The organism is Arthrobacter liuii (assembly GCF_014639275.1).
GTDB lineage: Bacteria > Actinomycetota > Actinomycetes > Actinomycetales > Micrococcaceae > Arthrobacter > Arthrobacter liuii.
On the sequence record NZ_BMFW01000004.1, the window covers coordinates 226,227 to 283,289 of the forward strand.

A 57,063-nucleotide genomic window follows, 5' to 3' on the forward strand; every position below is an offset into this window, starting at 1 on the left:
TGGTCCTGCCATGGCGACTAATGCCAGCGCCGCAGATACACCAGTTGTGCCTCCTCCTGCCGCGGAAAAGGCAGCAACAGCCCCGCAGCTGCCTACCGATCAGTTCATCGTGAAGTTCAAGCCGTCCGCAGCTGGCAGTCCAGCGGAGCGGGACAAGACTTACAGGAAGGCTGCCGGCACTGCCTCCGTTGGCGTCAAGGAAATAAAAAACACCGCCAGTGACGCCAAGGTAGTTAAAGCAAGCCACCGGCTCAGTGCCGAGGAGTCCACGCGCGTGCTGGAGAGCATCGCTGCGGACAACAATGTGGCCTCGGTGGAGCCGGACATCCTCATGCATCCGACATCCACCCCCAACGACACCTACTACTCCAAGCAGTGGGCACTGTCCGATCCGACTGCCGGCATCCGGGTCCCGTCCGTCTGGGACAAGACGACGGGCACAGGGCAGATCGTCGCGGTGATCGACACCGGCATCACGGCACACAGCGATCTCAACGCGAACGTCATCGCTGGCTATGACATGATCGCTGATCCGACGGCTTCGGGTGATGGCGACGGGAGGGACCCAGACCCCTCTGACCCGGGCGACTACCGGACCTCAGGAGCCTGCGGGTCCACCTCAGCCGCCAACTCGTCCTGGCACGGCACCCATGTTGCCGGGATCATCGCCGCCGTGGCCAACAACGGGGAGGGCGTCACCGGAGGGGCTCCGGGCGTGAAGATTGAGCCGGTCCGCGCACTCGGTGACTGCGGCGGCTACCTCTCCGACGTGTCCGACAGCATCACCTGGGCCTCAGGAGGAGCCGTCACTGGGGTACCCGCCAATGCCAATCCGGCGGAAACGATTAACCTCAGCGTCGGTGGAACTGCCGCCTGCTCGTCAACCCTGCAGGCTGCCATTGATGGGGCCGTCAGCCGCGGCTCCACCGTCTTTGTGGCCGCAGGCAACGAGAGCCAACCCGCGGCAAATAATGCACCGGCAAACTGCAACAACGTTGTCACCGTCGCAGCCTCCAACCAGTCCGGGTCCAAGGCGTCGTACTCGAACTACGGTGCCGCCGTCGACGTCGTGGCACCGGGAGGCGACACGGGAGCCGGGATCCTCTCCACGTATAACGCCGGAACAACAACCCCAGGGGCGGAGACCTATGGCTACATGATGGGAACGTCAATGGCCACCCCGATGGCCGCCTCGGTGGGCGCCCTGATGAAGGCCGCTGATCCGTCTCTGACGCCAGCCCAGATCAAAGCGAAACTCAAGGCAACGGCCAGGGCCCTTCCTGGGACCTGTTCAGGAGGCTGCGGTGCCGGCCTGATCGACGCCTCGGCCGCGGTGGTTTTCCCCGGCGCGCCGGCTGCACCCCCGACACCCATCGCCGCGAAGGCAGCTTCGCTGAACGGTGCCCTGGGAGCAGCCACCACCGGTGAGATCTATGGGCTCAAGGACAGCGGGGGATACCAATGCTTCGAGTACGGATGCATCCTCTATTCGCCGGCATCGGGAGCGCATGTCTCAAAGGGTGCGATACGGGACCTCTGGGCGCAGACAGGCTATGAGAACGGTAGTCTGGGCTATCCGGTCACGGATGAGGTGGCAGGCATCCGTGACGGTGGTGTCTACCAGAACTACCAGGGCGGGGCCATCATCTGGTCACCGGCCACCGGGGCGCATATCTCCGTCGGGGCCATCCGCGGCCTCTGGGCGCAGACCGGATTCGAGAACGGCGCCCTGGGCTACCCCGTGACCAATGAGGTCTCTGGCCTCCGTGACGGTGGTGTCTACCAGAACTACCAGGGCGGTGCCATCATCTGGTCACCGGCGACCGGAGCCCACATCTCGGTCGGGGCCATCCGCGGTGAATGGGCAGCCACCGGGTTTGAGGGTGGCCGTTTGGGCTACCCGGTCACCGACGAAGTGGCAGGACTCCGCGACGGCGGCGTCTACCAGAACTACCAAGGCGGCGCGATCATCTGGTCACCGGCAACCGGGGCGCACCTCTCGGTCGGGGCCATTCGCTCCTTCTGGGCCTCGACAGGGTTCGAATCCGGACGCCTTGGCTACCCGACGAGCGACGAGTACCCGACCGGCAACGACGGAAGCGTGGCCCAGAACTACCAGGGCGGTGTCATCCACTTCACCCCGGGCGGTGTCTACATCTCCTGACCACAGTGGGGCACCTTGCCTGATCCGGGTCCCTCTCCTCGGGCTGATCGCGCTTCTTGAGGGTCTCGATCAACGGATTGAACCCGTCGTCGCCGGTAGCCTCTGCGATGCCGCGCAGCTGCTCGGCCACCTCTCGCCAGATGCCCGCGCCAAGTCTTCGAGGGCGTAGACAACTGCGCCGTCCTCCTGGTGGTAGTAGACGCGCCCCTTCCGCTGAGTCGCCCAATTGGCCAGCGTGCCCGTGGACCGTCGCAGGTATCGAGCAGCTTCGCGGCGTGTCAGGAGCCTCGTTGGGATCCTCGGGTCGTTGAGACCGATCCATCGTATGTGTTCACGGTGTTCTCTATGCGTCCCGTGTCCCGACGGCCGACACTTTCTGCATGACCGTCGGAATAACACTTTGCCCGTGAACTCACGTAAATCCTGCATGAGCCAGCGTGACCTGGCGTGAAACCCGAACTGGGAGTTCCGGCGGCTGACGGCCGTATCGTGACTGGGGATGACCTCGAGTTATCCAGAGTTCGCAGCGAAGAGGTCAGGAGTTCGAATCTCCTTAGCTCCGCAATTCAGGCCCCGCTCAATGTAGGTCCCGTTGCTGACCGCGTAATGGTGTCTTCGGGGCCGGACTCCGAATGAAAACGGGCTGGCGGGCCGTTCTCCAAAAAACGGGTCAGATTGGGTGGACGGTAGTTGGGATCGTCCTCATGGCGCTTCAGTGCTGACTCCGACACCCGTTCATGCGCCGGATCGGTCGTGCCCATCGGCCGGACATAGGCAGGAAGCAACCTCCAGAAACCCGTACGGGATTCCTGAATCGGCGCCCAATCGCCGGCCTGTTCCAAGGCAATGTCCGTGAAAGCGTCAGGGCGGAATACCAGACCGCAGCTACGGGCGCGGTCAACGATCCATTCCAGGGCAATGTCGGACAGGCTGGTGCTGCGGTTGCCCCCGCCCACATCGCCGTGGGTGCCGGTGAACCAGACCTGTTCCAGCCTTTGGCTGCCGGCCCCATCCTGTTGATGCCAGAGTGCCGGCGCAAACGGCTTGCGTTTCTCGTCAATGGCCAGGGCCTGGAAGGCGTTGTCAACACTGGTCGACAAGTCCGCATCGTGGAATGCCCATCTGTTGTTGAACCGGTCGATAATCGGGACCCCGGTGAGCGGGATGCCGAGGGCTCCCACCGTGTCCCAGACCGCGATGCAGTGGATCCGGGTCTCATGTGAGAAGGACCGGCGAAACAGCGTCGCTTCGACCGAGCGCGGGTTGGTGGTGGGAGTCCTGTCCCTGTACAGGGCGTACGCCTCGGTAAGTCTGCTCCGGAAACGTCGTCGCAGGATGCCGGCGTTCCTGATCAGCCCTGCTGTACTTCTGGCTGTGTATGCGCCCCGGCTGAAGCCTAAAAGAAACAGTTCGTCCCCGGGCTGGAAGTTTCCCATAATGTAGCGGTAGGCGGCCAAGACGTCATGGGAGAGCCCGGCGCCGAAGGCCCCGCCGCCGATCCGGTCCTGGCGGCCCGTGCCGACGCCGCGATGGTAAAAGACCCTTTGTTCCACCGCCCTGCCGTTGTCGTTCCTGCCCACTGCATCAATTCCGAGCGCCAGCTTGGTGACGTTGGTGGGGCAGGGTTGCCCGTCTGCAGTTTGGTCAGGCGTCGCCCACGTTCCGTCGCAGCACACGATGATGCGTTTGGTCATGTCGTCTTCCTGGAAATCCGGTCTTCGATTCGGGCATTGCCACGTCTATGTGGGTTGCAATCGGTATACACCCGGACAGGATTCCCGTCCATCGCAGGCTTCGTGGTGAACGGCCTTCCCTGGCTTGCGCTCATCGGCCTGGTCCTGTTCGTGGCCACCGGCGTCTGGGGCGGCTGAAGCGTAAGGCCAACGCCTGACCTTTGACCGCCGAAGGACCCTGGCTGTTCTCCAGTAACGGCGGCACTCTTGGTCCATGAGCGTCACAGAGAAGGCGGACCGCCTCACACCGTTAGTCCCTCCGGTCCGGCGCAACCTTGCTGCCAACTACGCGCTGCACCCTGATCGTCCCTGGATCCGCGCCGTCCGGATCCTGGTGGGGCTCTTCGTGGTCGTCGCACTCGTCCAAAAGACCTTTGATGCCGCCCTGCCCGGCAATGACGTGGACATCCCCCAGCTGTACTCGGAGTTCACAGTGCAGGGAAACCTTGTCCTGGGGCTTGTCCTGATCATGTCAGGGGCACGGCGGCGGAACCGGTTGCCGGGGTGGTGGGACCATCTGTTCGGTGCTCTGGTCCTGTACCTGGTGATGACGGGGGTCATCTATGTGGGGCTGGTGGCACCGCCGGGAGAGCCGTGGTGGAGCTGGGACTTGTACTGGCCGCAGATGGCCCACCACCGCCTGGCCCCCCTGGTAACTGCCCTGGACTGGCTGCTGGTAATCCGGACGATCCGCGGTCCCTGGTGGCGGCCGCTTGCCTGGCTGGGCTATCCGGTGGTGTTCCTTGCGTTCTCCTGGATCCGCGGCGGCATTGACGGGTGGTACGTCTACGACTTTCTTGACCCCACCCTCGACGGCGGCTGGGCGAGGGTGCTGGGCGCCACCGCCCAGGTTCTCATCGCGTTCCTGGTCGCTTCCTTGCTGGTCCACGCCGCAGGCAATGCGCGGGTGGCCCTCGCCACCGGACGGCAATCCCGGCAGAAGGGGCCTAGATCCAGCCCTTCTTCTTGAAGATTCCGTACATGAGGGCGCCGGCCGCAACCATGAGGATCAAGGCGTAGGGATAGCCCGCGGCCCAGTGGAGTTCGGGCATGTTGTCGAAGTTCATGCCGTAGATCCCGGCAACGAATGACGGCGCGAACAGGATTGCCGCCCAGGACGAGATTTTCTTGACCTGTTCGTTCTGCTCGGTGCTGACGTCATTTTGCCGGTTCGCGGTCAGGGTTCCATCCAGCGTCAGCGCGTTCTGCGGCAAGTCCCGTAAGGAGCCTACCCGGGAGATTGGCCGCTCAACATGATCTTCCATGTCGCGCAGGCTGTGCCGCAGGTCAGTTTCCACCTGGTACTTCTCGAAGCCCCGCTTCAGCTGGTCCAGCATATCCGGCAGGGGGTGGATGGCGCGCTGGAACTGGATGACCTCGCGTGCCAGCTCATAGATCCGGCGTGATACCGAGGAATCCCCGCTGAACAGCTGGTCCTCGATTTCGTCAATGTCGTTCTCCAGCCCCGCCACCACCGGCGCGTAGTCATCCACCACGCGGTCCAGCAGGGCAGACAACACGGCTTCGGGCCCATGCTGCAGGAGGGCCGGCCGCAGGACGGTGAACAGGTTGTCGTCGTAACGCTCAAGCTTGGGCCGCTGGTGGGCTGAGACGGCATCCTCCACTGCCAGGGCGTGGAGCCCGAACTCGTTGGCGACGGCGGTCATTTCCTCCGCCGGGGCCGGTAGGGCCCCATCCACGCCATGCCGCCGTGGCGGGCCAGCGTCTCGAAGGTCTGGTCGAGGCTTTGGGGCTCAGCATGGCGGACGCCGTTGACGCAGACGGCGTTATCGATGATGGTCATTCAGGAAATCCTAGCCGCCGGAGCTGCCGCACTGCTGAGGCCGCCGATGAGCGGTTCGGTCCGGTAGGGGATATGGGTATGCAGGGCCAGCACAGTCTCCGTGCGGATGACACCCTTGATCCTCAGGACCTGCCGCAGGGACGACTGCAGGTTGTGGGTGTCTGTGGCCACCACCCGGCACCAGACGTCACCGCGGCCGGAAATCTCGTGGACTTCCAGGACCTGCGGGATAAGCCGCAGCGCCGCTACAACACCGTCGAGCTCGCGGTGGGAGACTTCGATGGTCACGAAGGCCACGACGTCATAGCCCACCGCCTCAAGGTCCACTTCGCGGCCGCCCGGGCGCAGCACCCCGGCACGGAACAGGCGGCGCATGCGTGACTGGGCCGTATTGCGGGCGATGCCCAGGGACTCGCTGAGCTCACCGATCTGGATCCGGGGATCCCTGATGAGGGCCAGGAGGATCTTCAGGTCCGTGGGGTCCAGATTGTTCAAAACCGTCACTCTCCATCATGTTGGAATCCACAAGTTGATGATTCTGCTCAATTATCTCCACAATTTCGGATGGATAGGGCAGAGGTGCCGCACCCTTGACTCATCACAGTTGTATCCGCGCCGGGTTCCCACAAGGACAAACCCGCCGCGGCGACCCCTAAGGCGGCACATTGACGGTCTTCAGCGAACTTCGCATGCGCCCCGCAGCGGCCACGGCCAGCGGGTGGAATGCCTCCACCACAGCGCGCCTGGTGATTTCGGGGGCCGCCATCTTCATGCTCCTGGTGGGCGCCAACCTCGCAACGCCGCTTTACCCGCTCCTGCAGGCCAACCTGGGACTGTCAAGCCTGGACGTGACCGCAGCTTTCGCCAGCTACGTCCTGGCGTTGGTTGGAACGCTGCTCCTGGCCGGGCACTGGTCGGACCATATCGGCCGCCGGGCTGCCCTGCTGCTCGCTGTGCTGACAGGGCTCGCAGGCAACTGGATCTTTGCGGAAGCTCAAACTTTGGCTGCCCTGTGCGCCGGCCGGGCCTTTCAGGGCATGGCTGTTGCCCTTGCCACGGGGGCCAGTGCGGCTGCCCTGCGTGAGCTGCTCCCGTCCCGCCCTGAGTGGGCCTCGCGCTTCACCCTGCTGGCGTCTTCCGGCGGAGTGGCGGCGGGCCCTGTGATCGGCGGCCTGCTGTCGCTGCTTCCCGGTGCCACCACCGCTCCCTATGCAGTGCACTCGTTGCTGCTGGCCGGGTTCCTGGTGCCGCTGTACCTGATCCGCGCACGCCCCGCCATCATGGTGCCGGCAGCATCCCGGCCGCTGCACGCCCTGGCGCCGCGCCGCCCTTCCGTTTCCCGCCAGGCGAGGGGCGCTTTCTGGCTGGCGTCCGGCGTCGGCTTCCTGAGCTTTGCCGTGTTCGGCTTCTCCCTGTCACTGGCTCCCGGCTACTTCGCGCAGGTTCTCGGGACTGACTCCCGGCCGCTGATCGGCGTGCTGGCGGGCCTGCCGCTCGGGGCGTCAGCCCTGAGCCAGCTGGTGACCGTGCGCGGCCGGCAGATAGTGCCCGCTGGCCTGGCCGTCCTGGGGGTCTCGGTCATGCTGCTGGGAACTGCCGGCGCTTGGCACAGTCCGCTGCTGCTGGTGGGGGCCGCCATTACCGCCGGGTTGGGGCAGGGGCTGGCGTTCCGGACCGTCTTCAACGAGGTGGCAGCCAGGGTGGAACCGGCGCGCCACGCCCAAATCATCAGCACCGTCTACGTCATCACGTACCTGGGGAGTGCGGTGCCGGTCCTGGGACTGGGCTGGGCCAGCGCCGTACTCGGGATGGCAGCAGCCGTGCAGGGCTTCGTCCTGCTGTGCGGCACGGCGGCACTGGGGCTGGCTGTTGCGACAGTGGTCCACTCGGCAAGGCAGCAAGCCGCGGCCTGAGGCACGCGGTCCTGGCCGCGCTGGCCGCCTAGTCTGGCAGCGGGCCGTGGTTGCCCTGGATGTGTTCGAAAACCAGGGTGGTTTCGGTGTGGCCCACCACGGGGTCGGTGGCCAGGTTGTCCAGCACCCAGTCCCGCAGGTCTTCGGTGCTTCCGACGGCGATGTGCAGCAGGTAGTCCACGGAACCTGACGTGTGGAACGTGGACAGCACGGCGGGCAGGTGCGGCACGCGTGCGGTGAAACGGTCGATCTGGTCCCGGTCGTGGGCGCGGAGCCGCACGGCCACCAGCGCCTGCACGGACCTGCCGATGGCTGACAGGCTAAGCTTTGCCTCGTAGCCCTGCACGATGCCCCGTTCCGAGAGCGCGCGGGTGCGCATCAGGGCCGTGGACGGCGCAATCCCCACCATTTCGGCGAGCTGCTTGTTGGATATCCTGGCATCTGCCACCAGGGCGGCCAGGAGGCGTTCGTCAATGGCATCCAACGGCTCCAGGTGCGCCCCGGGCCTGGTGTTCCTGGGATTCGTACTCACTGCGGTTCCTTCCAAGCGGTCCTGGGTTTCATCCTAGACCGCAGATTCGCCGCCTTCCGCGCAGCAGGCGCACGTCCTGCCGAATATCCAAACCCCGTTGCTGCCCCTGGAAGCCGGTTAATTCGCCGCTGGGCGTCGGCTTGTCAGTGAGTGCGTTCGGTCCGTGGATGGACGACGGCGACAGTTGCGGCAGTCAGGCATGCAAGGCCTATGACGCCTCCCGCCAGTGCGTCCCAGCCCCAGGCCTGGAAGGCCAGGCCGCCCGCCCAGCCCAACAGGCTGGAGCCCAGGTAGTACGCCAGGTTGTACAGCGACGCTGCCTGGGCGCGGCCAGTGCTGGCGATGGCGCCGGTCCAGCCGGAGCCGATGCTGTGGGCGGCGAAGAATCCGCCGGTGAACACCACCAGCCCGGTAAGGATCAACACCAGGGACGGGGTGAGGGTGAGGGCCAGTCCGCCCATGGCCAGCGCGAGTCCTGCCAGCAGGACGTTCCGGCGCCCGTACCTGCTGGTCATGCCTGCGGCCCAGCGGGAGGAGAACGTGCCGGACAGGTAGGCCAGGAAGATGAGGCTGATCACGGTGGCCGGCAGCCCGAACGGCGCCCCGGACAACCGGAAGCCCAGGTAGTTGTACACGGCCACGAATCCGCCCATCATCAGGAACGCCTGGGCATACAGGGCCAGCAGCCGGATATTGCGCAGGTGGCCACCGAGCATCCGGATGGCACTGCGGAGGCCAGCGGCCTGGGCGGGGACAAATCCCTTGGCCCGAGGCACGAGGACAAGGAACGCGACGGCGGCAACTGTCGCGAGCAGGGAAACGGCCAGGGCTGCCGACCGCCAGCCCCAGAGTTCGCCGACAGGGCCCGCCACGAGCCGACCGGACAGTCCGCCCAGGGTGGTGCCGGCGACATAGCTTCCCGCCGCAAGCGCGGCGTGGGCCTTGCTGACCTCCTCGTTGAGGTAGGCGATGGCGACGGCGGGAATGCCCCCCAGCGCCATTCCTTCAAGGAGCCGCAGGACCAGCAGCATGGGGAAGTTGGCGGACAACGGCACCAGCAGTCCCAGGATTGTCGCCGCGGTGATGCCCCACATCATTGCCTTCACCCGGCCAACCCGGTCCGCCAGGAAGGACCAGGGGATGACGGTGGCAGCAAGGCCTACGGTGGCCAGGGAGATGGTGAGCGCTGCCTCGGCGGCAGTGATTCGCAGGTCGGCTGCCAGCAGGGGCAGCACCGCCTGGGTGGAGTAGAGCTGGGCGAAGGTTGCCACGCCCGCGCAGGACAGGCCGGCCAGGATCCGCCCGTAGGCCCTGGACCCCTTGGCATGACCGTTCCAGAGGATGGAAGCGTCAGTGCCCGCGGTTGCATTCTGTGGCATCCAGCCAGCGTAGTCCTCCCGCAATGGATGCCTCCAATGCATACTTGATGCCAAACTGATAGCAGAAATGGATTGCTCCTGCTCGGGGAAGAAAAGGGGAAGGCGGCAATGGAAGCGGACCGGAAACAACTGGCCCAGCTGCTGCCGCTCCTGCCTGTCCTCGCCGAACTGGGCCGCACCGAGCACGTGACGGAGACGGCGGAACTCCTGGGAGTACTCCAGTCGACGGTGAGCAGGGCACTGGCCCGTGCCAGCGCCGCCGTCGGCACCGAACTCCTGGTACGGGACGGCCGCGGGGTCCGCCTGACGCCTGCCGCACGCACGCTGCTTCCCTACATCGAACAGGCGCTCGCCGAGGTCCAGGCAGGTCTGGACCTGGTTCGGAATGAGTCCCAGGTGGTCAGGGGTACCGTGGCCGTGTCCTTCCAGCACACCTTCGGCGAGGCCACCCTTCCCCTGCTGATCAGTGCCTTCCGTGCCCGGCATCCCGGCACCGGCTTCCGGCTCAGCCAGGGTGGCCGGGACGCCTGCCTTGAGGAGCTGTCTGCGGGCGAAGCCGACCTGGCACTCACCGCTCCCGTGGCCCCATCCGGCAAGAACCTCGATTCGGCGCCGCTGTACCGGGAACCGCTCCGCCTGGTGGTGCATCACGCCCATCCGCTCGCGCGGCTGCGGATGGTCCGGCTTGCCGACATCCGGACGGAGCCTTTCGTTGTGCTGGGGCCCGGTTACGGTCTGCGTTCCCTGACTGACGCGATCTTCCGGGAGGCCGGGTACCGCCCGAGGATCGCCTTCGAAAGCCAGGATTCCCATACCGTCAGGGGGCTGGTCTCCGCGGGACTCGGGGTCAGTATCCTGCCGCCGGGCGGCGACGCCCCCGGCCGGAACCCGCGTCCTGAAACGGGAGACCTGGGGTGGGTGGAAGTTCCTCTTGACTCACCGCTCGCCTTCCGGGAAGTCGGCGTGAGCTGGCGCCGCCGGAAACCGGGGAGCGAACCGGTCCCCGCCCGGCTTTTCCGGGAGCTGGTGGTGGCGCAGGGGCCCGGGTTGCTGTCCGGACTGGTCACCAGGGCAGCGGGCTAAGCCTGGAAGGCCAGCCGACGGAGCGTGGTTGTGGTGGGTGCGTCCGCGGCTGGCCATCGGACATCACCTACCCTTGTGACGTGACAAACACACAGAATTCCGCGGCTGGCCCAGTTGACCACCCGGCAGGTGCCCCGGGCAGTCCGTCGCGTGGCATCACGATCGGGCTGGACATCGGTGGCACCAAGACCCGCGGCGTCCGGTTCGAGGACGGCCTGCCGGTGGCCGACGAATCGGCCGGCAGCGCCAACGTGCAGAACGTGAGCCGTGAACAGGCTGCCCGCAACCTGGCGGAGCTTTTCGCCAAAATCGGGGCCGCCCCGGTGGACAGGGTTTATGCGGGGTCGGGCGGCATCGATACCGAGGAGGACGCCGCCGCCCTCGCTGCGCTGATCCAGCCGCTTGCTCCCGCAGCCCGGGTCACCGTGGTCCACGACTCCCGCCTGCTGCTGGCCGCAGGCCGTGCCAGCACGGGGGTGGCGGTCATCGCGGGGACAGGATCGGCCGCCTGGGGCCGCAATGCCGACGGCGGCGAGGCCAGGGCCGGCGGCTGGGGCTACCTGCTGGGGGACGAAGGCAGCGGTTACTGGCTGGGCAGGGAAGCAGTCCGGCACAGCCTCCGCAGGATGAACCAGGGCCTGCCCGTCGACCCGCTCACCGCAGCCCTCCTGGCGTCCTGCGGCGTAGACCACCCCAACAAACTGATCGCCTTGTTCCACTCCCCGGACACGGGCCGGCGCTTCTGGGCCCAGCAGGCCCGGCTTGTTGTCGAAGCGGCGGCAGCAGGGCATGCCGCAAGCCAGGAACTGCTCAAGCAAGCTGGCAAGGACCTCGCAGCCCTGGCGGTGCAGGTGCTGCAGCAGTTGGGCATCCAGGGCCCGGCGATCCTGGGCAGCGGGCTGGGCATGAACGTTGTTCCCATCCAGGAGGCCTTCCGTCGGTCCCTCTCGGAGGCCGGTGTAACCGATGTCAGGATCCTGGACCAGGACCCCGTCTTCGGCATTCCGCAACTGGTGGCAGAACCGGCCTGAGGACCCTCGTCCCGCGCGGACCAAGGCGGCGCCGGAGCGGCGTGCCCCTATCCCACCGAACGTTTGCGGGGCGTGAGCCGGACGCCGGGAAGCGGGGGAGCCGGAATGCGGCCGGCCTCCGCACCGTCGTCCGGACCGTGCCCGGGCACCAGGCCGTAGCGGGCAGCAGCCGATTCGGCATCCGGCAACCCGGCCTGCGCTTCCCAGTCGTCCCTGGCCTGCTCCACTTCGTCATGGGTGCGGCCCACAAAGTTCCACCACATCAGCAGTTCCTCACCGAACGGCTCGCCGCCAATCAGCAGGAACCGGGTGCCGGGGAGCGCCTCCATCCGGAGTTCGCTGCGGCCGGTGCCCAGGTAGCCCAGCGGCCCTGCCGGCAGGCCCTGCCCGTCCACCGCCAGGCCGCCGTCGAGCACCAAGATGCCGTGCTCAAAGCCGGGGTCCAAAGGCAGGACCGCGTCTCCTTCGCAGGAAACGTCCGCACCGACGATCGGGGTAAACATGGTTGCGGGGGACGCCACCCCTGCAAGCTCTCCCACCATGACGGTGGCGGTGAAGCCCGGGCCGCTGGCGCGGGGAAGCTCCCGGTGCTGTTCAAATGCCGGGATCCGGTGCCGTTCCCCGTCAGGAAGGGCCACCCAGAGCTGCAGGCCCCGCTGCAGCGGCAGCTCCCCGCCGTCGGCAGGAAGCACTGCGAACTCTGAATGCGAAACCCCGTGACCCGCTGTCATGATGTTCAGTTCTCCCGGACGCACCACCACATCGCTGCCCACGCTGTCCCGGTGGCGGATGTGCCCCGCCAGCGGCCAGGTTACGGTCTGCAACCCGATGTGTGGATGGGGAAGGACGGACATCGCCGTCCGGTCCGGGCCAAAGCTGTCCAGGAAGCACCAGGCCCCGATCGTGGGGAGACCGCGCTGGGGCAAGGTGCGCTTGACGTTCATGGCGCGGACCCCGCCCAGCGGCACCTCACGTTCAGGCCACAACTGGAGGCAGGGGCCCGATGTCCCTCCGGCAGGGGCGGGCGGACAGACTTCCTGCTGGGGTGAAACTTCCAAGTTGGTCACGCCTCAACTTTAAGCCTGCCCGGGGCAGGCCGGACAGGAACCGTTGAGGAGCCGGCTCCGGGGAAACCCATCCGGGCCGGTCGGGGTCCCGAATGGTCACAGTAGGGATTCCTTTGCGGGGATTAGGGCCTCATCTGCTGAAGCCGGCCCCCGTTTGGGTTACCGTAACTATCAGCGTGCTGATGGCAATGTCGCGGTGCTGAGAACAGCCCGTCCAAGAGAACAGGTAAGTCCGCACCATGGACCAGGCGATGATCGAGTTCCAGAGCGTTACCAAGCAGTACCCGGGTGGCCAGCCCGCCGTGGACGGATTGTCCATGTCCATCGCAAAGGGCTCTGTCACCGTTTTCGTGGGCCCTTCAGGCTGTGGCAAGACAACCTCGCTCAGGATGATCAACCGCATGGTGGAACCCACGTCCGGGACCATCACCGTGGACGGCAGGGATGTCACGTCGGTACCCGCGGCGGAACTGCGCCGATCCATGGGCTACGTGATGCAATCGGCCGGGCTGCTGCCGCACCGCTCAGTCCTGGACAACATTGCCACAGTGCCTCGGCTGAACGGGGTTTCGAAGCGGGACGCCCGGAAGCGCGCAGAGGAGCTTCTGGACGTCGTGGGCCTGGCACACTCCCTGGGCGGGCGCTACCCGTCACAGCTATCCGGCGGCCAGCAGCAGCGCGTGGGCGTGGCGCGCGCCCTCGCAGCAGACCCGCCGGTACTCCTCATGGACGAGCCCTTCAGCGCCGTGGACCCTGTTGTCCGCGATGAACTCCAGCAGGAGCTGCTGCGCCTCCAGAAGGACCTGGCCAAAACCATTGTCTTCGTCACCCACGATATCGATGAAGCCACCATCCTTGGAGACAAGGTGGCTGTCTTTGCCACCGGTGGCAAGCTGGCCCAGTACGCCGCACCGGAGGAAATCCTCCGGGCACCGGCAAACAACTTCGTGGCGTCCTTCGTGGGGCGGGACCGCGGCTTCCGCCACCTGGGTTTTACTTCCTCCGACGGCGTGGCAATCCATCCGGTGCCTACGATTATCCGCTCTTCCGGACGCTACGAGTCAGACTCGAGCGCAGCCGGGGGCTGGCAGCTGGTGGTGGACGCGGACAAGCGTCCGCTGGGTTGGTCGGCGCCCGGGACTGAAACTCAACTCATTCCGGGCGGGTCGCTGTTCCGTCCGGGGGAGAGCCTCCGGCGCGCCCTGGACGCTGCCCTGTCCTCGCCGTCGGGCCTTGGCGTCGCCCTGGATGCCGAAGGCAGGGTCCTGGGCGTGGTCCGGGGCGGGGAAGTCCTGGCTCTGATCGAAGAAGCGCGCCAAGTGCGGCAGGCTGCCCTCTGATGGAATGGTTCCTGGCGAACACCGGCATGATCCTGGAGCGCGGCGGCCAGCACTTGGTACTGGCGCTGGTTCCCATGGTCCTGGGGCTGCTGATTTCCATCCCGCTGGCGCAGTTGGCGCGGCAGAGCAGGGCCCTCCGCTCCGTGGTACTGACGGCCTCCTCCCTCCTCTACACCATCCCGTCTCTGGCGCTGTTCATCATCCTGCCCACCATCCTGGGAACCCGGATCCTGGACCCCCTGAACGTGGTGGTGGCACTGACCATCTATGCCGTGGCACTGCTGGTCCGCGCCGCCCTGGATGCCTTCGACTCCGTGGACGCCGATGTCAGCCAGGCCGCGCAGGCCATGGGTTTCAAGCCGGTGGCCCGGTTCCTGCAGGTTGACCTGCCGCTCTCCCTTCCGGTCATGTTCGCCGGGCTGCGTGTGGTGTCCGTCAGCAACATCTCGCTGGTCAGCGTGGCGGCCCTGTTGGGCGTCGGCAACCTGGGCATGCTTTTCACGGACGGCCTCCAGCGCGACTTCGTCACCGAGGTGGTGGTAGGGATCGTCGCCATCCTGGTCCTGGCCCTGCTGATGGATTCCGTCCTCGTCCTCCTGGAACGCATCCTTACCCCATGGGAGCGCACTGGCCCGCGGCGGGGCCGCGGGTCGGAGGACGACCATATGGAGCCGGCAGGCGCGGCAAGCCGGGCCACGTCGACGGCGGGTGAAGCAGCATGAGCAGCGTCTTCTCCGCTACCTTCGCATGGCTTGCCGACCCGCTGCACTGGTCCGGAAGCATGGGCATCCCCACGCGGCTGGCCGAGCATCTGCAGTACACGGGACTGGTCATGCTCATCGCCACGGCCATCGCCGTTCCCGTCGGGCTGTTCGTTGGCCACACGGGAAGGGGCAGGGTGGCTGTCGTTGCACTTGCCGGCGCCCTGCGCGCCCTGCCCACCCTTGGCTTGCTGATCCTGTTCGTGCTGCTGGCCGGAATCGGGTTGATGCCGCCGGTCTGGGCGCTGGTGATCCTCACGGTGCCCCCGCTCCTTGCCGGGACATACGCCGGCATCTCCAGCGTCGACCGGAACGTGGTGGACGCCGCCCGGGCCGTGGGCATGACCGAACTGCAGGTCCTGTTCCGGGCCGAACTGCCGAATGCACTCACTGTCATGTTCGGCGGGTTCCGGACAGGTGTGCTGCAGGTGATCGCCACCGTGTCCGTGGTTGCCTACATCAACCTCGGCGGCCTGGGCCGCTATCTCTTCGACGGCCTTGTCCTCAGCGACTTCCCCCAGATGCTGGGAGGTTCCCTCCTCATTGCAGCGCTGGCGATCGCCGTCGACCTTGTCCTGTCCCTGTTCCAGAGGCTGTTCCTGGCACCAGGGGCCTCGAAGCTGTCCGACCGCAGCCAGGAGGCTGCGGTTGATCTCACAGACCCCGTTGTTGCGGAGACTGTTGTACAAGGAGGTAAGTCATGAAAGATAGCCGTCCCCAGCGCCTCGGCAGGCGGGCGTTCAGCGGCCTGGCCGCCGGGCTTGGCCTGGCAGTGGTGCTGTCCGCCTGCGGCGGTACGTCCGATCCGCTGAAAAACCCCCCGGCGTCCAGCAGCGGTGCGTCCGGTGGCGCCACCTCCCTGGTGGTGGGCTCCGCCGACTTCCCGGAGAGCCAGATTGTCGCCGAACTGTACGCCGGCGCGCTCAATGCCAACGGCATCACCGCCACCACCAAACCGAACATCGGCTCCCGCGAGGTCTACTTCAAGGCCGTCCAGGACGGTTCGGTGGACGTAGTGCCGGACTACAGCGGCAACCTGCTGCTGTACGTGAACAAGGCAGCCACGGAGGTCTCCGCAGGGGACATCGCCAAGGCTCTGCCCGGCAAACTGCCGGACGGGCTCGGCGTCCTGGACGCTTCCAAGGCTGAGGACAAGGACGCCATGGTGGTTACCAAGGCAACCGCGGAGAAGTACCAGCTGAAGTCCATTGAGGACCTGGCCAAGGTCTGCAGCCAGATCGTCGTGGGAGCCCCGGCCACGTTCGCCGAGCGCGCCTACGGACTGCCCGGACTGAAGAAGAACTACAACTGCGAGCCCAAGAAGCTGGAGCCCTTCAGCGACGGCGGCGGCCCGGTAACGCTCAAGGCGCTGCTGGAGGACAAGGTGCAGGTGGCCGATATCTACACCACCACTCCGTCCATCGCGGACAACGACCTCGTGGTGCTGGACGATCCCAAGAACAACTTCATCGCCCAGCAGGTGCTGCCGCTCTACAACAAGGCGAAGATGACCGACAAGGCAAAGCAGGCCCTGAATTCGGTCTCCAGCATCCTCACCACGGATGACCTGATCAACCTCAACCGCGCGGTCAGCGGCAGCCAGAAGCAGGATGCCAAGACGGCAGCAGCCGCCTGGCTCAAGGACAAGGGCATCGTCAAGTAGGTTCGTGTTCCCTGCCCCTGGGCATGGCGCAGGTTGGTGATCACGACGGCGGCTGCCGGACTTTCGAAGGTCCGGCAGCCGCCGTCGGCATGTGGTGGACGTCTCAACAGCCATGGATCCTTCCTGTGGCATATTTGAGGGATGGCAGAATTCAGGCAGTCCACGAAGCTCAACAACGTCCTATACGACATTCGTGGACCGATTCTCCAGGCCGCCCAGCAGATGGAGGCGGAGGGGCACCGGATCCTCAAGCTGAACATCGGAAATCCGGCGCCGTTTGGCTTCGAGGCGCCGGACGCCATCCTGGTGGACATGATCCGGCACCTGCCCCATGCCCAGGGCTACAGCGATTCCCGCGGCATCTTTTCCGCGCGCACCGCCGTCTCGCAGTACTACCAGACCCGCGGGATCCAGAACATCCACGTGGACGACATCTACCTGGGCAACGGCGTCAGCGAGCTCATCACCATGTCCCTGATGGCACTGCTGGATGCAGGCGACGAAGTGCTCATCCCCACGCCGGATTACCCGCTGTGGACCGCGTCCGTGGCGCTCGCCGGCGGCAAGCCTGTCCACTACCTCTGTGATGAGGAGTCAGGCTGGCAGCCTGACCTCGAGGACATGGAAGCCAAGATCACGCCCCGCACCAAGGGAATCGTGGTCATCAACCCGAACAACCCCACCGGTGCCGTGTACCCGGAGGAGACACTCAAGCGGATCGTGGCCCTTGCCGAAAAGCACGGCCTGGTCATCTTCGCCGACGAGATCTACGAAAAGATCCTCTACGAGGATGCCGTCCACGTGAACCTGGCCGGTCTCACCGGTGACCATGTCCTGTGCCTGACCTTCAGCGGCTTGTCCAAGGCTTACCGCGTCTGCGGCTACCGGGCTGGCTGGATGGCTATTTCCGGGCCTAAGAAGGAGGCCGCTGACTACCTCGAAGGCATCAACCTCCTGGCCAACATGCGGCTGTGCGCCAACGTCCCGGCCCAGCACGCCATCCAGACGGCGCTGGGCGGCTACCAGAGCATCAACGACCTGATCCTCCCGGGCGGCCGGCTGCTGGAGCAGCGCAACAAGGCCTACGACATGTTGAACGCCATTCCCGGTGTCAGCACACAGCAGGCAAGGGGTGCCCTCTACCTCTTCCCGCGCCTCGACCCGGAGGTCTACCACATCCGGGACGACGAGAAGTTCGTCCTCGACCTCCTGAGGGAACAGAAGATCCTGGTATCCCACGGCCGGGCGTTCAACTGGGTGCGCCCGGACCACTTCCGCATGGTGACGCTGCCTAACGTCAAGGACATCGAAGAGGCCATCGGCCGGATGGGGGACTTCCTGGGCCGATATCAGGGGAACTAGGATTCGAGACAACAGCGCTGCAGGGCTATCGTCCGGCGGCTGGCTGCCCGAAACGGAAAGAGGCTTAGATGGCGGATGTGGTGAAGTTCGACGAACACCCCTCGGACACGCTGAGGGCAGGGGCGAATTTCAACTTGGCCGGTATTGACCCGGCCTCCACGCCGGGGTACTCCGGGGACAAGGGCGCCGGCGAGAGCCTGCTCAGCGAACTCGACGGCAAGCTCACGCAGTTGCAGGAACAACTCTTCGCAGAGTCCCGGACCGGCGGCAAAAAGCGCGTACTGCTTGTCCTGCAAGCGATGGACACTGCCGGCAAGGGCGGCATCGTGAACCATGTCATGGGCCAGATGAACCCACAGGGCGTGCAGTTCAAGGCATTCAAGGCGCCTACTCCCGAAGAGCAGTCGTACGATTTCCTTTGGCGGATTGAAAAGGAAGTACCCGCAGCGGGCATGGTGGGTGTCTTCGACCGTTCCCATTACGAGGACGTCCTGATCCACCGCGTGCACCGATGGGCGGATGCCGTTGAACTGGACCGCCGCTACCGGGCCATCAATGAGTTCGAGGCCCGGCAGACTGCGGCCGGAACGAAAATCATCAAGGTTATGCTGCACATCAGCCGCGACGAGCAACAGCAGCGGTTGCTCGCCCGGCTTGAGGACCCCTCGAAGCGCTGGAAATACAGCGGCAACGATCTTAAGGAGCGGGCGTTTTGGGATGACTACATGGACGCCTACCAGGCGGCCTTTGAGCGGACCAGCTCTGAGCACGCGCCATGGCATGTCATCCCGGCGAACAAGAAATGGTATGCGAGGATTGCCGTCCAGCAGTTGCTACTGGACGCCCTGAACGGGCTGGCGCTCCAGTGGCCGGTCCCGGAAATTGACGTCGATATGGAACGCGAGCTGGTGCGGCGATCCTGACCCGGTGCTACCTCTTCGCGCTCACAGCGGCTGGTCCCGGGCGGCGGCCAGCCGTTTCCTTGCGCCTTCCAGCCACTCCTCGCAGCGTGCGGCCAGCGCCTCGCCACGCTCCCACAGGGCCAAGGATTCCTCCAGGCTTGCCCCTCCTGCCTCCAGCCTGCCCACCACTGCGATGAGCTGCTCCCGGGCCTCCTCGTAGCTAAGGGCTGCGACGTCCGGCTCTGGTTTCTGTTCGGTCATGCCTTCTCTTCCAATTCCTGGTGGTGGTCTGGGTTTCCTGCTTGCAGTGCTGCGCCGGTAGACGTGGCCCCGAAGCGGCCCTCCGCAACACGGATGCTCAGGGCCACGCCCGCCGGCGCTTCGGCGGGGCGCCGGACAACGGCGTGGCCGGCTTCGGCGATCCGGGCGGCCTGGTCACCTGCCAGTTCGACGACGGCGTACCCCCTGTCCAACGTCTTCTGCGGGGAGAGCGCGCGTACCTGGGCTTTCAGGTGCTCCAGCTGGTCAGCCGCCCGGACCACCGTGGAGTTCACGGCAGCAGTAGAGCGCCGAAGCAGCCGCTCTACTTCCTCGGCCCGGACCGAGACCATGCCCTCGGGCGCGGCCATGACGGGGCGCGAATGCAGTGCTGCCAGCCGGTCGGCCTCCCGGTCCACCAGCCGTTCCATGCAGCGCCGCAGCTGTTCCCGAGCCTGGCGCACGCCAGCGAGTTCTTCGGAGACTTCGGGCACGATCCGCTTGGCGGCGTCGGTGGGGGTGGAGGCCCGAAGATCGGCCACATAATCCAGCAGCGGGCGGTCCGCCTCATGACCGATGGCGCTTACTATCGGAGTGGCGGCCGCGGCCACCGCCCGGATCAGCTCCTCGCTGTTAAACGGCAAAAGATCTTCCAGCGCCCCGCCACCCCGGGCGATGACGATGACGTCCACTTCGGGCCGGGCGTCGAGTTCACGCAGTGCACGGACCACCTGGGCCACCGCGGTGTTCCCCTGGACAGCAACCTCGCGGATCTCAAACTCCACGGCGGGCCACCGGAGGGCCGCGTTACGAAGGATGTCCTTCTTTGCGTCCGAGTCACGGCCCGTGATCAGGCCAATGCGGTGCGGCAGCAGGGGCAGCGGCTTCTTCCGGGAGTCGGCGAACAGGCCCTCAGCCGCCAGGGCCTGGCGCAGCCGCTCAATCCTGGCCAGCAGGTCACCGAGTCCCACCGGGCGGATGTCCCGCACCAGCATGTTGAGCCTGCCGGTCTTGAGCCAGAATTCCGGTTTCAGCAGGGCCACCACCCGCGAACCGCGCTCCAGCGGAAGGTCCTGCCGCTCCAGCACCTTGGTCCAGACGGAAGCCGGAAGTGACACCTCTGCGTCCATGTCGCGAAGCGTGAGGTAGGCGTTGGTGCCGCGGCGGTTCAGCTCGATGACCTGGCCTTCCACCCACGCGGACGGAGTCCGGTCGATGTGGGCCTTCAGCTTCTGCGACAGCAACTGCAGCGGCCAGGGGTTCTCCGGGCTGGTCTCCGCGGCGGTGGCCGGCAAGGTTGTGGGAGCTGTATCTGGGAGGGACGCCTGGTCAGACATGCGGACGCCGTTGGGAGGCTGGTGCTGCGGGCATGCGGTCCTTCAACTGTTGTGGGCGGTCAATCAACCTTATCCATAAGGTGTAGCACCGGGGACTGACAGGGACAGCCCCCGAGCCTGCCTAGGATGGTTAAGGATCCCAACCCGAAGGACCTGCTGTGCGCACTTTTATTTCTGCCATCGCCACTGTGCTGGGCATACTCCTGGCCGCCGTCGCCGTTCCCGCCATATGGGTGGACCGGAACATCGTCCAGGAAGACGGATTTGTCCGTCTTGCAGCTCCGCTCGGCAAGGACTCGGAATTCCAAAGGAGCCTGGCAGCGGCGGCAGTGGGAACGATCGATACCCGGGCGGTTCCCGGTTTCCTGTCGGGGCTGGTCCAGCCGATGCTTGAGAAAGCAGCCGAGTCGCTGACCGGACTTCCCGGTTATCCGGCGGCCTGGGAAGAGACGCTTCGCCGAAGCCACCGCCTTAGTTTCGCGGACCCCGCGGCGGGGTCCCAGGGAGGCGCGTCGGCATCATCGCTGACCCTCGACGTCGCCCCTCTGGTTGCCCTCGGCTCGGAGGAGATTTCCCGGACCACCCACCTTCCCCTCAATCCGCCGGACCAGACGCTGATCAATGTCGGCCAGCCTGCACAAAGGGAGTGGACGGAGAGGCTGGCCACGTATGCGCCCATGGGCTACATCATGGCTGTTGGTTCGGCTGTAGCGTTCCTGCTGGCGCTCGTGGCGGCGCGCCGCCGGTGGACCGTGCTGCTGGCCGCCGGTCTTGGGGGACTGGCGCTCGCTGGACTGTGGGGGCTGGGCCTGCAGCTTGGCTCGGCACGGGCCCAGGCCACGGACACCGGCAATGCTGTGGCCAACATGTTCCGCGACCAGTTCCTGGCCGCAGCAGGCAAAGACTTCCAAACCTGGATAACCACTGCCGCGGTCACGGGCGGTGTCCTGGTGGCAGCAGGCATTGTGACGTTGTTCGCATCCCGGAAACGGGTGCGGACCAGCCGGTAGCATGGAGGGATGACCACCTCGGCTGTATCCCTTTCGATGCCAACCATTCCCCGCAGGCGCCGCTCGCCCCAGGAAGTAGCTGCCGCGGCCCCCGTGAACGGCAGCAAGAAGGTGCTTCTGGCTGCTCCCCGCGGCTACTGCGCAGGCGTTGACCGGGCCGTGATCGCCGTGGAAAAGGCGCTGGAGCACTACGGTCCCCCCGTGTATGTCCGCAAGCAGATCGTCCACAACGTCCACGTGGTCAGCTCGCTGGAGGAAAAAGGCGCCATCTTCGTGGACGAGACAGATGAGGTGCCCGAAGGCGCCCTGGTGATCTTCTCCGCCCACGGTGTTTCCCCGGCAGTGGTCGAATCCGCCGAAAGCCGGGGCCTGCGCACCATCGATGCCACCTGCCCGCTGGTCACCAAGGTGCACAAGGAAGCCGTCCGCTTCGCCAAGGACGATTTCGACATCCTCCTGATCGGCCACGACGGGCACGAGGAAGTGGAAGGCACCTCCGGTGAAGCGCCGGATCACATCCAGATCATCAATGGACCCCACGAAGTGGACAAGGTGACTGTCCGCGACCCCGAAAAGGTCATCTGGCTTTCCCAGACCACACTGAGCGTGGACGAGACCATGGAGACCGTCCGGCTGCTCAAGGAGCGGTTCCCCACGCTGCAGGACCCGCCCAGCGACGACATCTGCTACGCCACCACCAACCGACAGGTGGCCATCAAGAAGATTGCGCCCAAGGCGGACTTGGTGATCGTGGTGGGCTCGGCCAACTCGTCCAACTCGGTCCGGCTGGTGGAGGTAGCACTCGAATACGGTGCAAAGGCCTCGTACCGGGTGGACTTCGCTAACGAGGTTGACGAAGCCTGGTTTGAAGGCGTTGCCACCGTGGGCGTCACGTCCGGGGCTTCCGTTCCCGAGGTGCTGGTACAGGACGTCCTGACGCTCCTGGCAGACTACGGCTACGGCACCGTGGAGGAAGTGGTCACCGCAGAGGAAGACCTGCTGTTCTCGCTGCCCAAGGAGCTCCGTGCCACCCTGAAACAGGCCGGCGATGTCAGCCGTGCCTTGGGCGGGCGCCGGCCCCGCAGCTGAAACGCAACCAGCTCTTCTACGACGGAAGGGGCCGCGCAGTCAGCACTGCCGGGCCCGTTCTGCATCTCCGCGCTTCGTCAGGCTGCTTCCTCGTCGCCCTGGAGCTCGGGTGCAACCAGCGCCCGTGGTGTCACGTCCACCACGGGGGGTGTCACCAGGCCGGACTCCTCAAGGGTGTTGAGCTTCCGGGCCGTAGGCAGCACCCTGGCCTCCAGGGTGCCCACCATGGCGTTGTAGCGGTCCACCGACGACTTCAGTGAAGAACCGAGTTTGCCGACGTTTTCTCCCAGGGTTCCCATCCGGTCGTACAGCTGCCGTGCCAGTTCGAACAACTCGCGCGCGCTGTCCGTCAGGACGTCCTGCCGCCAGGTGAACGCCACCGACTTCAGCACGGCCAGCAGGGTGCTCGGTGACGCGAGGACCACGTTGCGGGACAGCGCGTGGTCCAGCAGCCCGGCGTCGGCCGTCAGCGCGGCAGCCAGGATGGATTCCGCCGGAATGAAGCAGACCACCAGTTCCGGGGAGTTCCCCGGGATGTCCCAGTATTTCTTGGTACCCAGCGCGTCCACATGCGCCCTCAGTGCCTTGGCGTGCGCCGCCAGCAGGGCCTGCCGGTTCCGCCCGTCGTTGGCCGACGGCGATCCGGACGGCTGGCCCAGGCGCGGATGCACCGCGCCCAGTTCCTGTGCCTCTAGATACGACGACAACGGGACTTTGGCGTCCACCACAAGCTGCTTTTCGCCCGGCAACTGCACCACCAGGTCCGGCCGGACGGCCGAGTCATGGCCCGCGCTGTGGACCTGCTCCACGAAGTCCACGTGGCGGAGCATGCCTGCAGCCTCCACCACGCGCCGAAGCTGCACCTCGCCCCACTGGCCCCTGGCACTGTTGGAGCGCAGGGCCGATTCCAGCGCATGAGTGGACCGGATGAGCTGTTCATCGGAAAGCCTGGCCTCCTGCAGCTGCTGTGCCAGCTGGCCGTACTGTTCCACGCGGTCGCGCTCCAGCAGTGCCACCTGCTGCTGGACGGCGGAAAGCTTTTCGGCCACGGGCGCCAGGGCGCGCAATACGTTGCCGTCCTGCGTCCTGGCCTCGCCCAGCTCGCGGTTCTGCGCCGCCAAAAGCCGCCGCTCGGCGTCGGCCGCTGCCAGCTGCGCCGTGACTTCCGAAAGGCGTGACGACACCTGGTCGAAGTCCGCCTCCAAGCCATGGGAGTATCGGCGCAGGAAAAAATAGGTGGCCGCCGCGCCTGCAAGCGCACCGAGCAGCAGCATGAGAAGGGCAAGAATCAAGGCAAAAGCATCCATGGCTTCACTGTTGCACGGGCCTCTGACATTCATAGGCAGTGACATTCCCGGGTACGGGCTGCCGGGGCCCGGCGGGTAGAATCAATGCTCGTGGCTCTTACTATTGGCATCGTCGGACTGCCCAACGTCGGCAAATCAACCCTCTTCAACGCGCTCACGCGTAACCAGGTCCTGGCCGCGAACTATCCGTTCGCCACCATCGAACCCAATGTCGGCGTCGTGAACCTCCCGGATCCCCGGCTCCAGAAGCTCGCCGGGATCTTTGGCTCGCAGCGCGTCCTGCCCGCTGCAGTATCGTTCGTCGACATCGCCGGGATCGTCAAAGGTGCCTCCGAAGGGGAGGGGCTGGGCAACCAGTTCCTGGCCAATATCCGCGAGGCTGAAGCGATCGCACAGGTTGTGCGGGTCTTCGACGACCCTGACGTGGTGCACGTTGACGGCAAGGTGGATCCGCGCTCGGACATGGAAACGATCAACACCGAGCTGATCCTCGCCGACCTCCAGACCATCGAAAAAGCGGTCCCGCGGATCGAAAAAGAGGTCAAGATCAAGAAGCGGGAAGCCGCGGAGCTCGCCGCCGTGAAGGCCGCGCAGGCGGTGCTGGAGCGGGGAGACACCATCTACTCCTCCATCAAGAGCGACAAACTGGAGATGGAGCACCTCAAGGAGCTGGGCCTGCTGACCGCCAAGCCCTTCATCTATGTGTTCAACGCCGACGAAGGCATCCTGGGCAGCCCGGAAAAACAGGAGGAGCTGCGCGCCCTGGTTGCCCCGGCAGACTGCATCTTCCTTGACGCCAAGCTCGAAGCGGATCTCGTGGAGCTGGATGAGGAAGGAGCGCGCGAGATGCTCGAAATGAACGGCCAGGACGAATCCGGCCTGGACCAGCTGGCCCGCGTCGGCTTCCACACGCTGGGGCTGCAGACCTACCTCACGGCCGGCCCCAAGGAAGCGCGCGCCTGGACCATCCGGCAGGGGGACACTGCCCCGCAGGCGGCCGGTGTCATCCACTCGGACTTCCAGCGCGGCTTCATTAAGGCCGAAGTGGTCTCCTTCGACGACCTTGTAAACGCCGGTTCCATGGCCGAGGCAAAATCCCGCGGCAAGGTCAGGATCGAAGGCAAGGAATACGTCATGGCCGACGGCGACGTGGTGGAGTTCCGCTTCAACGTCTAACCTTTGGGGCGGTGGCGGTGAGTGGTCGGCTTGTCCGGCTGGCGTTCCGCCGGCGGGTGGCGCCCAGCGGAAAACCAGGAATCGGACGGAATCCAAACCGGCCCCCGCCATCGCTCCGCCGGTACGTATGGTGTGCGGTTCGGAATGAGGACCCCCGGGTGAACGTCACACCAAGCGCCCCAGCCCGCTCCCGAGTGGACGCTTCCCATGAAGCGTGACGGGAAGGGCAAACTGACTGCTGATAAACCAGCGAACCGCGGACCGGATTTCATCCCGACTCGGCGTGTGTGTTTCAAGGGGCTTTGGGCACGTACGGAGGACGGCTGCCCGGCCTACCGTGAGGTATGTCCGGCATGGAAACCGTGGAAGTGGAGCGGAAATTCGACGTCGTCGAATCCGACGTGCTTCCGGTCTTCACATCGATCCCAGGAGTGGCTGCCGTCCGGATGGCCGAGGACCAGGAACTCGATGCGGTGTACTTCGACACGAAAACGCTGGCCCTGGCGGCCCGGCGCATCACATTGCCGCCGGCGAGCCGGCGGCAATGATGCCGGATGGCATCTGAAACTGCCGGTGGCCGCGGACGAACGGCGGGTGATCACCGAGCCCTTGACCAAGGACCCGGGCACGGTGCCGGCGCGGTTGCGGTCTCTGGTGTCTGTCCACACCCGAAACCGGGAACTGGTTCCGATCGCACGCCTGAGGACCCGCCGCACGGCCATTTCGTTGGTCTCGGCGGACGGCGCGGTGCTGTCCGAATTCAGCGACGACCGGGTCGAATCCACGGTCCTGCTGGAACCGGTCGAAAGCAACGCGTGGCGGGAATGGGAAATCGAACTGGTGGACGGGCACCGCAAGCTCCTGGACGCCGCAGACACGGAGCTTGCCCGGCTGGGTCACCGGCCGGCAGCGCTGCCCTCAAAACTGGGGCGCGCGCTCGGTGCCCGGTACCCCGCGGCTAACCCTCCGGCACCTTGCCCCGAGCGAAAAGGACCGGCTTCAGCGGTGTTGCTGGCCTACCTGCACGAGCAGGCCGAGGCCCTGAAGGTGCATGATCCCGGGGTACGGGAGGGAACTCCTGACGCTGTGCACCAGCTTCGTGTGGCCGCACGGCGGATGCGGTCCGTGCTCGCAAGCTTCAAGACGCTGACCGACAAGGACGCAGCGCAGCTCCTGCGCGAAGAACTTCAATGGCTCGCCGGAACAGTTGGCGCCGCGCGGGACCTTGAAGTCATGCGGGCCCACCTCGCCGAAGTGATCGTTGCCGAACCGCCGGACCTGGTCACGGACCCGGTGAAGCAACACCTCGCGGACCAGCTCGGCGCAGCCTACGAGTCCGCCGTCGCCGATGGCCTGGCAGCTTTGGGAAGCGACCGGTACTTCCGGCTACTGAATGAGCTCGACGGCTTCCTCGCGTCCCCGCCGCTGGCCGGCCCGGCACACAAAAATGCCCGGGGGAGGATCGGCCGGTCCGTCAATGCAGAACGACGCCGGCTCAAGGCGAAAGTGAAGAGCCTCTACCGCGCTTCCGATGCCGGGACGGCCGCCGCGGCACTGCATGAGGTCCGCAAAAGCGCCAAACGCCTCCGGTACGCGGCGGAGGCATCCGCCCCGGTCTTCGGAAAACAGGCCTTGGGGATTGCCCGGGCAGCCGAAGAAATTCAGACAATCCTGGGCGACCACCAGGACAGCATCGTCTTCCGGGACAAGCTGCACGCCCTCGCGGCCGCCCCGCCCGGGGAAGGCGGCGACAACGGCTTCACCTGCGGCCGTCTGCATGCCCTGGAGCAACAACGCGGCGCGGAAGCCTACGACCGATTCCGCCAAACCTGGCACATATCGCCGCCCCGGCGCCTCCACTGGAAATAGTTACGGGCTGCCTTTCCCGGATCTACAAGCCAGACATCCCGAACAGCTAGGCTCAGCGCTAAGGGCTCGGCACGTACCGCAAGGCAGAGGTGTGATCCCGTAGGCGAGTCGTACCGCACTTACCCTGGGTCGGCGGGGTCAGGAAGGACCATCGTGAGTGAAGCTGAGATCCAGGAACTACGCGCCTTGCTGGAAGAAGTGAACCGGCTGCAGCGAACCCTTAGACACGCCGAAGCTCGACACAGCGACACGATCGCGGGGGTGCTTCCCCGCCACCGAGACAGTGCAAGGAATCTCGTTCACTACGCGGAACTACGCAGGCATGACATCCGGGATCTCCAGTCCGGACTGGCGAAGCACGGGCTCTCGTCGCTGGGGCGCACTGAATCGAGCGTTGCGCAAGGTGTCGACACGGTCGCCAGGACTCTGGCGCGGCTGGTGTCCCGGGCGGACCTGCCGGACGTAGCGCCTGATTTCATCGACGGCGAAGAACTACTGGCCCGAAACGCCGTAAACCTCCTGGGACCTGAGCCGGAAGACCGCGGCACAAGGATCATGGTCACGTTGCCCAGCGAAGCCGCCCTGGACCCCGGTATCGTCCACGGAATGATAGAGCGCGGAATGGACCTGGCCCGCATCAACTGCGCACATGACACTCCGCAGTTCTGGCGGCAAATGATCGCCAACATCCGTGCGGCGGAGGATTCCACTGGCAAGCGGTGCCTGGTCTCCATGGACCTGGCCGGCCCCAAGCTGCGCACAGGACCCGTCCTCCCCGGCCCCCGCGTCCTGCGCATAAGGCCCGTCCGGAATGAAACCGGTGCCGTGGTGGCGCCGGCCAGGGTGTGGCTTGGACATCGTCCGGAAACGGGCCCCGCCGCCGCCGTTATCCCCGTCGAGGACGAGACGTGGGCCGCGGACTTGCGCGAGGGTCAAACGGTCAGCTTCCACGATGCCCGCGGCGCCCGCCGCACCCTTGTCGTCGAGCAGACAGGCCCGGAAGGGTGCTTGGCGACGCTTCAGGACACCAGCTATTTCGTCCCGGGAACCCGGCTCGAAACCGTGCCCGAATCGTCGTCCGGCAAGAAGACCACCCGCAAGAAATGGACCTCCACCCTTGTCGGCGACCTGCCGGCGCTTGAGCAGAGTCTCATGATCCGCCGGGGCGACACGGTCATCCTTAGCCGTGACCTCACTCCTGCCGACAGCCACACCGTCGGCAGGCACCGGATCGGGTGCACCCTCCCGGGTGTATTCATGGATGTGAAACCTGGCGAACGGATCTGGTTCGACGACGGCAAAATCGGCGGGATCATCACCGAGGCCCGGGCCGACGGACTGACCGCAGAGATTGTCTCCGCGGCTCCAAAGGGCTCACGACTTCGTGCAGAAAAGGGCATCAACCTTCCCGACACGCGGCTGACCGTCCCGGCTCTAACGGGCCAGGACCTAGCTGACCTGGAGCACGTCAAGGAACTTGCCGACATTGTCAGCATGTCCTTTGTCCGCAGTGACGCCGACGTCCGCGATCTCCTGAGCCGCCTCGACCCGGAGCTGGACCGGACTCTCGACATCATGCTCAAGATCGAGACAGTGGCCGCGTTCGAAGCGCTGCCCAGTATTCTCCTGGAACTGATGAAGTGGGCCGATGTGGGAGTCATGATCGCCCGCGGAGACCTCGCGGTGGAGGCCGGCTTCGAACGGCTGGCGGAAGTCCAGGAGGAGATTCTCTGGCTCTGCGAAGCCGCCCACGTCCCAGTCACCTGGGCCACCCAGGTCCTGGACACTCTGGCCCGGACCGGGATGCCGTCCCGGGCCGAGGTGACTGACGCTGCGATGGCCCAGCGCGCAGAGTGCGTCATGCTCAACAAGGGCCCGTTCATCAACGAAGCCATCAGCATGCTCGCGGATATTCTGAGCCGGATGAAAGATCATACGCAGAAGAAACGCAGCCTGCTCCGGCGCCTCCGGGCCTGGGACCGATAGCGACCGGAACCCGCAGCCGCCGGTGGTGAGCCGACTCGGGATGCGGACCCTAGGGGACGTTCTGTGAGGTCTCCGACGTGAATTCGCGATGGAGGCGTGTTCTCGCTTCATGCTCAACCAAGGTAGGAATATAGCTTCTAATCCGGCCGTCAGCCAGAGACTCGTACTCCTCACCGACGATGCCGGCGATATGCGGCCTGGGCGCGTTTGGAAAGCGGCTCGACAGCCTGTCGACAACAGCACGGACAATGATTTCCTTTTCCGCTTCGCTCACCAAACCAGTTTCCCCCGGGCGCCGAACCGCAGGCAACCAAAACCGCGGAGCCGACGACACTATCCGGGCTTGTGGTGCGCCCGGATAACAAGGGGTTTAAGTCGGCTTGAAATTTCCGCAGGAACGCGTCACCGCAGCACCCCCGCGTTCACCTTGGCGCTGGCCACCACCTCGGCGTCGGCAGTCGACCTGTGCCTGACTCGACCCCGCTCGGCGCGTGTTTCCCGGGCACTCGACCGGGGTTGGTCAGGACAGCGACGCGGGTGGGCAAGTAGCAGTCAGGCGCGTGAGCGCGGCAGGGTCAAACGGCCCGCGGAGCCCCACCTGGCGGCAGTCAGCGGCGATGACCAGCAACGGCCGAATCGCTGTGTGGTCCTTCAGCGTCACCGACTGACCGGCCCGACGGCTTATCCTGAGTCTGTAGGGCGTGATCGTGGCGACCCCAGTCCCCTCCGGAGAGGGAAAATACAAGGAGGCGGCATGCCGGTCCGGCGTCTGATGCAGTTGCTCATCGCCGCGTTGGCGGCTGCCCTGGTTCTTTCCGGCTGCTCGGGCAGCAGTGCCCCTTCCATGGTGGTGGGGGAGGCAAAGCGCGGCGGGAGCGTGACGGTGGCTGAGGTGAACGCGTTCTCCTCCTTCAACCCGTACAGCGCCAACGGCAACACCGACATCAATTCAAAGATTGGTGCCATCACGCACTCGGGCTTTTTCCACCTCGATGACGCCTCCAAAGTGGTCCGTAACGATAAGTTCGGGCATTTCGAGAAGGTCTCTGACCAGCCGCTCAAGGTGAAATACACGGTCAATGAAGGAGTCAAGTGGTCAGACGGTGCGCCCATCCGCGCTGCCGACCTCCTGTTGAGCTGGGCCGCAGGGTCGGGCTACTTCGACGATGTCGACCCCGCGGCCGGCAAAGGCACCAAGTACTTCTCGGTTGCCGCTGACACCACAGGCCTTGCCGGTACCCTGTTTCCCGAAATCGGGTCGGACGGACGTTCCATCACCATCGAGTACGCCGCACCGTACGCTGACTGGGAAGTAGCGTTCGACGTCGGACTCCCTGCCCACGTCGTCGCTGCCAAGAGCGGACTCAACGATGAGGAAGACCTGGTCAAGCTCCTCAAGGAGACGCCGCGTGGCAACCCGGAAAAGCCGGCGCCGAACCCCGCGCTCAAGAAAGTCAGCGACTTCTGGAACACCGGATTCGAGACTAAATCCGTTCCGGACGATCCGGCACTCTACCTGTCCAGCGGCCCCTACATCGTTCGCGACATCGTGCCGGAAGTCTCCATGAAACTGGTCCGGAACCGGGACTACGTCTGGGGCCCGGAACCGTGGCTGGACGAGATCAACGTCAGGTTCACCGGGGCAGTGCCGGCGGCCGTTGATGCCCTGCGCACCGGCCAGGCCGACATCATCTCGCCCCAGCCCTCCGCTGCCACGGAAGATCTCCTCACCGGCCTGTCAGGCCAGGGCATCACTGTTGAACGGTACAAACAGTCCGGCTACGACCACCTGGACCTCAACTTCTCGGGCCCGTTTGCAGGCAAGGACGTACGTGTCGCCTTCCTCAAAACGGTCCCGCGGCAGGCCATCGTGGACGCCGTCGTGGGAGCACAGGTGCCGGACAACAAGCCGCTGGACTCGCAGGTGTTCCTGCCGGGCCAGCCAAAGTACGCGGATACGGCAAAGAACAACGGGTCGTCAAACTACGCCGAGGTGGACATCGATGCCGCCAAAGGCCTCCTGAAGGGCGCCACGCCCACAGTCCGGATTTTGTACAACCGGGACAATCCCAACCGCGCCAAGGCCTTCGGCTTGATCCGCGACTCCGCGGCACTCGCCGGGTTCCGGGTGGTCGACGGCGGGCAGGGCAGCGCAGACTGGGCCGCCGCGCTGAGCAGGGGCGGCTATGACGCCGCCTTGTCCGGATGGATCGGCACGGAGGCCGGCGTCAGCCGGGTGCCGCAGATCTTCCGCACCGGGGCTGGCAGCAACTTCACGGGATATTCCGACGGCGGCGCGGACAAGGTGATGGAGCAATTGGCTGTGACCACGGACCTGGGCAAGCAGGACGAACTCCTGGCCGACATCGACAAGCGCGTTTGGGAGGACGCGTACGGCCTGCCGCTCTACCAAACCCCGGGAACAACTGCCTTCAGCTCACGCCTGGCCGGCGTGAAGACCAGCCCCGGCCCCCTTGGCGTGTGGTGGAACGTATCGGAGTGGCGGCTGTCCTAGTGCAGCTGCGACCCCTTTAGGGTCCTTCGGCCCTTGCGGGGCTTCCACTCCGTCGATTCGCCGTTCAGCCTACCGCCGAGTAGCATGTGACGTGCCTAACTATCCACCCCTGTCAAGGGCAGTGGACTCTCCCGGTCACGGTTTGGCAACGGAGTACCAATATCTGGACTTTGTGCGGTTAGGCTAACTCGTATTGTGTAGGTCTCGTCACAGCGGTGAGCTGTGTCCGGCCTGCGGGGAAGCACAAGATTCCCCTATACATCTCTCCCACAACTCATAGGAGGCGGAATGCGTTTTACGCGCACTTCCAAAGCACTGGGCATCGTGGCAATCACCGCGCTTGCCCTGACCGGGTGCGGCGCCGGCGGCGGCAGCACCGACGGGTCCAGCAATGCAGCTGGCGACCCGAACAAGGTCATCACGGCCTACAGCAACGAGCCACAAAACCCGCTGCTGCCTGCCAACACCAACGAGGTTTACGGCGGCCGCGTGGTGAACCTGCTCTTCGAAGGCCTTCGCAGCTACGATGCGAACGGCAAGGCAGTCAACGCACTCGCGGACTCCATCGAGTCTTCCGACGCCCAGAACTGGACCATCAAGGTCAAGCAGGGCCAGAAGTTCACCAACGGTGAGGCCATCACGGCCAAGACCTTCGTGGACTCCTGGAACTTCGCGGCAAACTCCAAGAACCTGCAGAACAACGGCTTCTTCTTCGAGTCCATCGCCGGTTACGAAGATGTCTCAGCCGTGACCACTTCGAAGAGTGCGGATGGCAAGACCACCAGCACCCCTGCCCCCAAGGCCGACACCATGTCCGGCCTGAAGGCAACCGATGACTCCACCATCACGGTCAAGCTCGCCCAGCCCGAAGCCGACTGGTCCCTGCGCCTTGGCTACTCCGCCTTCTACCCGCTGCCGGCAGCCGCCCTTGCGGACCCGAAGACCTACGGTGAAAACCCCGTGGGCAACGGACCGTACAAGTTCGACAAGCAGGGTTCCTGGGTTCACGACCAGTCCATCACGCTGGTGAAGAACCCCGATTACAACGGAACCCGCGCAGCCAAGAACGGCGGCGTCACGTTCAAGTTCTACACCGATCCGGGCCCCGCATACACGGACCTGCAGTCGGACAACCTGGACGTCACCGACGTACTGCCGTCCAACGCACTGAAGACCTACGTCAATGATTTCCCGGACCGCAACGCCACCAAGGCTGTAGCCACCGATTCCACCCTGAACATTCCGGGCTACAACCCGAACTTCCAGGGCGAGGCCGGCAAGCTGCGCCGCCAGGCACTGTCCTACGCCATCAACCGCGAGGAAATCGCGAAGGTGGTCTTCAACGGCACCCGCACGCCGGCCAAGGCTTTCGCTCCGCCGGTCATCGATGGCTTCAAGGAAGGCATCAAGGGCAGCGAAGTCCTGACGTTCGACGCCGCCAAGGCCAAGGACCTGTGGGCACAGGCCAACAAGATCCAGCCGTACGACGACTCCAAGCCGCTGCAGATTGCCTCCAACACCGATGGCGGCAACAAGGAATGGATCGACGCCGTAGCGAATGGCTTCAAGAACAACCTCGGGATCCAGGCTGAAATCCAGCCTTTCGCCAAGTTCGCCGAAGTCCTGAACCTGCGCAAGACCCAGCAGCTGCCGGGCCTGACCCGCGCCGGCTGGCAGGGTGACTACCCGTCGCTGTACAACTTCCTGGGACCTGTCTGGGCCACGGGCGCTTCCTCCAACTACGAGAAGTACTCGAACCCTGAGTTCGATAAGCTCCTCAAGGAGGGCCTGGCCGCCAAGAGCACGGACGAGGCTAACGCCAAGTTCAACCAGGCACAGGAGATCCTGTTCCAGGACCTGCCCGGACTTCCGCTTTGGGACCAGGCACGCGCGATCGTATGGAGCAACAACGTCGTGAAGGCCGAGACTGGCTGGAACGGCGAAATCCTCTACTACGGCATCACGGCTAAGTAGTCCCAGATCTAACTTGCCGTCAGGCTGATGGGGGTTCCGGTCACGTCCGGGCCCCCATTGGCTTGTAACGGCAGGAAGGCATTCATGAACGCGTTTTCCCCCGTACCGGAAGGCAGGTAAGCCTGTGCTCCGGTTCATCCTTCGCCGACTCCTCCAGGTGATCCCTGTATTCCTCGGCACTACCCTCTTGGTGTACTACATGGTGTTCGCCCTGCCCGGTGACCCCATCGCCGCGCTGTTCGGCGACCGCCAGCCACCCCAGGCTGTCATCGACACCCTCCGCAGCCAGTACCACCTCGATGAACCCTTCTGGGTCCAGTACGGGCTCTTCCTCAAGAACCTGTTCACCTTCAACCTGGGCAATGACTTCACCGGGCAGCCCATTGCCGCCAGCCTCGCACGGGTCTTCCCCGTGACAGCGATGCTGGCCATCGAGGCGCTGGCCATCCAGGCCATTTTCGGCGTGGCGTTCGGTGTCTTCGCCGGCCTGCGCCGCGGCGGATGGTTCGACTCCACCGTCCTGGTGGCCTCCCTGGTGGTAATCGCCGTGCCCACCTTTGTCCTGGGCTTCGTTTTCCAACTCGTCTTTGGGGTGCAGCTTGGCTGGGCCAAACCCACCGTGGGCGCGACTGCGAACTGGGGCACGCTGCTGCTGCCGGCCGTGGTCCTGGGGCTCGTCTCATTCGCCTATGTTCTCCGGCTGACGCGGGCCTCGGTCAGCGAGAACATGAATGCCGATTACGTTCGGACCGCCACCGCCAAGGGCCTTTCCCGCCCCCGGGTGGTCATGGGACACATCCTGCGCAACTCACTGATTCCCGTGGTGACCTATTTGGGCGCCAACCTGGGCGCATTGATGGGCGGTGCCATCGTCACCGAAGGCATCTTCAACGTCCCGGGCGTCGGCAACAAGCTCTACCAGGCCGTCCTGCGCAGTGAGGGCCCCACGATCGTGTCCATCGTCAGCGTGCTGGTGCTGGTCTTCGTCGTCGCCAACCTGCTCGTAGACCTGCTGTACGCCTGGCTTGATCCAAGGATTCGTTATGACCAGTAATAACAGCCACTTTGTGGCCCCCGTAGACGAGACGCCGTTGCTGGCAACGGATGCAGTGAAGACCGACCATGCGCCGCTCAGCCTGTGGTCGGACGCCTGGCGGAAGCTCCGCCGTCGTCCGCTGTTCATCATTTCCGCGCTGCTCATCCTGGCACTGGTGGTCGTGGCATTGTTCCCGGGCCTTTTCTCGTCCGTACCACCGAACGACGCCTGCGAACTGGGCAACTCGGAAGGCGGCCCCACCGCTGGCCACCCATTCGGTTTCACTTTCCAGGGTTGCGACATCTACTCGCGCGTCATTCATGGCACCCAAGCCTCACTGTCGGTCGGAATCCTGTCAGTCCTGTGCGTGCTTATTATCGGTGTCACTTTTGGTGCCGTCGCTGGGTACTACGGTGGCTGGGTTGATTCCGTGCTTGCACGCCTGGGCGACATTTTCTTCGCCCTGCCCCTGGTCCTCGGTGCGCTGGTCATCACCCAGCTTCCGTTCTTCAGGGAAAACAAGAGCGTCTGGACCGTGGTCTTCGTCATCTCACTGCTGGCGTGGCCGCAGATGGCCCGCATCACCCGCGGCGCCGTCATCGAGGTGCGCAACGCCGACTTCGTAACGGCTGCCCAGGCCCTTGGTGTTTCGAAGTTCCGCGCGCTCCTGCGGCACGTGCTGCCGAACGCCTTGGCTCCCATCATCGTCCTGGCCACCCTGGAACTGGGCGTTTTCATCGTTGCCGAGGCCACCCTGTCCTTCCTGGGCATCGGTCTGCCGCAGAGCATCATGTCCTGGGGCAATGACATTGCCGGTGCCCAGGCCTCCATCCGGACCCATCCGCAGATCATGCTCTACCCTGCGGCGGCGCTGTCCATCACCGTGCTGAGCTTCATCATGCTCGGCGATGCTGTCCGGGACGCCCTTGATCCGAAGAGCCGCCAGCGATGAGAGACCAAGAGATGACAAGTTTAGACATCCACATCGACGAGGCAGACAGCACGGGCATCAAGCCGCTGCTGGAAATCCGGGACCTGGCCATCACGTTCAAAACCGGCGGCGGGGACGTGCAGGCGGTGCGCAACGCGCACCTGACCATCATGCCCGGCGAAACCGTGGCGATCGTGGGGGAGTCCGGGTCCGGCAAGTCCACCACGGCGCTGGCGGCCATCGGCCTGCTGCCCAACAACGGACGCGTCTCCGGCGGGCAGATCCTGCTCAACGGCGAAGATATCGCCGTCGCTTCCGAGCGCCGGATGATCGAGCTGCGCGGCAACAGCATCGGCATGGTCCCGCAGGATCCCATGTCCAACCTGAACCCGGTCTGGAAGATCGGCCAGCAGGTGCGGGAGACCCTTAAGGCGAACGGCCGTCCGAGTGGTCCAGACGACGTCGCCAAGGTGCTGTCCCAGGCAGGACTCCCCGACGCCCACCGGCGGGCGAAGCAGTATCCGCACGAATTCTCCGGCGGCATGCGGCAGCGCGCCCTGATCTCCATCGGGCTGTCCTGCCAACCACGGCTGCTCATCGCCGATGAGCCCACCTCCGCCTTGGATGTGACCGTGCAGCGGCAGATCCTGGACCACCTGGAGACCATGACCAAGGACCTTGGCACGTCGGTCCTGCTGATCACCCACGACCTGGGCCTGGCAGCCGAGCGTGCTGACAAGGTGGTGGTCATGTACCAGGGCCGCGTGGTGGAGTCGGGGCCGTCGCTGGAACTGCTCCGCAATCCCCAGCACCCCTACACCCGGCGGCTGGTCGAGTCCGCGCCGTCGTTGGCAAGCCGGCGCATCCAGGCAGCCAAGGAGCAGGGCATTGAAACGTCCGACCTCCTCGCGCCTGCCGCAGAGCCCGTTGCCGCGGACCACATCCTGAAGATCCAGGACCTCCGCAAGGTATACAAGCTGCGCCAGGGCATGGGGAAGTCCTCAGATTTCGCCGCAGTTGACGGCGTCAGCTTCGACGTGATGCGCGGAACCACGACGGCGATTGTCGGCGAGTCCGGTTCGGGCAAGTCCACGGTGGCAAAAATGGTGCTTCAGCTGGAGAAACCGACCGACGGAAAGATCCTCTTCGACGGCGTGGACACGTCCCTGCTGAAGGCGCGGGAACTCTTCAAGTTCCGTCGTCGTGTGCAGCCGATTTTCCAGGACCCTTACGGATCCCTGGACCCGATGTACAACATCTTCCGCACCATCGAAGAGCCGTTGCGCGTCCATAAGATCGGTGATGCCGCGAGCCGGGAGAAGAAGGTCCGCGAGCTGCTGGACCAGGTGGCGCTGCCGCAGTCCACCATGCAGCGGTATCCGAATGAGCTCTCCGGTGGCCAGCGCCAGCGTATCGCCATCGCGCGGGCCCTGGCGCTTGACCCTGAAGTGATTATCTGTGACGAGGCGGTGTCCGCCCTCGACGTCCTGGTGCAGGCCCAGGTGCTGAATCTCCTTGCGGAGCTCCAGGCCAACCTCGGACTCACCTACCTTTTCATCACGCACGACCTTGCCGTGGTCCGGCAGATCGCGGACCACGTCTGCGTGATGGAAAAGGGAAAGCTGGTGGAAACCGGCTCTACGGACAGCGTGTTTGAGTCGCCACAGCAGGACTACACCAAGGCGCTCCTCAACGCCATCCCCGGCGCGAAGCTGATGCTTCCGCCTGAGGTGGCGTAGGCGGAAGTCTTCCGTGAACGGCTGGAGCCGGGACCTTCGGGTCCCGGCTCCAGCCGTTTTACCGCTCCAGCCAATTCCGGCGCGCCTTCCAGGCCCGTCGCTGTTGCGGCCAGTCAGTCCCGGAGCGCGCTGTTGCTTCCCGGCACTGCCGCGAGGGGGCCCTGATCCGCTGCGGGTAGCGGGTCCAGCCCAAGTTCCCGCAGCCTGCGCTCCAGAATCCCGCCCAGGGCCATGCGGCCTTCGGTGTTCATGTGGACGGCATCAGCGAGGTCCTTTGCCAGTCCATACCTGGTGAGCCAGTCGCCCACCGAAACAAAGGGAAGTCCGTTGGCTGCTGCCACGCCACTCAGCAAAGCGTCCACCTCGCTCCGGCGGCCGCCGCCGTCGTTTGCTCCCCGTGCGAGGGTGCCGATCATCGCCACCCGCGTGCCTGGATACCGCGTGCGAAGGTCGGCGATCAGCCGCCCGGCGTTACCTGCAATCTGTGCGTTGCTTGCACCGCCGGCGGCGTCGTTCCCGCGGCCCTCAACCACAATCAGTGCAGGGGTGCCGGAGGGGAGCAGCCAATCCCCGCGCTGCAGGGCGTCCACATAGTTGCCCGTGGCACCGTTCGCCGCCACGTAACCGGTGCCGCCGCGGCCGCAGAAGTACACATTGTACCCAGCGGCGGCGAGGCCCAGGCGCGGCCAGCCGTCCGGAGGTTCCGACTGCGAATCCCCAATCAGCAGCGCGGTCCTGCTGACGTCCGGCACTACTGCCTCAAGCCTTCCATTGCCAGGATTCCGGATCCGGGAAGTGGCTACTACCGCGGTGTTCGCCCCCGCGCTGCCGGGTTGAAGGGCTGCTGCCTGGCCGTTGACGGCTTGTCCGGCCGCTGCCCGCGACAGTCTGTCGGCGGGAGAGTCGCCGGCAAGTCCGTCGCCGGCGGGTCCCGGGACTCCAACCCCGCGAGGAGCCCGGACACCACCGCGGCTGCGGCCCACGCGGCGCCACGCAGGGCGCTGGCCTTAGCAGGGGGCATCGTTGTCTCCGACGTGCTCAAGAGGTGGGTGGTTATTCACAGCCATGATGCCACGCCCAGTGATGCGGCAGTGAACTTGGTCACATCGCAGGGCGGGGTGCGTGATGGTGGCATCCCCCGCTCCGGCCTACCGGGCCGGAATTTAGGCCAACAAATGGCTCAGCGGCTAGAATAGAGGAAGGCGCCCTGTGCCAAGGGCCTTGTCCGTCGTGCGTTCCAGTTGGAAATGTCGCGATACAACAGCTGACTCCACTGAATCGAGCCTTTACGCATGTCTGAAACCACCACCAACACTGCGGTAGCCACTGCATCGCGCAGTGACCTGCGCAACGTCGCGATCGTGGCCCACGTTGACCATGGCAAGACCACCCTGGTCGACGCCATGCTCAAGCAGACCAACTCCTTTGCCGAGCACAACCACCTTGAAGACCGCGTGATGGACTCCGGTGACCTGGAGCGCGAAAAGGGCATCACCATCCTGGCCAAGAACACCACCGTGGCCTACAACGGTCCGTCCTCCAATGGCGAGACCATCACCATCAACGTCATCGACACGCCCGGCCACGCCGACTTCGGCGGCGAGGTGGAGCGAGGCCTGTCCATGGTCGACGGCGTTGTCCTCCTCGTTGACGCTTCCGAAGGTCCGCTGCCCCAGACCCGCTTCGTGCTCCGCAAGGCCCTCGCCGCGCACCTGCCCGTCATCCTGCTGGTCAACAAGACCGACCGCCCCGATGCCCGCATCGAGGAAGTCGTCCACGAGTCCATGGACCTCCTCCTGGGCCTTGCCTCGGACCTGGCAGACGAAGTTCCGGACCTGGACCTGGACAAGATCCTCGAAGTTCCCGTTGTCTACGCAGCCGCCAAGGTTGGCCGCGCTTCCCTGGAGCAGCCGGCTGACGGCACGGCTCCCGAGAACGAGGACCTGGAACCGCTGTTCAAGACCATCATTGAGCACATCCCGGCCCCCACGTACAACCCGGAGGGTGTGCTGCAGGCGCACGTCACCAACCTGGATGCGTCCCCGTTCCTGGGCCGCCTCGCGCTGCTCCGCATCTACAACGGCACCCTGCGCAAGGGCCAGACCGTTGCGTGGGCACGCGCCAACGGTGAGCTCAAGAACGTTAGGATCACCGAACTCCTGGCCACCAAGGCCTTGGACCGTGTTCCTGCCGAGTCCGCCGGTCCCGGTGAGATCGTGGCCGTCGCCGGCATCGAGGACATCACCATTGGTGAAACCCTGACCGACGCCGAAAACCCGCAGCCGCTGCCGCTGATCACCGTGGACGATCCCGCGATCTCCATGACCATTGGTATCAACACCTCGCCGCTGGCCGGCAAGGTCAAGGGCGCCAAGGTCACGGCCCGCCAGGTCAAGGACCGCCTGGACAAGGAACTGATCGGTAACGTCTCCATCAAGGTGCTGCCCACCGAGCGTCCCGACGCCTGGGAAGTCCAGGGCCGTGGCGAACTCGCCCTGGCCATCCTGGTGGAGCAGATGCGCCGCGAAGGCTTCGAGCTGACCGTGGGCAAGCCGCAGGTTGTCACCAAGATTGTCGATGGCAAGGTCCATGAGCCCATGGAACACATGACCATCGACGTGCCCGAGGAATACCTGGGCGCCGTCACCCAGCTCATGGCTGCCCGCAAGGGCCGGATGACCAACATGGCCAACCACGGCACCGGCTGGTGCCGCATGGAGTTCATCGTTCCGGCCCGTGGCCTGATCGGATTCCGTACCCGGTTCCTCACCGACACGCGCGGTGCAGGCATCGCGGCCTCCATCTCCGAAGGCTACGAGCCGTGGGCCGGCCCCATCGAGTACCGCACCAACGGTTCCATGATTGCCGACCGCGCCGGTGTTGTTACCCCGTTCGCCATGATCAACCTGCAGGAACGCGGCTCCTTCTTCGTGAAGCCCACGTCAGAGGTGTATGAGGGCATGATCGTGGGCGAGAACTCCCGCGCCGACGACATGGACGTCAACATCACTAAGGAAAAGAAGCTCACCAACATGCGTGCCGCTTCCTCGGACACCTTCGAGAACCTGACCCCGCCGCGCGAGCTCACCCTTGAAGAGTCGCTGGAATTCGCCCGCGAGGACGAGTGTGTCGAGGTGACTCCGGAGGCCATCCGTATCCGCAAGGTCATCCTGGATACCAATGAGCGCGCCAAGGCCAACCGCGCCCGCGCCAAGGTCTAACAGCGCTGTAGTCCACGCGCAGTAGCCCAACAGAATGCCACCGGCTCCTTGCCGGTGGCATTCTGCATTCTCCAGGCGCAGTGAAGCCGGGGCTCAGTGCGCTCGAGCAGTCCCGGCGCTGGGAGCCTTGCCGTCCGCGCGCAGTAAGAGTCCCATTAGGTGCGCGGTGCGCGAGGCGGGGGAGCGGGCGGGACCTCCTTCGCCGCCACCACCAGGTCAAGGGGAATCACGACGTCGGCGTGCCGGGTGCGGACGGTGCAGGAACCGGCGTCGCAGGCCAGCAGATGGCCGAGGGCGTCGGTGAGCCCACCTTCGATCCGGTACCGCACCACTACCCGGGTGCCGGGCTCAGCCGCGGCAAGGTAGCGGACGGGCGCAGGTACTGGCAGACTCACCAGTTCATACTAGGGTGCCGGCTAGGTTCGCGGGAACGGGCTGGGAGATAATAGGCTCAGATGTCAACAGTCCGGCCGTGCTGCCGGATGCAAGAGCCGGCGGGAAGCCGGAACCAACGTGGAGAGGCCAGGGACGTGACGTACGTAATCGCGCAGCCGTGTGTGGATGTTAAGGACAAGGCATGCATCGAGGAATGCCCGGTCGACTGCATCTATGAAGGCGAGCGTTCGCTGTACATCCATCCGGACGAATGCGTCGACTGCGGCGCATGCGAACCCGTGTGCCCGGTGGAGGCTATCTACTACGAGGATGACACCCCGGAGGAGTGGGCTGACTACTACAAGGCCAACGTTGAATTCTTCGATGACCTCGGTTCCCCGGGCGGAGCGGCAAAGATCGGCAACACGGGCAAGGACCACCCGATGATCGCAGCCCTGCCGCCGCAGAACCAAGACCACTGAAGCGGACGGGAAACGTGACCGCAGCAGTGAATCCGTTTGGCCTGAACCTGCCCGACTACCCGTGGGAGGCCATGGCCCCATACGTGGCCAAGGCCGCCGAGCATCCCGGCGGTGCCGTTAACCTCTCGATTGGCACCCCCGTGGATCCCACGCCGCAGCTGGTCCAGGACGCACTGAAAGCGGCCGCAAACGCCCCCGGCTATCCCACGGTCCACGGCACGCCGGCGCTTCGGGAGGCCATCGCCGGCTGGTTCGAACGCCGGCGCGGCGTGTCGGACCTCGATCCCCGCAACGTCATGCCCACCGTCGGCTCCAAGGAACTCGTTGCGTGGCTCCCGCTGCTGCTGGGCCTCAAGCCCGGAGACGTCGTCGTACGTCCAAAGGTTGCCTACCCCACGTACGATATTGGCGCTACCCTCGCCGGGGTCACTTCAGTGGCCACGGACAACCTTGACGAACTTGACGACGCCACCCGCTCACGCGTCCGCCTCGTCTGGGTCAACTCCCCGGGCAACCCCACCGGCAGTGTCCGGGACGCGGATTCGCTGAAGGCCCTGGTGGTCCAGGCGCGTGAACTGGGTGCAGTGGTGGCGTCGGACGAATGCTACGCAGAGCTCGGTTGGGGTGACTGGGACGTCCAACGCGGCGGCCAGCGCGTCCCCAGCATCCTCGATCCCCGCGTTGCCGGCGGATCGCACAAGGGCTTGCTGGCCGTGTATTCGCTGAGCAAGCAGTCCAACCTGGCGGGCTACCGCGCTGCGTTTGTCGCCGGGGATCCGGACCTGATGCCCAACCTGGTCAACAGCCGCAAGCACGCAGGCATGATCGTGCCGTACCCGGTCCAGGAAGCCATGCGGGTTGCCCTGGGTGACGACACCCACGTCGAGGCCCAGAAAGACCTGTACCGGGGCCGGCGCGAGCGCCTGGTGCCGGCGCTGCTTGACTTCGGCCTGGAGATCAAGGAATCCGACGCCGGACTGTACCTCTGGTCGACGGCGGGGGAGGGCACGTGGGAAACGGTAGCCCGCCTGGCCGAGCGGGGCATCGTGGTGGGACCGGGAGTCTTCTACGGAGACGCGGGCAACGGTTATGTCCGGGTTGCCCTGACCGGATCCGATGAGCGGATCGACTCGGCCGTTGCGCGGCTGGCCGGATCCGGCTCCTGAGGATACGTAACAATCCTGTGACTCGCCCCACATCCGGCGCATTTTAGGCCGGATGGGAAGGCCGCGGATTAGTGACACCCGCCAAGGAGCGGTACTTTTTAACTGATCAATGGTGGCTTTCTACAAGAAGGCAGCCCGGGTGTTGGAACCTGTCTTCTTCAGGCTCAGTGCGCGCGGCCCACCTGATGTTGGATCAAGCTTTCGACAGAGGCCAAAGACGCCTCATGAAGGGGACTCCATGACTGAGACCAACAATGCTGCGACCTTGCTCCACGCAGGTGGCGAGCTGAAGCTCCCGCGCATCCAGGTTGTTGAAGGGAACGAAGGTTACGACGTCTCCAAGCTGCTCAAGCAGACCGGTGCCGTCACCTTTGACCCCGGCTTCATGAATACCGCAGCAACCACCTCCGCCATCACCTACATCGATGGCGATGCGGGCATCCTGCGCTACCGCGGATACCCCATCGAGCAGCTGGCCCAGCACTCCAGCTTCCTCGAAGTGTCCTACCTGCTGATCTACGGCAACCTGCCCACGCCCACCGAGCTGGACGAGTTCGACCAGAAGATCCGGCGCCACACCCTGCTGCACGAGGAGCTCAAGGGCTTCTTCGGGGGCTTCCCCCGCGACGCGCACCCCATGCCGGTGCTGTCCTCGGCCGTGTCGGCGCTGTCCACGTTCTACCAGGATTCGCTGGATCCCTTCAACGCCGAGCAGGTGGAGGTTTCCACCATCCGCCTTATGGCCAAGCTGCCGGTCATCGCCGCCTACGCGCACAAGAAGTCCATCGGCCAGCCCATGCTCTACCCGGACAACTCCATGAACCTGGTGGAGAACTTCCTGCGCCTCAGCTTCGGCCTGCCCGCCGAGCAGTACGAGCTGGACCCGGTCATCGTCAAGGCCCTGGACCTGCTCCTCATCCTGCACGCGGACCACGAGCAGAACTGCTCTACCTCCACCGTGCGCCTGGTTGGTTCCTCCAACGCCAACCTCTTCGCCTCCGTCTCCGCCGGCATCAATGCGCTCTTCGGCCCCGCCCATGGTGGCGCCAACGAGGCCGTCCTGAAGATGCTCCGCCAGATCCAGGCCGAGGGCCTCAAGCCCGAGGACTACATGGAGAAGGTCAAGAACAAGGAAGACGGAGTCCGCCTCATGGGCTTTGGACACCGCGTCTACAAGAACTACGATCCGCGCGCCAAGATCGTCAAGGCCACGGCCCACGAGATCCTCAGCAAGCTCGGCGGCAATGACGAACTACTGGACATCGCCATGCGCCTGGAAGAGAAGGCGCTCAGCGATGACTACTTCATCCAGCGCAAGCTCTACCCCAACGTGGACTTCTACACAGGCCTGATCTACAAGGCCATGGGCTTCCCCGAGAAGATGTTCACCGTGTTGTTCGCCATCGGCCGCCTGCCGGGCTGGATTGCCCAGTGGCGCGAAATGATCAGCGACCCGAACACCAAGATCGGCCGCCCGCGCCAGCTGTACATCGGCGAGCCCGAGCGGGACTACCCGGCCCGCTGATCGCGGTTCAACCAAGGCATTACGACGGCGGCCGCCCACCTTCCGTAGGTGGGCGGCCGTTTCGCGTTTAATGACCATCGACTGCTGAGTAACTGCCGTTTTGAGTGATCAAAACGGCAGTTGCGGAGCAATCGACGGGGGAGGGGGGTCAGGAGGCGTAACCCTGCGGGTTGTTCTTCTGCCAGCGCCAGTGGTCCTCGCACATCTGGTCCACGGTCTTGGTGGTCGACCAGCTCAGGTCCGCCAGGGCGGAGGTGGCGTCGGCCCAGAAGGCCGGAAGGTCTCCCGCGCGCCGGCCGGTGATCTCATAGGGGATGGGCTGGCCCACGGCCTTCTCAAAGGAGCGCAGGACCTCCAGGACTGAGGAGCCCTTGCCGGAGCCCAGGTTCCACCGGAAGACGCCGGTCCGGCCGGCAATGTGGTTCAAGGCCGCCACGTGACCCTCGGCCAGGTCCACCACGTGGATGTAGTCCCGCAGGCAGGTGCCGTCTGGGGTGTCGTAATCGCCGCCGAAGACCATGAGCTTCTCCCGGCGGCCCACGGCCACCTGGGCAATGAACGGGACCAGGTTGTTGGGGATGCCCTGCGGGTCTTCCCCGATGCGGCCCGAGGGGTGCGCGCCCACCGGGTTGAAGTAGCGCAGCAGTGCTATATGCCAGCGGGAGTCGGCAGCGCCGAGGTCGGAGAGGATGTCCTCGATCTGTTCCTTGGTGCGCCCGTAGGGATTGTTGGCCCCGATCTCCATCTTTTCCACGTAGGGGATGGGGTTGTGTTCGCCGTAGACGGTGGCTGACGAGCTGAACACGATGGACCGGACGTCGTGCCTGTCCATGACCCGGATCAGGTTCAGGGTGCCTACCAGGTTGTTGTAGTAGTACTTCAGGGGCTCCTGCACCGATTCCCCCACGGCCTTGAGTCCGGCGAAGTGGATGACGGCGTCGATGGAGCTGCCGGCAAAGGCCTTCTCGACGGCGGCCTCGTCCACGAGGTCAACGTTGTGGAACTCCGCTGCGTTGCCGGTGAGTTCTGCCACCCGCCGCAGAGACTCCTCGCTGGAGTTGACCAGGTTGTCGATGACGACCACGTCGTGGCCGGCTTCCTGCAGGGAAAGAACAGTGTGGGAACCGATGTAGCCGGTGCCCCCCGTAACCAAGATTTTCATGCCCCAACGCTATCCCACGGGGAGTGGTCCGCGCGCCTGCGTCCCGGATGGTCCGCGTCTTTGACACGGCAATAAAAGCACGAGTGTGCTAATAAGAATGGTGCCCAAAATTGTAGACGCAGACGCCAGGCGGCAGGACGTAGTTCAGGCGGTTCTCCGCATTATTGCCGTCGACGGGCTCGAGCGTGCCTCGCTGCGGGAAGTGGCGGACGAAGCCGGGCTGGCGGTCGGTTCCGTCAGGCACTACTTCGAAGGCAGCGAGGAACTCCTGGCGTTTACGTTCGGCACGGTGGTGGACCGGGTGGTGGGAAGGGCCGGGGCCCTGCTGCCGGCCGTGCAGGAGGCCCCCTATGCAACTCCCCGCCAGCGGCAGGCCGTGTTAACCCTCCTGGGCGGCATGCTTCCCCTGGATGAGGAAACAGCTGTGGAAGCCTGCGCCTGGCTGGCCTTCAAGAACGCTGCGCGGATCAGGCCGTTCCTTGCCGCGGAAGCGGACCGCAGCCATCGGGAAGTCGCGGCCATCGTCGGCGGGGTGGTTGCCTCCCTGCTCCCGGATGATGAACCGCAGGAGAACCTGGTGGTGGAAGCGGAACGGCTCCTTGCCACGGTGGACGGACTCTGCATGCATGCCCTGCTGCAGCCGGGCTGGATGACCGCCCAAATGTGCAGCGACGTGCTGGAGCGGCACCTTGACGGGCTGGCACGGTAGGCGATCTATAGTTTGTCCTGCACTACCGCGAACTGCCTGCGGGAATAGACTGAAAGCCGGGTACGCCGGACCGGGTCATGACGTCCGGCATGAGTGGGCCAGGGAAGGACTTTGGATGCATCACGCAAGCGGTTCAGGGTGGCAGATCACCACCGACACGTCCGGGCCGATGATGATTGCGCTGTACGTCCGGGACGCGGCTGGCCTGAACGGAGTAGGGCGTCCCATCCTCTCCCATGCATCACCCAAAGTCCGCTCCGCCGACCACACCCACCTGACGGCAGACGTAGGCGGCCTGGGTGCACTGAAAACCGAGTGGGAGGCGTGGTGGGAGCAGTTGCTCAAGGCCCATCCGCACACGTCCCCGGAACTGTCCCCGCCGAGTTTCGATGCGTTCGGCAATTCCCCGGCACTACAGCGGGTCCTGCAGGCTCATTTCGGTTCCGCCCTCACCTGGGCCAGGGAGCGCAGGAGCGAATATGCCGAGCTTGAAGCCGAACGCGTGGCCAGCGGAACGGATCAACTGCTCGAGGACATGGTGGACGACAGGCTGATGGAAGTCGGACGGGACTCGCGGGATTTCAAGCTGACCATCATTGAAATGCCGCTGGATGAGCAGCGGGCGTGGTACCTGGAACCCGACAAGATCATTATGAGCCGGCACCTGATGGGGCAGCCCGAACTTTTCCGCAGCTACGTCCAGCCCGTGCTGGAGATCCTGGTGTAGTCCCCACCAAGGCGGCCGACGGCGGCCGTCAGCTGCCGCCGTCGTCCTGCCGTACGGTGATGCGCACCTGGCCGTCCGGGGCCCCGGAGGCCTGCCATCCGTCCCCGCCGCCACGCTGCCAGGCGCGGCCGGCCACTTCCACCCGCGTTACGGCAAGGTCCTTGGCGTTCGCAACCGCCCACTGGGCAACCGACCACGCCAACGCTCCGCCTGCGTCCACTACCAGCGTGGCGCCGTCCACCTGGGCATCCAGGCCGCCGTAGGCCTGCTCCAGTTCGGTGACCACCGACGTGGAACTCCCGCCCGCCGTGGGGGAGCGCAGGGTGCATTCGACTCCCGCCGGTGTCTGGCCGGTAAGCCCGGACGCGAAGGCCCGGCCCATGTCCTCGTGCTGGGCGTATGCCTTGGGGTAGGCCGACCGCTGGACCTGCTGGGCGGCGTCGGTGATGTCCAGCGTCTCGTACCCCGGGATCTTCACCAGCGCGTCGTAGAAGGCGTTGACGGCGTAGTAGGGGTCCATGATCTGGGCTTCGGTGCCCCAGCCCTGCGACGGACGCTGCTGGAAGAGGCCCCGCGAGTCCGGGCCGGCCTGGTCGCCGTGGCCGATGTTGCGAAGCTTGGACTCCTGCATGGCGGTGGCCAGGGCTATGGTGGCAGCACGCGGCGGCAACCCCCGCCGGACAGCCGCCGCGGTGATAAGTGCCGCGTTGGCCGCCTGGTCAGGCGCCAGCTCCCCGGTCCGGTTGGCTGCCGCGGCAGTGCAGCGTTCCGAAACGAGGGTTTCGGAACGCTGCACGAAGTACACCGCTGTGTAAATGCCTCCCGCCACCAGCGCGAGGGTGAGGAGCAGCACCGCCAGGCGGCGCAGGCCGCGCCTGCGCGCCACAGACAGAGGTGCCACGAAGCGTCAGTTGGCGTGCAGGGCGTCGTTCAGTTCCACCGTCTGGCCCTTGCGGGGCAGGGCCTCCACCGCGCCCGTGGTGGAGTTGCGGCGGAACAGCAGGTTGGGCACGCCGGAGAGCTCGGCGGCCTTGACGATCCTGGTGGTGTCCTCGCCCACCTCATCCTTCGGCCCCGGAACGCGGACCCGGGTGCCTGCCGTGACGTAAAGCCCGGCTTCCACCACCGAATCGTCACCGATGCTGATGCCCACGCCGGAGTTGGCACCAAGCAGGACCCGCTCGCCGATCGTGATCTTTTCCTTGCCGCCGCCTGAGAGGGTTCCCATGATGGAGGCACCGCCGCCGACGTCGCTGCCGTCGCCGGCGACCACGCCCGCCGAAATGCGGCCTTCCACCATGGAGGTGCCCAGCGTCCCGGCGTTGAAGTTGACGAAGCCTTCGTGCATGACGGTGGTGCCGGCGGCGAGGTGCGCGCCCAGCCGGACGCGGTCGGCGTCGGCGATCCTGACGCCGCTGGGCACCACGTAGTCCACCATGCGCGGGAACTTGTCGATGCCGTAGACCGTCACTGCTCCGCGGCGGCGCAGCTTGGCGCGCGTCAGTTCGAACCCTTCAACAGCGGCGGGGCCGAAGTTGGTCCACACGACGTTGGGGAGCTTGGCGAAGATGCCGTCCAGGTTGATGGTGTTGGGCCGGACCAGTCGGTGCGAGAGAAGGTGCAGCCGGAGGTAGGCGTCGGCGGTGTCCGCGGGGGCCTCATCGAGGTTGATCTGGACGAAGACCACCTTCTGCTCTGTGCCGCGGTCGGCGTCAGCGCCGTCCTCGGCGATGCGGGTCAGGACGTCGTCGGCGTTTTCAACCGAGCGGAGGTCTTCGGCCGCAACGCCGAGGGCCGGTGCCGGGAACCAGACGTCCAGGACAGTGGCATCGCCCGTGGCGATGGTGGCTACGCCAAAGCCATAGGCGGAACGGTCGTCGGTGTTGGACGTCTGGGTTTCGGGCACGGCGGAGGAAGCGGTCTCAGTCATGTGCCCCAGTCTATCGAGGGGCGGGCGGCCGGTTCGAACTAGACTGGCTTCGTGACTGCTGAAACCGCCCCTGAATCTGCTGTGTCCACGCTTGACCTTCGCCAGGATGTGGCGTTGCTGACGGCGGCGCTGATGGACATCAACAGTGTGTCGGGCAACGAGAAGCAGCTGGCCGACGCCGTCGAAGCCGCATTGCTGGAGATTCCCCAGCTCACGGTGATGCGCGACGGGGACGCCATCATCGCCCGGACCGAGCTCGGCCGCAGCGAGCGCGTGATCCTGGCCGGACACCTTGACACGGTGCCGTTGCCGCTCACCGAAGGCTCCAGGGGCACCGTCCCCTCCAGCTGGGAGGCGGGAGTTCCGGGGGAAGGTATTCTTTTCGGCCGTGGCGCCACGGACATGAAGGGCGGGGCGGCGGTGCAGCTCGCGTTGGCAGCGGGCCTGTTCGACGGCGGCGCGCAGCCCAAGCGCGACGTCACCTTTGTCTTCTACGACCATGAAGAGGTGGAAGCGGTCAAGAGCGGCCTGGGACGCCTGGTCCGCCACCACGGAGATCTGCTGCAGGGAGATTTCGCCATTTTGCTGGAGCCAACCGACGGCACGGTGGAGGGCGGCTGCAACGGCACCAGCCGGTTCGAGGCAAGCACGGCGGGGGAGGCTGCGCACTCCGCACGGGCTTGGATGGGCAGTAATGCCATCCACGCGGCAGCGCCGATCCTCGCCCGGCTGGCAGCCTACGAACCACGTACCATCAACGTTGACGGGCTCGATTACCGGGAAAGCCTGAACGCGGTGAAGATCAACGGCGGCACCGCCGGCAACGTCATCCCGGACCGCTGCGTGGTGGAGATCAACTACCGGTTCGCCCCGGACAAGACGCCGGACCAGGCCGAAACCCACGTGCGGGAACTGCTGGCCGGCTTCGAGGTGGTCCGCACCGACGCTGCCGCCGGCGCCCGGCCCGGACTGCAGCACCCGGCTGCCGCCTCCTTCGTTGCCGCTGTGGGAGCCGAGCCAAAGCCCAAATACGGATGGACCGACGTCGCGCGCTTCAGTGAACTGGGCATCCCGGCGGTGAACTTCGGCCCGGGCGATCCGCTGCTGGCGCACAAGGACAACGAGCACGTCCACGCCGACGCCATCCGCAAGTGCCTTGCCGCCCTCCAAGGCTGGCTCGCTGGCTGACGGGCCGCCAATCGGAAAGGTCCGGAACTCCCCAAGGGAATTCCGGACCTTTGCTGTTGATCGGCACGAAAAGCTACGGTGCCGCAGCCTCCAGGACATCGGGTTCGGCCTTCGCCGTACCCCCGGCAGCCTTTTTGGAGCCGCGGCGCTCGATCCACACGGCGAGCCGTGAAACCGAGATGTTTATGGCGATGTAGATTGCCGCGGCCACGAAGAAGACGGGGAAAAGGAACTGGGTGCCCAGGAAGTCCGCCATGACCTGGACCGCACGCAGCAGCTCGCCATACGCCACGATGTAGCCCAGCGAGGTGTCCTTCAGCAGCACCACCATCTGGGCCACGAGCGAGGGCATCATGCGGCGGATGGCCTGCGGGAGTTCGATCAGCATGCGTGACTTGTAGCTGGTCAGGCCGATGGCCAGGCCGGCCTCACGCTGTCCCTTGGGCAGGGACTGGATGCCGGCACGGATGATTTCAGCGAACACTGCCGCGTTGTAAAGCACCAGGCCGGCCACGACGGCGAAGAAGGCGGAGGTGCCGAACCCCAGCAGGATGAAGAGCATCATCAGGACCACGGGCATGCCGCGCAGGAATTCCAGGATGACCCGCATGGGCACCCGGATGGCTGCCGCATCCGAAATACGCAGGAGGCACATCAGCAGGCCCAGGGGGAACGCGATGACTGCTGCGAGTGCCGCTGCGGAGAGGGTGGCCACAAGTCCGTTGCCGAGCAGGCGCCAGACGTCGGTGCGGGTGAAGATCTGCCAGCGGCGGGCGTCGAAGATGCCTTGTTGGGCAAGGGTCATGACCACCCAGGCCAGCAGGCCAAGGATCAGCAGGCCGCCAATGATGGACGCAATGAGTGAGATCCGGCGCGCTTTGGGGCCGGGGACGTCGTAGAGAACCGAGCTCATCGGGCAATCGCCACCTTTCGTTCCACCGTGTTGGCGAGGATTCCCAGCGGAACGGTGATGAGCAGATAGAAGAACGCCGTGCCCAGCAGGACGGTGATCACGGCGTCGCCGTTGGCGTTGGCCAGCTGGCGGCCGTAGCCGAACAGTTCAAGGACGAAGAAAGCGCCGGCCACCGAGGAGTTCTTGACCAGGGCGATCAGGATGTTGATCAGCGGCGGGATCACCGTCCGCAGGGCCTGGGGGAGGATGATGAGCGAGAGCACCTGGCCGAACTTCATGCCGATGCTGCGTGCCGCCTCGGCCTGGCCCACAGGGACGCTGTTGACACCTGAGCGGACAGCTTCGGCGATGAACGCGGCGGTGTAGGTGCTGAGGGCGATGATGGCGGCGACTTCGAACTGCTCGAATTTGACCCCGATCCGGGGGAGCACGATCGCTGAGAAGAAGAACGCGATGGTCAGCGGGGTGTTGCGGAGGATTTCCACGTACACGGTGCTGAAACCGCGAAGTGCCGCCACCGGGGAGACGCGTGCCGCGGCCAGCAAGGTGCCAAGGATCAACGCGATTATGCCGGAAACGGCGGACAAAAAGAGAGTGCGGAGAAAACCCTCCCAATACAGGGGCAGGTTTTCAATGATGACGTCCATAGGATCCTTCGGCTGTAAGCGTGGACGGATTGAAGGCCGGGCTGCCGGGACCGTTGTGCAGTCCCGGCAGCGTGGCGGACGCTACTTAGTATCGGTTGATTGCCGGGAGGCTGGGTGCGGTCTTGATGACAGAACCTGCCGTGGCTTCCCAGGCCTTCTTGTAGGATCCGTCCTTTTCGAAGGATTCCAGCTGGTCATTGATCCAGTTGCGGAACTCGGTGTCGCCCTTCTTCAGGCCGATGCCGTAAGGCTCCTTGGTGAAAGTCTCTTCCGAAGCGAGCTTGAAGGCGTCCGGCTCCTTGTCAACGAAGCCGGCGAGGATCACGTTGTCCGTGGTCACCGCTTCAACCTGCTTGTTGCGCAGCGGCTCCAGGCAGGCCGAGTAGGTGGCGGCCGGGACCAGTTCCGCGCCGTACTTGTCCACGATCGTGGCGGCCGGAGTGGAGCCGGTGACGGAGCAGACCTTCTTGCCCTTGACGTCCTCGGGCTTCTTGATGGTGTTGTTGTCCTTGTTCACCATGAGGGCCTGGCCGGCTTCGTAGTACGGGCCGGCGAAGTCGACAACCTGCTTGCGCTTGTCGCTGATGGTGTACGTGGCGATGACCAGGTCAACCTTGCCCTGCTCGATGAAGGGCTCGCGGTTGGCCGAAACAGTCTCGGACCACTCGATCTTGTCCGCGGCGATGCCCAGCTTGGCGGCGATCAGCTTGCCGATTTCAACGTCGAAACCGACGGGCTTGCCGTCCAGGCCCACCTGGCCGAACAGCGGCTGGTCGAACTTGGTACCGATCTTGATCGTGCCGGCGGAGGAAAGCTTCTGCATGGTGGTTCCGGCAGCGAATGTGGGCTTCTCGACCGGGCTCGGGTTGCTGGAGCCTCCGGAGTCACCGCCGCCGCAGGCGCTGAGGGACAGGGCGAGGGCAGCGGTAGCCGCCACGACGAATGATTTCCGCCGGGACATAAATGCCTTCATGACATTCCTTTCATTGATGGCCGTGGGTTTCCGGCCGGGATGCGAACTGAAGTGTGGTTGTTCGGATAGTTCAGTGGGTGAGGAGCTTTGACAGGAAGTCCTTGGCACGGTCACTCTTCGGGTTGGTGAAGAATTCCTCCGGGGTGTCGTCCTCCACGATCTGGCCGTCCGCCATGAAGACCACCCGGTCGGCAGCCTTGCGGGCGAAGCCCATCTCGTGGGTAACCACGATCATGGTCATGCCTTCCTTCGCGAGCTGGACCATGACGTCCAGGACCTCGTTGATCATTTCGGGGTCCAGCGCGGACGTGGGCTCGTCGAACAGCATGACCTTCGGCTTCATCGCCAAGGCACGGGCAATCGCAACACGCTGCTGCTGGCCGCCCGAGAGCTGGGCCGGCAGCTTGGGGGCCTGGTGGCCCACGCCCACCCGCTCCAGGAGAGCCATGGCGTCCTTTTCCGCGGCCGCCTTGGAAACGCCTTTGACCTTGATCGGCCCCAGTGTCACGTTCTCAAGGATGGTCTTGTGCGCGAACAGGTTGAACGACTGGAAGACCATTCCGACGTCGGCGCGGAGCTGGGCGAGTTCCTTGCCTTCCTCGGGCAGGACTTTCCCGTCGATGCTGATGGTTCCGTCCTCGATGGTCTCCAGGCGGTTGATGGCCCGGCAGAGAGTGGACTTACCGGAGCCGGAGGGACCGATGACCACAACAACCTCGCCCTTGCGGACCTGCAGGTTGATGTCCTTCAAAACGTGCAGCTGGCCGTAATGCTTGTTAACGGCGTTCAGGGAGACGAGAGCATCGCCGGGCACATGAGTAGTCATAGGAACGAATCTAGCGAAGAACAGCGGGTTATGACGCCAATCACCCCAAGTTCCGGCTGATCGTGATTCAAGAGATACCTGGAGTTGGAGGTTAGCCTAGGGGAATGAGCATCAACGCAGATCCGGCCAAGAATTCCCAGCCGCGCCGTAAGGGGCCCCTTGAGCTGCGCCGCAAGCAGGCCGCGGTGGAAATGTCGGACCAGCATCTGCTTGATACCAAGGGCCCCGGCCAGTTCGTCCACACCGATCCCTGGCGGGTCCTGCGGATCCAAAGCGAATTCGTCGAGGGCTTCGGTGCTCTCGCGGACATCGGAAAAGCGGTCAGCGTGTTCGGTTCAGCCCGCACCAAGCCGGGCAGCGTCTACTACGAGATGGGCGTCGAAGTCGGGCGCAAGCTCGCCGAAGCCGGCGTCGCGGTGATCACCGGCGGCGGCCCTGGCTCCATGGAGGCGGCCAACCGGGGAACGGTTGAAGGCAACGGCGTATCCGTGGGCCTTGGCATTGAGTTGCCGTTCGAGCAGGGCCTGAACCAGTGGGTGGACCTGGGGATCAACTTCCGCTACTTCTTTGCCCGCAAGACCATGTTCGTCAAATACGCGCAGGGCTTCATCGTGCTGCCCGGCGGCCTGGGCACCCTGGATGAGCTGTTCGAGGCCATGGTCCTGGTCCAGACCCGGAAGGTGACGTCCTTCCCGATCGTGCTTCTCGGCGTCGAATTCTGGGGACCGATGATCGACTGGATCAGGGGCACCCTGGTGGCCGAAGGCATGGTTTCCGAGAAGGACCTGGACCTGATCCAGCTGGTGGACGACCCCGCCGAAGCCGTGGACCGTGTCCTCCACGTTGCCGTGACCCCGTCCCTGAACGGGGAGCAGCGGCCCGAATAGCCGCGCGCCACGCCTTGCGTCAACGGTCTGGCACGATGGAGCCGTGAGCTTTTTTCTGGTTTTCCTCGCCATCGCGCTGGCAGCGGCGGTCCTTTGGGCCGGCCTGGGCCGGCGCTCCCGCAAGAGAGGCGGTGCTGCGCTGCCCGCCATGCTGGACAGCGGGTTCGAAGAGCCACCGGCCAACCTTCCGCCGGTGCTGCTGCCGGAGCGTGCCGTTTCGGAGGACGTGACCCGGCTGCGCTTCTCGCTGGGCCTGCGCGGTTACCGGATGGACCAGGTGGACCAGGTCCTGGACGAACTACGGGACCAGCTGGCGGCAAGGGATGCGGAATTGGCGGATCTGCGCACCCGGCTGCTCGCCGTGGAACAGTCCGCGGAGAGGACGTCCGACGCCGGATCCGCCGCGGGCGACACGGCAACGGAGGCGCCGGGCACAGGAGGCGGCGGGGCGGTCCATGAGGATGCCGCCCCGGGGAAGGGCGCCCCGTGAGCACGGTGGCCCGCCGCAACCCCCTGGCCTCTGCCGGCGATGCGGCCCATCGGGCGGCTTCCGCCGTCCGGGGCTGGCCGTGGTGGCTCCAGGTCACCGCACTGTACGCCGCCGCCAGGATGGCGTCAGCCTGCATCTTCATGGCCGCGGCACTTCACCAGGGCCCCAACCCCTGGTTCCCGCCAAAGCCCGACTACTGGAACTTCATCAACATCTGGGATGCCCGCTGGTACGCACAGGTCATCACGAACGGGTACCCCTCGGTCCTGCCCACCGACGGTGCCGGCAACGTGCAGGAAAATACGTGGGCCTTCTACCCGCTCTTTCCGGCACTGGCCGGCGGGCTCAGCCGCCTCACCGGCCTCAGCCCCGCAACCTCGCTCACGCTGATCGCCATGCTGGCCGGCTGGGGTGCCGCGCTGGCGGTGTACAAACTGTTCCGGCAGAAGGCTGCACATGCCACTGCCCTGTGGGGTGTCGCATTCTTTGCGGTCTTTCCCGTGTCCGCCGTCCTCCAGGTGCCCTACGCCGAACCACTGTCGCTCCTGCTGCTCGCCTGGGCGCTGCTGCTCGTGGTGCGCCGGCAGTTCCTGTGGGCCATCCCCGTGGTGGTCCTGCTGTGCCTGTCCCGGCCCGTGGGTGTGCCCTTTGCCGCCATGGCAGGGCTGCTCCTGGTCTTCCAAGTCGTCGCCTTCGTCCGGGCAAGCCCGCACCGCGGCAGCGACGACCCGGCCCGTTCCGGGCGGGACCTGGTGGCACTTACGGCGCTCACCGCCGTCGCGGGCGTCTCCGCCCTGGCCTGGCCTGCCGTGGCGTGGGCTGCCACGGGCGACCTCGAGGCCTATACAAAAACCGAGACCGTGTGGCGCGGCCAGGACCTGGTGCCTTTCAAGCCGTGGTTCGACACAGGCGTCGAGCTATTTGGCCCCGTCCTGGGCGTTCTTGCCCCCGTGTTGTTCGTGGCGTTGTTCGGTGTGATGCTGTTCCTTCCCCCGGTGGTGCGGCTCGGCGTCGAATTGAGGCTTTGGTGCGCCTGCTACATGGGATACCTGCTGGCCTTCCTCCACCCGCAGACCAGCACCTTTAGGATGCTGCTGCCGTTGTTTCCGCTGGCCCTGGCGGCTGTGTTCCTGTCCCGGTCGAGGGCGTACCGGGGGACTGTGGTGGTGATGTTCCTGCTGCTCCAGGTCGTGTGGATCGTCTGGCTGTGGGCGTGGGCCCCGCTGCCCGGCGGAGGGGATTATCCGCCCTAGCGAAACACGCTTCTGCGCAGGTCAGGGCGCGAATGACACGCGCAGGGAAATGTCCATCGATTAGCTACGTGCGTGTAATTACGCGATAATGATAGGTAAGCAAGGACAAAAGCATTCAGAAAACGTGCAGCCTTGGCGGTGGAACCACCACCGACGCCATAGCGGCCTGATCGACATGCGGACACAGCCCGCCCGGGCTGATTAGTCCTGGGACAAAATGGAGGGGAATTCCTCATGGCGGCTATGAAACCACGCACCGGCGACGGCCCAATGGAAGTCACCAAGGAGGGCCGCAGCCTCATCATGCGCGTCCCGCTCGAAGGCGGCGGGCGCCTGGTGGTCGAACTGAATGCTGCCGAAGCAGCCAATCTCAAGGAATGCCTGGTAGGCGTTACCGAATAGTCGTGCCGGACAGGGTGCGCAGCCCCCGGGCTGCGCACCCTGTCCTTTCTGCAGCGCCTATTTCTTGACGGCCACCAACAGGCCGTCCCCGGTGGGAAGCATTGCCGAAGCCAGCCTGTCGTCGTCGCGGATTGCCCTGCCCACCTGGCGCAGGACCACCGTGGTGGCCTCCCGGCCCGCCGGGTTGGCCACCTTGTCCTTGTCCAATGCATCGTTGATGACCAGCAGCCCGGCAGGCTTCAGCAGCCGGATGGCCTGTTGCACGTAACCGGGCAGGCCTGGCTTGTCGGCGTCGATGAACACCAGGTCGTACGCGCCGTCCGTGAGCCGCGGCAGGACATCGCCCGCGCGGCCGGAAATGGTGCGGGTGCGGTTGGCGGGACTGCCTGCCTCGCTGAACGCTTCGCGCGCGGCCTTCAGGTGCTCGACGTCCACGTCGATGGTGGTCAGGACTGCATGCGGGCCAAGGCCGCGCAGCAGGCAGACGCCGGAGACGCCGGCGCCGGTGCCGATCTCGACGGCGGTCTGGGCCTTGGAAGCGGCTGCCAGGACCGTGAGGACGGCGCCTACGCCGGGGCTGATGGCGCTTACTCCCAATTCAAAAGAACGTTCCCGGGCCCGAAGCATAACCTCATCCTCAGCGGGCAGATCTTCTGCATAGGACCAGCTGCTGGACTTGTCGGCGCTCATGAATTATCGCTTTCTGGGCGTAAAGGGGGAATGTCTCCTCCAGCCTACTGTGTCCCGCCCGGCCGGCCCGGGAAGCGGCAGTTGCGCCCAAGGCTGAAGTTTCCCCGGTGACCAGGAAATTCCCAGTCAAGTTTGACATGATTGATATCCGCTCATCCAACAGGTGACCGGCGCCGAATCAGAGATGTCAACAGTATCCGGGCGTTAGCATTCCATGAGGGGAGTGGATGATGTCATCTTCAGTTGTGGCACCTGTCCCTGCAGTAAACAATCCCGACGATGAGTGGGTCCGTCCCACCTGGGAAGAAGTGGTCACCAACCACTCCGCGAAGGTCTACCGGCTGGCGTACCGCCTCACGGGCAACAAGTTCGACGCCGAGGACCTCACCCAGGAAGTCTTCGTCCGCGTCTTCCGTTCCCTGGAGAACTTCAAGCCGGGAACACTCGACGGCTGGCTGCACCGGATCACCACCAACCTGTTCCTTGACCAGGCCCGGCGGAAGACCCGGATCCGTTTCGACGCCCTCGCTGAGGAC

The 57,063-nt window shown here is 65.2% G+C and carries 54 protein-coding genes and 1 pseudogene (2 of these 55 running past the window's edge); 35 read left to right on the plus strand and 20 right to left on the minus strand.

Translation table 11 applies throughout. The annotated features are described in order from the left end of the window. Positions 1–2,164 carry the 3' portion of a S8 family serine peptidase gene (locus IEW19_RS06950; RefSeq protein ID WP_188570917.1) on the plus strand. 71 nt of this gene lie to the left of the window's left edge, so the window shows 2,164 of its 2,235 coding nt (coding positions 72–2,235); the start codon falls outside the window, past its left edge; its stop codon occupies positions 2,162–2,164. Between the two features lie 566 nt (positions 2,165–2,730). Here the strand turns inward: IEW19_RS06950 and IEW19_RS06955 are convergent. Next, a complete protein-coding gene (locus IEW19_RS06955) occupies positions 2,731–3,858 on the minus strand; it encodes a T6SS phospholipase effector Tle1-like catalytic domain-containing protein (protein WP_188570918.1) in 1,128 nt (375 codons plus the stop codon). A gap of 54 nt (positions 3,859–3,912) precedes the next feature. Here IEW19_RS06955 and IEW19_RS23435 point away from each other — a divergent pair, with 54 nt between their 5' ends. After that, positions 3,913–4,035: a hypothetical protein gene (locus tag IEW19_RS23435; RefSeq protein ID WP_373283570.1), complete on the plus strand. Its 123-nt coding sequence runs from the start codon at positions 3,913–3,915 to the stop codon at positions 4,033–4,035. Between the two features lie 76 nt (positions 4,036–4,111). Further along, positions 4,112–4,867: a Pr6Pr family membrane protein gene (locus IEW19_RS06960; RefSeq protein WP_188570919.1), complete on the plus strand. Its 756-nt coding sequence runs from the start codon at positions 4,112–4,114 to the stop codon at positions 4,865–4,867. Here IEW19_RS06960 and IEW19_RS06965 read toward each other — a convergent pair. Beyond that, a pseudogene (locus tag IEW19_RS06965) lies at positions 4,845–5,701 on the minus strand (magnesium and cobalt transport protein CorA). The gene IEW19_RS06960 and the pseudogene IEW19_RS06965 overlap by 23 nt on opposite strands. Next, positions 5,702–6,196, minus strand: a complete 495-nt coding sequence (locus tag IEW19_RS06970; protein WP_188570920.1) for an Lrp/AsnC family transcriptional regulator — start codon at positions 6,194–6,196, stop codon at positions 5,702–5,704. A 170-nt stretch (positions 6,197–6,366) separates the two neighbouring features. Here IEW19_RS06970 and IEW19_RS06975 point away from each other — a divergent pair, with 170 nt between their 5' ends. Next, positions 6,367–7,614 (plus strand): MFS transporter, encoded by a 1,248-nt coding sequence (locus tag IEW19_RS06975; protein WP_188570921.1) that lies wholly within the window; start codon positions 6,367–6,369, stop codon positions 7,612–7,614. Between the two features lie 28 nt (positions 7,615–7,642). On the opposite strand, the gene IEW19_RS06980 is transcribed toward IEW19_RS06975, so the two are convergent. Both IEW19_RS06980 and IEW19_RS06985 read right to left on the minus strand, forming a co-directional pair. After that, entirely contained in the window at positions 7,643–8,146 is a 504-nt protein-coding gene (locus IEW19_RS06980; protein ID WP_188570922.1) for an Lrp/AsnC family transcriptional regulator, read from the minus strand. Between the two features lie 143 nt (positions 8,147–8,289). Beyond that, positions 8,290–9,525 carry an MFS transporter gene (locus tag IEW19_RS06985; protein ID WP_188570923.1) on the minus strand — a complete coding sequence of 412 codons (1,236 nt, stop codon included), beginning with the start codon at positions 9,523–9,525 and terminating at the stop codon, positions 8,290–8,292. Between the two features lie 108 nt (positions 9,526–9,633). On the opposite strand from IEW19_RS06985, the gene IEW19_RS06990 reads away from it, so the two are divergent. Together IEW19_RS06990 and IEW19_RS06995 are read left to right on the plus strand one after the other, a co-directional pair. Next, the gene (locus tag IEW19_RS06990; protein WP_188570924.1) at positions 9,634–10,608 is read left to right on the plus strand and encodes a LysR family transcriptional regulator; all 975 of its coding nucleotides are present in this window, start codon (positions 9,634–9,636) and stop codon (positions 10,606–10,608) included. An 80-nt stretch (positions 10,609–10,688) separates the two neighbouring features. Then, entirely contained in the window at positions 10,689–11,639 is a 951-nt protein-coding gene (locus IEW19_RS06995) for an N-acetylglucosamine kinase (RefSeq protein ID WP_188570925.1), read from the plus strand. 47 nt (positions 11,640–11,686) lie between these two features. On the opposite strand, the gene IEW19_RS07000 is transcribed toward IEW19_RS06995, so the two are convergent. Beyond that, complete coding sequence (locus IEW19_RS07000; protein ID WP_188570926.1) at positions 11,687–12,706, minus strand: pirin family protein; 1,020 nt, start codon at positions 12,704–12,706, stop codon at positions 11,687–11,689. Between the two features lie 239 nt (positions 12,707–12,945). Here IEW19_RS07000 and IEW19_RS07005 point away from each other — a divergent pair, with 239 nt between their 5' ends. The 6 genes from IEW19_RS07005 to IEW19_RS07030 all read left to right on the plus strand — a co-directional run bounded on the left by IEW19_RS07005 (position 12,946) and on the right by IEW19_RS07030 (position 18,755). Beyond that, the gene (locus IEW19_RS07005; RefSeq protein ID WP_308419987.1) at positions 12,946–14,046 is read left to right on the plus strand and encodes an ABC transporter ATP-binding protein; all 1,101 of its coding nucleotides are present in this window, start codon (positions 12,946–12,948) and stop codon (positions 14,044–14,046) included. Next, positions 14,046–14,768, plus strand: a complete 723-nt coding sequence (locus IEW19_RS07010) for an ABC transporter permease (protein ID WP_188570927.1) — start codon at positions 14,046–14,048, stop codon at positions 14,766–14,768. Before IEW19_RS07005 ends, IEW19_RS07010 begins: the two co-directional genes overlap by 1 nt. Next, on the plus strand, positions 14,765–15,511 hold the full coding sequence (locus tag IEW19_RS07015; RefSeq protein WP_188570928.1) for an ABC transporter permease: 747 nt from the start codon (positions 14,765–14,767) through the stop codon (positions 15,509–15,511). Before IEW19_RS07010 ends, IEW19_RS07015 begins: the two co-directional genes overlap by 4 nt. Beyond that, positions 15,508–16,470: an ABC transporter substrate-binding protein gene (locus tag IEW19_RS07020; RefSeq protein ID WP_188570929.1), complete on the plus strand. Its 963-nt coding sequence runs from the start codon at positions 15,508–15,510 to the stop codon at positions 16,468–16,470. Before IEW19_RS07015 ends, IEW19_RS07020 begins: the two co-directional genes overlap by 4 nt. 141 nt (positions 16,471–16,611) lie before the next feature. Then, on the plus strand, positions 16,612–17,832 hold the full coding sequence (locus IEW19_RS07025) for a pyridoxal phosphate-dependent aminotransferase (RefSeq protein WP_188570930.1): 1,221 nt from the start codon (positions 16,612–16,614) through the stop codon (positions 17,830–17,832). A gap of 68 nt (positions 17,833–17,900) precedes the next feature. Beyond that, positions 17,901–18,755: a polyphosphate kinase 2 family protein gene (locus IEW19_RS07030; protein WP_188570931.1), complete on the plus strand. Its 855-nt coding sequence runs from the start codon at positions 17,901–17,903 to the stop codon at positions 18,753–18,755. A gap of 21 nt (positions 18,756–18,776) precedes the next feature. Here the strand turns inward: IEW19_RS07030 and IEW19_RS07035 are convergent, their stop codons facing one another. Together IEW19_RS07035 and xseA are read right to left on the minus strand one after the other, a co-directional pair. Next, positions 18,777–18,995: an exodeoxyribonuclease VII small subunit gene (locus IEW19_RS07035; RefSeq protein ID WP_188570932.1), complete on the minus strand. Its 219-nt coding sequence runs from the start codon at positions 18,993–18,995 to the stop codon at positions 18,777–18,779. Continuing rightward, positions 18,992–20,329: an exodeoxyribonuclease VII large subunit gene (gene xseA, locus IEW19_RS07040; protein WP_188570933.1), complete on the minus strand. Its 1,338-nt coding sequence runs from the start codon at positions 20,327–20,329 to the stop codon at positions 18,992–18,994. Before xseA ends, IEW19_RS07035 begins: the two co-directional genes overlap by 4 nt. A gap of 158 nt (positions 20,330–20,487) precedes the next feature. On the opposite strand from xseA, the gene IEW19_RS07045 reads away from it, so the two are divergent. Next, positions 20,488–21,339: a hypothetical protein gene (locus tag IEW19_RS07045; protein WP_188570934.1), complete on the plus strand. Its 852-nt coding sequence runs from the start codon at positions 20,488–20,490 to the stop codon at positions 21,337–21,339. A gap of 9 nt (positions 21,340–21,348) precedes the next feature. Continuing rightward, complete coding sequence (locus tag IEW19_RS07050) at positions 21,349–22,428, plus strand: 4-hydroxy-3-methylbut-2-enyl diphosphate reductase (protein WP_188570935.1); 1,080 nt, start codon at positions 21,349–21,351, stop codon at positions 22,426–22,428. 77 nt (positions 22,429–22,505) lie between these two features. Here the strand turns inward: IEW19_RS07050 and IEW19_RS07055 are convergent, their stop codons facing one another. Next, positions 22,506–23,735 (minus strand): DNA recombination protein RmuC, encoded by a 1,230-nt coding sequence (locus tag IEW19_RS07055; RefSeq protein ID WP_188570936.1) that lies wholly within the window; start codon positions 23,733–23,735, stop codon positions 22,506–22,508. Between the two features lie 90 nt (positions 23,736–23,825). On the opposite strand from IEW19_RS07055, the gene ychF reads away from it, so the two are divergent. The 4 genes from ychF to IEW19_RS07075 all read left to right on the plus strand — a co-directional run bounded on the left by ychF (position 23,826) and on the right by IEW19_RS07075 (position 28,766). Beyond that, a complete protein-coding gene (gene ychF, locus IEW19_RS07060; protein WP_188570937.1) occupies positions 23,826–24,911 on the plus strand; it encodes a redox-regulated ATPase YchF in 1,086 nt (361 codons plus the stop codon). 353 nt (positions 24,912–25,264) lie between these two features. Beyond that, positions 25,265–25,459: a CYTH domain-containing protein gene (locus IEW19_RS07065; RefSeq protein ID WP_188570938.1), complete on the plus strand. Its 195-nt coding sequence runs from the start codon at positions 25,265–25,267 to the stop codon at positions 25,457–25,459. Positions 25,460–25,484: 25 nt separating this feature from the next. After that, positions 25,485–26,780, plus strand: a complete 1,296-nt coding sequence (locus IEW19_RS07070) for a CYTH and CHAD domain-containing protein (RefSeq protein WP_188570939.1) — start codon at positions 25,485–25,487, stop codon at positions 26,778–26,780. 153 nt (positions 26,781–26,933) lie between these two features. Beyond that, positions 26,934–28,766, plus strand: coding sequence for a pyruvate kinase (locus IEW19_RS07075; protein WP_229748369.1), 1,833 nt, complete (start codon positions 26,934–26,936; stop codon positions 28,764–28,766). Between the two features lie 49 nt (positions 28,767–28,815). On the opposite strand, the gene IEW19_RS07080 is transcribed toward IEW19_RS07075, so the two are convergent. Then, positions 28,816–29,040, minus strand: coding sequence for a three-helix bundle dimerization domain-containing protein (locus IEW19_RS07080; RefSeq protein ID WP_188570940.1), 225 nt, complete (start codon positions 29,038–29,040; stop codon positions 28,816–28,818). Positions 29,041–29,520: 480 nt separating this feature from the next. Between IEW19_RS07080 and IEW19_RS07085 the strand changes: the two genes are divergently transcribed. The 5 genes from IEW19_RS07085 to IEW19_RS07105 all read left to right on the plus strand — a co-directional run bounded on the left by IEW19_RS07085 (position 29,521) and on the right by IEW19_RS07105 (position 36,961). Further along, positions 29,521–31,281, plus strand: a complete 1,761-nt coding sequence (locus IEW19_RS07085; RefSeq protein WP_188570941.1) for an ABC transporter family substrate-binding protein — start codon at positions 29,521–29,523, stop codon at positions 31,279–31,281. Positions 31,282–31,569: 288 nt separating this feature from the next. Then, on the plus strand, positions 31,570–33,255 hold the full coding sequence (locus IEW19_RS07090) for a peptide ABC transporter substrate-binding protein (protein WP_188570942.1): 1,686 nt from the start codon (positions 31,570–31,572) through the stop codon (positions 33,253–33,255). A gap of 124 nt (positions 33,256–33,379) precedes the next feature. Further along, positions 33,380–34,309 (plus strand): ABC transporter permease, encoded by a 930-nt coding sequence (locus IEW19_RS07095; RefSeq protein ID WP_188570943.1) that lies wholly within the window; start codon positions 33,380–33,382, stop codon positions 34,307–34,309. Next, positions 34,299–35,243, plus strand: coding sequence for an ABC transporter permease (locus IEW19_RS07100; protein WP_188570944.1), 945 nt, complete (start codon positions 34,299–34,301; stop codon positions 35,241–35,243). Before IEW19_RS07095 ends, IEW19_RS07100 begins: the two co-directional genes overlap by 11 nt. Positions 35,244–35,254: 11 nt before the next feature. After that, positions 35,255–36,961 carry a dipeptide ABC transporter ATP-binding protein gene (locus tag IEW19_RS07105; RefSeq protein ID WP_188570945.1) on the plus strand — a complete coding sequence of 569 codons (1,707 nt, stop codon included), beginning with the start codon at positions 35,255–35,257 and terminating at the stop codon, positions 36,959–36,961. 113 nt (positions 36,962–37,074) lie between these two features. Here the strand turns inward: IEW19_RS07105 and IEW19_RS07110 are convergent, their stop codons facing one another. Next, on the minus strand, positions 37,075–37,713 hold the full coding sequence (locus IEW19_RS07110) for an SGNH/GDSL hydrolase family protein (RefSeq protein WP_373283571.1): 639 nt from the start codon (positions 37,711–37,713) through the stop codon (positions 37,075–37,077). 540 nt (positions 37,714–38,253) lie between these two features. Between IEW19_RS07110 and typA the strand changes: the two genes are divergently transcribed. Then, the gene (gene typA / locus IEW19_RS07115) at positions 38,254–40,182 is read left to right on the plus strand and encodes a translational GTPase TypA (protein ID WP_188570946.1); all 1,929 of its coding nucleotides are present in this window, start codon (positions 38,254–38,256) and stop codon (positions 40,180–40,182) included. A gap of 155 nt (positions 40,183–40,337) precedes the next feature. Here the strand turns inward: typA and IEW19_RS07120 are convergent, their stop codons facing one another. Next, positions 40,338–40,577 (minus strand): putative acetyltransferase, encoded by a 240-nt coding sequence (locus IEW19_RS07120; RefSeq protein WP_188570947.1) that lies wholly within the window; start codon positions 40,575–40,577, stop codon positions 40,338–40,340. 135 nt (positions 40,578–40,712) lie between these two features. Between IEW19_RS07120 and fdxA the strand changes: the two genes are divergently transcribed. From fdxA to IEW19_RS07135, 3 genes are all read left to right on the plus strand, one after another. After that, positions 40,713–41,039: a ferredoxin gene (fdxA, locus tag IEW19_RS07125; RefSeq protein WP_013601705.1), complete on the plus strand. Its 327-nt coding sequence runs from the start codon at positions 40,713–40,715 to the stop codon at positions 41,037–41,039. Between the two features lie 14 nt (positions 41,040–41,053). After that, positions 41,054–42,205 (plus strand): succinyldiaminopimelate transaminase, encoded by a 1,152-nt coding sequence (gene dapC, locus IEW19_RS07130; RefSeq protein ID WP_188570948.1) that lies wholly within the window; start codon positions 41,054–41,056, stop codon positions 42,203–42,205. Between the two features lie 238 nt (positions 42,206–42,443). Further along, positions 42,444–43,730 (plus strand): citrate synthase, encoded by a 1,287-nt coding sequence (locus tag IEW19_RS07135; RefSeq protein ID WP_056334606.1) that lies wholly within the window; start codon positions 42,444–42,446, stop codon positions 43,728–43,730. 148 nt (positions 43,731–43,878) lie between these two features. Here the strand turns inward: IEW19_RS07135 and galE are convergent, their stop codons facing one another. Continuing rightward, on the minus strand, positions 43,879–44,892 hold the full coding sequence (gene galE, locus IEW19_RS07140; RefSeq protein ID WP_188570949.1) for a UDP-glucose 4-epimerase GalE: 1,014 nt from the start codon (positions 44,890–44,892) through the stop codon (positions 43,879–43,881). 100 nt (positions 44,893–44,992) lie between these two features. Between galE and IEW19_RS07145 the strand changes: the two genes are divergently transcribed. Together IEW19_RS07145 and IEW19_RS07150 are read left to right on the plus strand one after the other, a co-directional pair. Beyond that, positions 44,993–45,601, plus strand: coding sequence for a TetR/AcrR family transcriptional regulator (locus IEW19_RS07145; protein ID WP_188570950.1), 609 nt, complete (start codon positions 44,993–44,995; stop codon positions 45,599–45,601). 115 nt (positions 45,602–45,716) lie between these two features. Next, on the plus strand, positions 45,717–46,328 hold the full coding sequence (locus IEW19_RS07150) for a hypothetical protein (protein WP_188570951.1): 612 nt from the start codon (positions 45,717–45,719) through the stop codon (positions 46,326–46,328). Between the two features lie 28 nt (positions 46,329–46,356). Here the strand turns inward: IEW19_RS07150 and IEW19_RS07155 are convergent, their stop codons facing one another. Together IEW19_RS07155 and dapD are read right to left on the minus strand one after the other, a co-directional pair. Next, a complete protein-coding gene (locus tag IEW19_RS07155; protein ID WP_188571005.1) occupies positions 46,357–47,214 on the minus strand; it encodes a transglycosylase SLT domain-containing protein in 858 nt (285 codons plus the stop codon). 21 nt (positions 47,215–47,235) lie between these two features. Continuing rightward, a complete protein-coding gene (dapD, locus tag IEW19_RS07160; RefSeq protein WP_188570952.1) occupies positions 47,236–48,258 on the minus strand; it encodes a 2,3,4,5-tetrahydropyridine-2,6-dicarboxylate N-succinyltransferase in 1,023 nt (340 codons plus the stop codon). Between the two features lie 51 nt (positions 48,259–48,309). Here dapD and dapE point away from each other — a divergent pair, with 51 nt between their 5' ends. Next, entirely contained in the window at positions 48,310–49,446 is a 1,137-nt protein-coding gene (gene dapE / locus IEW19_RS07165; protein WP_188570953.1) for a succinyl-diaminopimelate desuccinylase, read from the plus strand. Between the two features lie 73 nt (positions 49,447–49,519). On the opposite strand, the gene IEW19_RS07170 is transcribed toward dapE, so the two are convergent. The 4 genes from IEW19_RS07170 to IEW19_RS07185 all read right to left on the minus strand — a co-directional run bounded on the left by IEW19_RS07170 (position 49,520) and on the right by IEW19_RS07185 (position 52,805). After that, complete coding sequence (locus IEW19_RS07170; RefSeq protein WP_188570954.1) at positions 49,520–50,359, minus strand: amino acid ABC transporter permease; 840 nt, start codon at positions 50,357–50,359, stop codon at positions 49,520–49,522. Continuing rightward, positions 50,356–51,006 (minus strand): amino acid ABC transporter permease, encoded by a 651-nt coding sequence (locus IEW19_RS07175; RefSeq protein ID WP_188570955.1) that lies wholly within the window; start codon positions 51,004–51,006, stop codon positions 50,356–50,358. Before IEW19_RS07175 ends, IEW19_RS07170 begins: the two co-directional genes overlap by 4 nt. Before the next feature lie 85 nt (positions 51,007–51,091). Continuing rightward, a complete protein-coding gene (locus IEW19_RS07180) occupies positions 51,092–51,979 on the minus strand; it encodes a glutamate ABC transporter substrate-binding protein (RefSeq protein ID WP_188570956.1) in 888 nt (295 codons plus the stop codon). Between the two features lie 70 nt (positions 51,980–52,049). Next, positions 52,050–52,805 (minus strand): amino acid ABC transporter ATP-binding protein, encoded by a 756-nt coding sequence (locus IEW19_RS07185; protein ID WP_188570957.1) that lies wholly within the window; start codon positions 52,803–52,805, stop codon positions 52,050–52,052. A 104-nt stretch (positions 52,806–52,909) separates the two neighbouring features. Between IEW19_RS07185 and IEW19_RS07190 the strand changes: the two genes are divergently transcribed. The 4 genes from IEW19_RS07190 to IEW19_RS07205 all read left to right on the plus strand — a co-directional run bounded on the left by IEW19_RS07190 (position 52,910) and on the right by IEW19_RS07205 (position 55,837). Continuing rightward, a complete protein-coding gene (locus tag IEW19_RS07190; protein ID WP_188570958.1) occupies positions 52,910–53,692 on the plus strand; it encodes an LOG family protein in 783 nt (260 codons plus the stop codon). A gap of 43 nt (positions 53,693–53,735) precedes the next feature. Further along, complete coding sequence (locus IEW19_RS07195; protein WP_188570959.1) at positions 53,736–54,182, plus strand: DivIVA domain-containing protein; 447 nt, start codon at positions 53,736–53,738, stop codon at positions 54,180–54,182. Further along, entirely contained in the window at positions 54,179–55,435 is a 1,257-nt protein-coding gene (locus tag IEW19_RS07200; RefSeq protein ID WP_188570960.1) for a putative hexosyltransferase, read from the plus strand. Before IEW19_RS07195 ends, IEW19_RS07200 begins: the two co-directional genes overlap by 4 nt. Before the next feature lie 234 nt (positions 55,436–55,669). Beyond that, positions 55,670–55,837: a DUF3117 domain-containing protein gene (locus IEW19_RS07205; RefSeq protein ID WP_009357720.1), complete on the plus strand. Its 168-nt coding sequence runs from the start codon at positions 55,670–55,672 to the stop codon at positions 55,835–55,837. Between the two features lie 57 nt (positions 55,838–55,894). On the opposite strand, the gene IEW19_RS07210 is transcribed toward IEW19_RS07205, so the two are convergent. Then, complete coding sequence (locus IEW19_RS07210) at positions 55,895–56,527, minus strand: O-methyltransferase (RefSeq protein WP_188570961.1); 633 nt, start codon at positions 56,525–56,527, stop codon at positions 55,895–55,897. A gap of 230 nt (positions 56,528–56,757) precedes the next feature. Here IEW19_RS07210 and sigE point away from each other — a divergent pair, with 230 nt between their 5' ends. Next, positions 56,758–57,063: the 5' portion of an RNA polymerase sigma factor SigE gene (gene sigE / locus IEW19_RS07215; RefSeq protein ID WP_159631489.1), read on the plus strand. Its footprint extends 309 nt past the window's final position; 306 of the gene's 615 nt are visible here — the first part of the coding sequence; it begins with the start codon at positions 56,758–56,760; the stop codon falls past the right edge of the window.

Coding starts and splice junctions, on each gene's coding strand:
- IEW19_RS06955 (WP_188570918.1), bottom strand. CDS start 3,858: ATGACCAAACGCATCATCGTGTGCTGCGACGGAACGTGGGCGACGCCT.
- IEW19_RS06960 (WP_188570919.1), top strand. CDS start 4,112: ATGAGCGTCACAGAGAAGGCGGACCGCCTCACACCGTTAGTCCCTCCG.
- IEW19_RS06985 (WP_188570923.1), bottom strand. CDS start 9,525: ATGCCACAGAATGCAACCGCGGGCACTGACGCTTCCATCCTCTGGAAC.
- IEW19_RS06990 (WP_188570924.1), top strand. CDS start 9,634: ATGGAAGCGGACCGGAAACAACTGGCCCAGCTGCTGCCGCTCCTGCCT.
- IEW19_RS07005 (WP_308419987.1), top strand. CDS start 12,946: ATGGACCAGGCGATGATCGAGTTCCAGAGCGTTACCAAGCAGTACCCG.
- IEW19_RS07010 (WP_188570927.1), top strand. CDS start 14,046: ATGGAATGGTTCCTGGCGAACACCGGCATGATCCTGGAGCGCGGCGGC.
- IEW19_RS07015 (WP_188570928.1), top strand. CDS start 14,765: ATGAGCAGCGTCTTCTCCGCTACCTTCGCATGGCTTGCCGACCCGCTG.
- IEW19_RS07020 (WP_188570929.1), top strand. CDS start 15,508: ATGAAAGATAGCCGTCCCCAGCGCCTCGGCAGGCGGGCGTTCAGCGGC.
- IEW19_RS07025 (WP_188570930.1), top strand. CDS start 16,612: ATGGCAGAATTCAGGCAGTCCACGAAGCTCAACAACGTCCTATACGAC.
- IEW19_RS07030 (WP_188570931.1), top strand. CDS start 17,901: ATGGCGGATGTGGTGAAGTTCGACGAACACCCCTCGGACACGCTGAGG.
- IEW19_RS07035 (WP_188570932.1), bottom strand. CDS start 18,995: ATGACCGAACAGAAACCAGAGCCGGACGTCGCAGCCCTTAGCTACGAG.
- xseA (WP_188570933.1), bottom strand. CDS start 20,329: ATGTCTGACCAGGCGTCCCTCCCAGATACAGCTCCCACAACCTTGCCG.
- IEW19_RS07050 (WP_188570935.1), top strand. CDS start 21,349: ATGACCACCTCGGCTGTATCCCTTTCGATGCCAACCATTCCCCGCAGG.
- IEW19_RS07055 (WP_188570936.1), bottom strand. CDS start 23,735: ATGGATGCTTTTGCCTTGATTCTTGCCCTTCTCATGCTGCTGCTCGGT.
- IEW19_RS07065 (WP_188570938.1), top strand. CDS start 25,265: ATGGAAACCGTGGAAGTGGAGCGGAAATTCGACGTCGTCGAATCCGAC.
- IEW19_RS07085 (WP_188570941.1), top strand. CDS start 29,521: ATGCCGGTCCGGCGTCTGATGCAGTTGCTCATCGCCGCGTTGGCGGCT.
- IEW19_RS07090 (WP_188570942.1), top strand. CDS start 31,570: ATGCGTTTTACGCGCACTTCCAAAGCACTGGGCATCGTGGCAATCACC.
- IEW19_RS07100 (WP_188570944.1), top strand. CDS start 34,299: ATGACCAGTAATAACAGCCACTTTGTGGCCCCCGTAGACGAGACGCCG.
- IEW19_RS07105 (WP_188570945.1), top strand. CDS start 35,255: ATGACAAGTTTAGACATCCACATCGACGAGGCAGACAGCACGGGCATC.
- typA (WP_188570946.1), top strand. CDS start 38,254: ATGTCTGAAACCACCACCAACACTGCGGTAGCCACTGCATCGCGCAGT.
- IEW19_RS07135 (WP_056334606.1), top strand. CDS start 42,444: ATGACTGAGACCAACAATGCTGCGACCTTGCTCCACGCAGGTGGCGAG.
- galE (WP_188570949.1), bottom strand. CDS start 44,892: ATGAAAATCTTGGTTACGGGGGGCACCGGCTACATCGGTTCCCACACT.
- IEW19_RS07150 (WP_188570951.1), top strand. CDS start 45,717: ATGCATCACGCAAGCGGTTCAGGGTGGCAGATCACCACCGACACGTCC.
- dapD (WP_188570952.1), bottom strand. CDS start 48,258: ATGACTGAGACCGCTTCCTCCGCCGTGCCCGAAACCCAGACGTCCAAC.
- IEW19_RS07170 (WP_188570954.1), bottom strand. CDS start 50,359: ATGAGCTCGGTTCTCTACGACGTCCCCGGCCCCAAAGCGCGCCGGATC.
- IEW19_RS07175 (WP_188570955.1), bottom strand. CDS start 51,006: ATGGACGTCATCATTGAAAACCTGCCCCTGTATTGGGAGGGTTTTCTC.
- IEW19_RS07180 (WP_188570956.1), bottom strand. CDS start 51,979: ATGAAGGCATTTATGTCCCGGCGGAAATCATTCGTCGTGGCGGCTACC.
- IEW19_RS07185 (WP_188570957.1), bottom strand. CDS start 52,805: ATGACTACTCATGTGCCCGGCGATGCTCTCGTCTCCCTGAACGCCGTT.
- IEW19_RS07190 (WP_188570958.1), top strand. CDS start 52,910: ATGAGCATCAACGCAGATCCGGCCAAGAATTCCCAGCCGCGCCGTAAG.
- IEW19_RS07205 (WP_009357720.1), top strand. CDS start 55,670: ATGGCGGCTATGAAACCACGCACCGGCGACGGCCCAATGGAAGTCACC.
- IEW19_RS07210 (WP_188570961.1), bottom strand. CDS start 56,527: ATGAGCGCCGACAAGTCCAGCAGCTGGTCCTATGCAGAAGATCTGCCC.